The following is a 56,068-nucleotide window of genomic DNA, read 5'->3' as shown; positions in this document are numbered from 1 at the left end:
GGGACCGAGGCCCGCGAGCAGATCCAAGAGCGCCACGGCGACCTCCCCGACGCGTGCGTCGCCTGCGTGGGCGGCGGGTCGAACTCGATCGGCCTCTGGCACGCGTTCAAGGATGACGACGTGATGTTCTACGGCGCCGAGCCGGGCGGCACCGACGACGCGAACCACTCGGCCCCGCTCTCGAAGACGAAACAGGAGGAGCCGCGGATCTTCCAGGGGATGAAGACGAAGACGATCGGCGACGACACCGAGAACCACTCCGTCTCCGCCGGGCTCGACTACCCCGCCATCGGGCCGGAGCACGCCGCGCTCCAGGAGATGGGCCGCGCGGAGTACCACGCGGTCTCCGACGACGAGGCGCTGGCCGCGTTCCGCGAACTGAGCGAGGCCGAGGGGATCATCCCGGCGCTGGAGCCGGCCCACGCCCTCGCGCTGACCGCCAAGCTCGCCGAGGAGGACCGACACGACACGCTGTTGGTCAACCTCTGCGGGCGCGGCGACAAGGACATGCAGACGGCGGCGGAGCACTTCGATCTCTCCGGGTGAGGTCACCCCTCCGGGTGAGACTCTCCCGCCCGATTGACCCCTTCCGGCGCGGCGCTCAGAGCTCCTCCTCGAAGTGGACGAGTTCGTACGCGCCGGCGGTCGAGGTGTCCGTCCGCTCGTATCCCCGACTCGCGTAGAAGTCGAGCGCCGCGGGCTGGCGCGTCGAGGTCGTCGCGAGGAGCGTCTCGAACCCACCGGAGGCCGCCCGCCGCTCCAGCTCGTCGAGCAGCGCCCGTCCGTAGCCGCGCCGCTGGTACGGCGGCGCGACGCGCATCCGGTGGAGCTCCGCGGCGCCGGGGCGGTCGCGCTCGTCGCCGTGCCCGGCCTCGTTGGGCACGTAGCCGCCCATCGCGGCGAGCGTCCCGTCGTGGGTCGCCAGTTGGTCCGGGGCCCGTGACGCCGCCGAATCCACCGACTGCCGCTCCGGCGACGGATCGTCCGGCGACTGGTCGGCGTCGACGGCGTCAACGACGCCGACGACGAACGCGCCCCCCGCGTCGAGGTACGACGCCGCCACGGACCGCAGGTCGTCGGTGCCGGGGATGTCGGACGGGTCGACCCCGGTCTCCCGCATCGCCCACTCGTGAAGCGCCCACACGGCCGCGTCGTCCCGCGGGTCGTACGACCGGAGCGAGAGTTCGTTCGCGTCCACGACGAACCGTGACGGCGCGTCCGGCTTGAAGACACGGATCGCGGGGGGCGCGCTCGCTCTCTGAGCGTCGACGTTACCGCATATCCGCGCTCGACGCGTCCGCGCTCAGCGCGTCGGCCCTACTCACCGCCAGCGATCTCTTCGAGGCGCTCCGTCCCGGCCTCGACGTGGCCCCCGTGGAAGCAGACCGTCTCCGCCACGTCCCGGTCGGCGAGGACTGCGACGCTCTCCAGCGCGGTGTCGAGGTCCGGGGTCATCTCCGGGCTGAGCCCGGCGAGTTCGCCGTCGGCGCTGACGAGCAGCTCGGGGCCGGGAAAGTACGCCGACACGTGCCCCGGGCTGTGGCCGGGGGTCGGGACGACCTCCGTCGGACCGGCCGCCGTCGCGAACGTCTCGCCCCCGGTCAGGCGGACGTCGACGGTCGCCGGTTCGATCACCGTCGGCCGCTCCTCGCTCGACTTGACGAGCTCCTCGTCGCCCTCCAGCTACGGGGCCTCTGCCTCGTGGGCGAACACGGCGGCGCCGGTCCGGTCGACCACGGCCGCCAGACAGCCGGCGAGGTCGAGCTCCTAATGCGTGACGAGGACGCCCCGCGCGTCGTCGAGGGACAACCCCTTGTCCGCGAGCGCGTCTCCGAGGACGCCGACCTCGTCGGGCAGGCCAACGTCGATCAGGAGGAGTCCCTGCGGGGTCTCGACCGCGGTGGGAGTGAGTGTCGCTTCCCGGCCGTCCAGCGATACGTGTAGGGAGAGTGCGCGTACGCCCGGCGCGAGTTCCATGGCGAACGCTGGTCGCCGATCGAGTTCGAGCGGGCGAGCCTCGACGGACTCACTCGGGCGCCGGGAGCTCCTCGGCGACGTTCACGTCGTGTCCGGCGACGTACCCGTTCAGCTTGGCGGCGAGCGGCGACTCTCGCAGCTCGGCGCCGTCGTATCCGGCCGCGTCGAACGGCTCAATTAGTGACGAGGCGGACCTGAGCCTGTACTTCTGGTGGTAGTCCTCCGCGGGAGAGAACCGCGACAGCCGCTCGACGCGCGTGTCGATCCCGTCGGCGGTGAGTCCCCGCGCCGAGAGGAACTCGTCGAGGGCCTCCCGCTGGGCCGCGCGCTCGACGAGGACGACGTTCTGGTACTGCGTCTTCCGGGACTGCCGCCGCGGGTCGTGCGCCGCGAACACCCGTTCCAGCACATCCCGGTACGATATCGTTTCGGGGTCGAAATCGACCTGAACCACCTCCGTGTGGTCGCCCAGCGAGTGGTACGTCGGGTCACGTTTGGTCCCACCCGCGTACCCCGCGCGGGTGCGGACGACGCCCTCCACCGCGCCGAACTGCGCGTCCGGGCCCCAGAAGCAGCCGACGCCGAACGTCGCCGTCTCGGTCTCGCCGGCGTCGGCCGCGCGGCGGTCGTACTCGCGTACCTGTGTCCGTGTGAGTTCCATGGGTGCCACCTGTCTGTAGAGCCGCCGGAGCGCGGTTCGCGGGTCGGACCGCATCGCCCGTGTCTCGGGCTCGCAGACGGATACATTGCGCGCCGCCCCACGTCGAGCGTCTCGTTCGGCCGGGACCCAAACCACTTGAGGTGGGGCCGCGTCGCGGCGGACATGAGCGCTCACTCGACCGAACCGGCCCGCCTCGAATTCGGCGTCCTCGGGACCGCGGGAATCGCCGACAAGGCCGTCGTCCCGGCGATCGCCGCGAGCGACCACGCCGTCGGCGCGGTCGCGTCCCGGGACGCCGACCGCGCGGCGTCGTTCGCCGCCCGCCACTCGATCCCCCGCAGTTACGGCACCTACGAGGCACTGCTCGACGACGACGCCATCGACGCGGTGTACGTCCCGCTCCCCAACGGGCTCCACGGTGAGTGGACGAAACGCGCCGCGGACGCCGGGCTCGCCGTCCTCTGCGAGAAGCCGCTGGCCGCCGACGCCGCCGAGGCGCGAGCGGTCGCCGACCACTGCGACCGCCGCGGCGTCACCCTGATGGAGGCGTTCATGTACCGGTACCACCCCCGGACCGAGCGCGCCGTCGAGCTCGCCGCGACGGAACTCGACGACGTGCGCACGGTGACCGCGACGTTCCGGTTCCCGCTGTCCGACCGCCCGAACGACGTTCGACTCGACCCGGAGCTCGCCGGCGGGTCGCTGATGGACGTCGGCTGCTACCCCGTCTCGCTGGCTCGCACCGTCCTCGGCGCTCCCGACCGGGCGTACGCCCACACGGGGGACACCCGCGACGCGGGCGTCGACACCGAACTCGCGGGCGTGCTTGCGTACGGCGACGGCCGGTCGGCCCGGGTCGCCTCCGGGTTCGACACCCGCCACGTCGAGCGGTACCGCGTGGACGCGACGAACGGGTGGGTCGCGGTCGAGAACGCCTTCGACGCCCCGGCCGACGAGCGGCTGGACCTGGAGTACGAGATCGACGGCCGTCGCGGGGTCGAGACGTTCCCGGCGGTCGATCAGTACCGGCTTCAGGTCGAGCACTTCGCCGACCGCGTCGCCGGCGACGCGACCCCCGTGACCGACGGCGCGTCGGCCGTTGCGAACATGCGGATCCTCGACGCGCTGTCGGAGAGCGCCGCGAACGGTTCTCCGATCGACCTCTGACTCGGATCGCTTGGGGTGCAGATCGCCGTCGCTCCGGCGGCCGTGGCGCTCGGTTCGACGTTCGCCCCGCCTACGCGACGATCTCGTCGGTGATCGCCGGCGTGTCCATCGCGTTCGCGATCGGGCTGATCACCCGGTACGTCCCCCGTTGGCCACCGTCGGAGGAGTCGTCCCAGTGAGGCGTGAACGGCTTGTCTTCGGCGTGCGGGCTGTCTTCTAGCATCGCTCGGGGCGCACCCCCGGCCAGGTAGACGTCGAAGGAGTTCGACTCGAACTCCGTCCAGAAGTTACTCTTGTGGAACGGGAACAACACGCGGACGTAGTAGTCCTTCCGTATCTCGCGTTTCTTCACCTCGTTGTTGTACCAGCCAATCACGTCGAAGTGGGTACACACCGCCTTCTCCGCGCCCGTGTAGGGGAACGACGACCGGACCTCCACGGCGGCGCTCTCGCCGCGGCCGCGGTCGACGGTGATGTCGACCTGTTCCTGTGGGGTGTCCCACTCGTCGTCTTGGAACACGTCCGCGCCCGTGTCGCGCCGCTCGGCCGTTCGGGTGAGCCAGTCTTTCCACACCCACTCCGCCAGCACTCCCGAGATACCGTCGACGCTCTGCGTGTCGGCCGACCTGCCGCGGGAGCTATCCCGGGCCATCCGTCCGTCGGAGCCCTCAGCGAGACGCTCCCCGTCGTCTCGTAGCTCGTCGAGCAGCGCGCGGTCCTCGCCGCCGTAGTCGAACCGATACCGAACGCAGTCGAAGCCGCCGTGCCCGTCGCAGTCTATCGTTTCCGTCGTGATGTCCATCGACGTTCCGTCTAAACAGTCAGCTATCTTATAGAGATATCGCCGGTCGTGAGGCGGTGCCCTTATCCCCGGCAGCTACCTCCCCCCCGGTAACCGATCGATATGCCTGCGGACGATATCACGGAGCCCCCCGAACACGCCGTCTCCTCGCCGAACACACCGATGTACAACATGGTTCGGTTCTGGGGGCGGAAGCCACAGAACCTCGTCACGAGCTACATCGAGCAGTTCACCGACGAGGGGGAGACGGTGCTGGACCCGTTCTCCGGGAGCGGCGTCACCGCCTTGGAGGCGCTCCGGGCGGACCGTCGCGGTATCTACAACGACCTGAACCCGCTGTTCCGCCACATCGCCCGCACGACCGCCGCTCACGTGGACTTGGACGAACTCGAAGACGGGTTCGACACCGTGATGGAGAACCTCCGGTACCGGCGCCACGAGGTCGGCGGCGCCGACGGCGACGCGCAGCGGTCATTCCGGTGGCTCTACGAGACGACGTGCCGGAACTGCGGCCACGAACGGGCGCGGACGCTCGAAACGACCGCGACTCGGGTGTACTCGCCCAGTCCGGGGCAAGCGAGCGAGCCGATATCCGGCGACGGGACGCTCGATGCCCTCGCGACGGAAATCTACGATCAGCTCAGCGAGGCCGAGCGCCTCTCGCACGACGCGTTGGTGGAGCGCATCGACTTAGACGAGTTCGGCGACGCGCGCAAGTCGGAGATAACGCGGGCGATCAACCAGCGGCTGTTCGAAAACGGGTACATCCGGATCGAGGAGGACGTTCCGAACGAGCTCAAGTACGTCTGTCCGGAGTGCGACGCGAGTGAAACGGTCCCGCTGGACGAGGCGGACGAGGCCAAACTCGACCGGATCGGCGAGCTCTCGCCCCCCTATTACTACCCCGACAACGAGCTGGTGTACCCCAACGGACAGGACTTCTACACGAGTCGTCCGGGGACCGAGCGCGTCGACAAGCTGTTCACCGACCGGAATCTGATCGCGCTGTCTATCCTCCGGCACGAGATACACCGGCTGGAAACACAGGAATTTGACCGGACCGTCGTCGACGCCCTCCTGCTCACTTTCGTCGCCATTCTCGAACACGTGAGCCGGATGCAGCGGCCGAACAAGAAGGGCTGGGCGGCGAAGAACTACGTCATCCACCCGGAGAACCTCGAACTCAACGTCGCGCACGCGTTCCGGAACCGGTTCTCGACCGTGCTCGACGGCATGCGCGAGGCGAACGACGAACTGAACGGGGGCGACCCCGTGGGAGACCGAGGGAGGTTCATCCAGGGAGACGCGCGCGACCTCCCGGTCGACGACCAGTCGGTACAGTACGTGTTCACCGATCCCGAGTACGGCGACGCCGTCCAGTACTTCGAGCTCAGCTACATGGCGAACAGCTGGCTGGACAGCAGCGTCAACTGGGAGGACGAAATCGTCGTCAATCCGCGCCAAGAGAAGCCGCGGGAGCGCTACGAGGAGATGCTCGCGGCGGCGTTCGAGGAGGTGTTCCGAGTGCTCGAGAGCGGCGGACATCTGACGGTCACGTTCCACAGCAGCGAACTCAAATACTGGAACTCCCTGATGCACGCGATCCAGCAGGCCGGGTTCGACTACGTCGACGCGGTCTATCAGGTTCCCGCACAGGAGTACACGAACTGGATCAACCGCCGGAAGCCGGGGACGATGAACGGCGACATCTACATCACGTTCCGGCGACCGGAGACCCGGGAACAGCCCGAACTGGACTTCGGTGACATTCAGGCGGTCCGGGAGTCCATCTTGGAGGAGGCGAAGCGCGTCATCCGGCTCCACGACGGCCGCGCGACGTACGATCAGCTGGTCCGCGGGGTGACGCTGCGGCTCATCGAGGACAACAGGATGCACTCCGAACAGGTGCGCGACTTCGACTATCGCCGCCTCTTCGACGATTACCTCGAACGCACCGCCGACGGCGACGCGTGGACGACCGCCGACTGGGCGGCGACCGACGAGGTCGAGTACATCCCGCTCCAGCGCCGCATCAGGTGGCTGATCGAATCCGTCTACGCGGGGAAGGAGGGGTCCGCCGCCACGCTCGACGAGATCCTCTCGCGGATCTTCACGAGCCTCAAGGACGCGCAGACGCCGGAGAACCAAGAGATATTGGACGTGTTACAGTCGACCGCTGAGCCGGTCGAGAAAGACGGCGTCGTCTACTGGCGGCGACGCGACTCGTACCAGCAGACGCTCGCCGGAAACACCTTGGCCGAGGAGGAGGGCCTGGTCGACACGGAAACGCAGCGCGAGCAGCTGGAACTGGACCACGACCGGATCATCAACCGACTCGCCGAGTTCGGCAAGTCCGTCGGCTACGACGCGTGGATCGGGGACCCGGAGACCGATCGCAGCGAGGTCCTCCGCGATACGCAGACGCGGCTGCGGATACCCGGCGACTTCTCCGACACCGTTCGCGAGCGGCTCAGGAACGTCGACCTGATCTGGTTCGACGGCGAGACGCCGGTCGCGATGTTCGAGGTGGAGCACTCGACGGACCCGCAGGACGGAATCGTTCGCATGGGGAACGCGTACGCGGAAACCGGCGCGACGCCCCGGGCCGTGTCCGTCGTCCCCGACAACCGATACGATCGATGGGAGAAGGCCGTCACGCAGCCCGCCCTCGACGAGTTGACCGACGACAACCCGTTCCGCTGTCTCACGTATTCGAAGCTGATCGAGCTCCTCGGCGGGCGCCGGTCGCCCGCGGAGCGGGGCGAAGAACGGCTGTTCGAACTCGCGACGACGCCGCCCTGACTCGGTGAGCCCCGCCCGCGACGCGAACCGGCGTCGTCGACCGGGCTCTCAACGAGGCTCGGGCCCGATCTCGGTCCCCAGTACGATGGTTTAACCCCGTGTCGGTTCTCTCCGGGTGTATATGAGTGATGAGCGTGACCGACTGGAGAAACCGTCCAACGCGGCCGCCATACGGGCGAAACTCCGTGAGATCGTGCCGAGCGCGTTCTCCGAGGGAGAGCTCGACGCGGCGAAGCTCGAATCGCTGCTCGACGCCGACGGGGAGTCGTCGGGGACGGAGCGGTACGAGCTCTCGTGGGCCGGAAAGCGCGAGGCCACCGCACGCGCCCAGGCGGCGACGGAGCAGACGCTGGTCCCGCGTCCCGACGAGAGCGTCGACTACGGGGGGTCGGGCAACCACTTCATCGAGGGCGAGAACCTCGCGATCCTGAAGACGCTCCAGCGGTCCTACCAGCAGCGAATAAAGATGATCTACCTCGACCCGCCGTACAACACCGGGTCGGATTTCATCTACAAGGACGACTACTCGACCGCGGCCGCCGACTACGAGCGGGAGACCGGCCAGCGGACGGCGGACGGCGACAAGCTGGTGAGCAACCCGGAGACGAACGGGCGGTATCACAGCGACTGGCTGTCGATGATGTATCCCCGGCTGTTCCTCGGGCGGAATCTCCTCCGGAACGACGGGGCGATCTTCGTGAGCATCGATCACAACGAGTACCACAACCTCCGCCACCTCATGGACGAGATCTACGGCGAGGACAACTACGTCGGCACCTTCGTCTGGAAGCGCCGGACCCCCGACGCACGGAACTCGGGCGGGATGTCCATCGACCACGAGTACGTCGTGGTGTACCAGCGGTCCGACGCGTTCGAGATGCGGGGCGTCGAGAAGTCGTTCGACAACTACACGAACCCGGACGACGATCCGCGCGGCCCGTGGGTCGCCGGCGATCTGAAGAACTCGCGGACGAAAGACGAGCGGCCGACGATGTTCTACGAGATCACGGACCCCGAGACCGGCCACACCTATCAGCCGGACCCGAACAGCGTCTGGCGCCTCGGCGAGGAGACGATGCGGCAGTACATCGAGGAGGGTCGGATCCTCTTCCCCGACGACGGCGAGGGCGTGCCCAAGTTCAAACGCTTCCAAAACGAGATCGAGAGCCGGTACAAGCCGCTCTCGTCGTGGATCGAAACGACGACGACCGACGAGGACATCGAGCTGTTCGAGGACGCCTTCGACCGCACCGTCCTCCAGACGGGGATGACCGGCACGGCGACGCGCGAGCTGAAATCGCTGTTCGGCTACAAGGCGTACGACTTCCCCAAGTCGACGGACCTGATCCGGAAGCTGATCCGCCACAGCGTGGACGGCGGCGACATCGTCTTGGACTTCTTCGCGGGATCGGGGACGACGGGCCACGCGGTCATGCAGCTCAACGCGACCGAGGAGTTCGACGACCCCGTCCGGTTCATGCTCGTCCAACTGGACGACGAACTCGACGAGCCGCGGGGGGAAGAGACGACCCACGCGGAGGTCTGCGAGCGGCGCCTGCGGCTGGCGAGCGAGCAGGTCGCCGACGACCACGACCTGCCGGGCGCCGCTCCGGGGCTCGGCTTCGACAAGTACACGCTCGGGGAGTCGCGCTTCGAGCGGTGGGGACGGCCCGACACGGAGTCGGAAGCCCGCGCCGCGCTCGAACGATACGCGGCCGACGCCGGCTCGGCCGTCGATCTGACCGATCCGGACGCCGCGCTGGTCGAGGTACAGCTCCTGCTCGGGTTCTCGCTGGACGCCGCCGTCGAGGCCCTCGCGGACCACACCTATCACCTGTCCGAAGACGACCGCGACGCGGTGGTCACCTTCGCGGAATCGGTGACGTACGAGACGCTCACCGAGTTCGATCTCCCGGCGGACACGCAGTACGTCTGCTTGGACGGGAGCCTCTCCGATACGGACAAGGAACGCCTCAACCGCGACCTCTCGCTCCGAACGATCTGACCATGGAATTCGAATTCGATCCCGACCTCGAGTATCAGCAGGAGGCCGTCGACGCGGTCACCGACGTCTTCGACGGCCAGCCGAACGTCGGCGAGCAGCCCGCGTTCGGGACGCACGGGACGACCGTTCCGAACGAGTTAGCACTCTCCGAGGAGCAGCTCACGGCCAACACGCGAAAGGTCCAGCGGCGTCACGACCTCGCACAGAGCGACGACCTCTATCGGGCGGCCGACGGCGAGACGACCGACCTGTTGAGCTTCAGCGTCGACATGGAGACCGGGACGGGCAAGACGTACGTCTACCTCCGGACGATCCACGAGCTCTACCGGCGGTACGGCTGGCGAAAGTTCCTCATCGTCGTTCCGAGCGTGGCGATCCGCGAGGGCGTCGTGAAAACGATACAGCAGACGCGAGCCCACTTCGACTCGCTGTATTCGCGGCCGCCGTTCAACTGGACCGAGTACGACTCGTCGACGCTGAGCGACGTGATCCGGTTCGGCAGCAGCAGCCAGATCGAGGTCATGGTCATGACGCTCCAGAGCATCAACCGGAGCGACGAGAACGTCATGTTCCGGCCTCACGACAAGCTCAACGGCGACCGCCCGGTCGACCGCATCGCGGCGACCAATCCGATCGCCGTCTTGGACGAGCCGCAGAACATGGAGGGCGAGAAGAGCAAAGCGGCCATCTCGGCGTTGGACCCCCTCTGTACGCTTCGGTACTCGGCGACGCACCGACGGATCAGAAACAAGGTGTACGAGCTCTCGCCCGTCGACGCGCACGAGAAGGGGTTGGTGAAAACCATCGAAGTGCTCTCCGTCGTCCAAGACGAGGACTTCGACAAGCGATACGTTCGACCGCTGTCGTTCGACGCCGGTCCGAAGGCACGGATAGAGCTGTACAAGGACCGGTCGACCGGGGCCCAACTCGGAAAGAAGACGGTCCGCGCCGGGGACAGCCTCTACGCGGCGAGCAACGGCTTACCGCCGTACGAGGGTGTCGAGGTGGCGTCGATCGACGCCCGCCACGAAGTCATCGAGCTCAGCGACGGGACGCGGCTCCACAGCGGGGAGTCCACGGACACCGACATCGAGACGATCCAGCACCGGCAGATCCGGGAGACGGTCCGCGAGCACTTCGAGAAGGCGCTCGACTACCGCCGAGACGGGATCAAAGTCTTGAGCCTCTTTTTCATCGATCGGATCGACAACTTCCGCGGCAGGAGCGGCGACGAGACCGGCCACCTCTGGGAAGCCTTCTGCGAGGCGTTCACCGAGCTGAAGGCCGAAGACCGGTACAGCGATCTGTTCCCCGATCAGTCGCCGGAGGACGTCGCCGGCGCGTACTTCGCCACGACGACGAGCGGCGACATCAAGGTGCGAGAGAGCTCGATCCGGGACGACGTGGAGTCGTACGAGCTCATCATGCGAGATAAGGAAACGCTGCTCTCCGCCGACGAGCCGACGCAGTTCATCTTCTCGCACAGCGCGCTCCAGGAGGGGTGGGACAACCCCAACGTCTTCCAGATCTGTACGCTCAACAATACGGTCAGTTCGGTGAAGAAGCGCCAGGAGATCGGACGCGGCGTTCGACTCCCCGTCTATCAGGACGGGACGCGCCTGCCGCCGGGCGACCGGCGCAATCGCCTCACGGTCATCGCCAACGAGAGCTACGCCGACTACGCCGACGACCTCCAGGCGGAGTACAGTTCGGCGACGGACTACGGCGACGACATGCGCGCGCAGACGAACGATCACCGGGACCGGACCGTCGTCACGCCGCGGACAGAGGTCGTCGACGAGTCCCCCGCGTTCGCGAGGCTGTGGGAGCGGATCGCGCCGAAAACGACGTACACGACGACGATCGATTCGCCGGCGCTCGTCGAGAGCGCGGCGGCCGAACTCGCCGGCGTCACGGTCGACGAGCCGCGGCTCCGCGTCTCCCGCGGAGAGCTATCGATGGACGACGGCGCCGACATCGAGACGGTGGGCATCGCCTCGCAGGTGGAGTCCGTCGACCGCGACGGCCCGCTCCCGGATGTCGTCAGTCATATCGCCGCCGAGACGGGGCTGACGAAGCAAACAGTCGCAGAGATCATCCTCGAATCCGAGACGGTCGACCAGCTACTGAAGAACCCCCACGCGTATCGGGTCGCGGCCCGCGAGACGATCGACGCGGTCAAAACCGAGTACGTGGTCGAACACATCGACTACGAGCGGATCGGCGATGCGCACCCGACGGACATCCTCAGCGAGGTCGAGACCTACGCCGAAAACACCGTCAGCGTGGACAAGAGCGTCTACGATAAGGTTATCTGCGACAGCGAGGGTGAGCGGCGGTTCGCGCGCCGCCTCGACCGGGACGACTCCGTCGCGCTGTTCATCAAGCTCCCGCGCGAGTATCAGCTCCCCACGCCGATAGGGCCGTACAACCCGGACTGGGCCGTCCTCTTCGACAAGGAGACGGCGGTCCGCGCGGACGCGGAAGACCGCCGACTGTACCTCATCAGGGAGACGAAGTTCGGCACCGAAGACGACCTCCGGCCGTCCGAGGCGACGAAGATCGAGTGCGCCCGCGCTCACTACGACGCGCTGAACGTCGACTTCGACCTCGCGACCGACTTTCGGGACGACGATATCATCGAAGACGTCCTCAACATCGACGTCGACGCCGAGTGAGACGCTCACCGAGCGTTGATCGGTCTCGGAGTGGGCCGATATCGCTGCCCTCGCTCACGGCCGGTCTCCTCTCGTCGTCGGACCGTTCGCGTATCGGCCCGAACGCACAGTCAGAGCCGTGTGGGTCGTTGTCAATGGCCTCTGCCAGAGGGCTCTCAGCGAAGGGACGACAACATATTTCAGCAAACTTTTCCGCCTCTAGTCCCTCTAACAGATCGGTGTAACCGGAACACCACGTCAGAGGCAGACCCGCGCATATCTCTCCTCGCTTGCTTCGGGACGGCTTCCAGTTTCACCGTCGTCGATCGCAACTCGATCGATACCGTCACCGGTCCGCGCTCGTCGACGCGGTCGGAGGTCCACGAACGTGGCGCCGTGCGCTACGGCTAGGCTACGACGGGGCTGACCACGTCGCGGTATCCGTGGACACGACGGTCGAATTCTACTGGTACAGAAGGCTCTAACTATCGAGAGTTAGGACGGAATTAGGTGGCTGGGGAGTTCCCGGCCCCTAACACGCCACGGCCGAAGACCGTGGACGTTGTAGGTGGGCCAACACGGATTTGAACCGTGGACCTCCCGGTTATCAGCCGAGCGCTCAACCTGACTGAGCTATTGGCCCAGGTGAGCGCATTCAGTCGTTGCGCGGGTAGGATCTTAAGGGTTTCCTTTCGAAGGCCGCCCCGCCGTGTGGCGGTTTCACGGGGGATCGCGACCCCGGCGCCGTCAGTCGCTTCCCTTCCGCTCCTCCTCTTCGACGGTGAAGTCCACGTCGACGACGTCGTCGTCCGTCGACGCGCCACCGGAGCCCGCGTTCCCTGCGACGCTCTCGTCGGCGTCCGTGCCGCTGCCGCCGTCGAACCCGTCGGGGTCGCCCCCGGGACCACCGGGGAAGCCGCCGCCCATCGAGAACCCGCCCTCACCGTCGCCCGGGAAGCCGCCGACGTAGACGTTCCCCGAGAAGAAGCCGTCCGTCTCGCGTTCGAGGTACGGGACGACGACGTACTTCTTCAGGGCCATTCGGATCGGAACCCGCGAGAGCGGGAGGGCAAGGAGGAACCCGACGGCGTCGGTGACGAGCCCCGGCGTGAGCAGGAACGCGCCCGCGGCGATGAGCAGCCCGCCGTCGAGCAGTTCGTCGGTCGGCGGCGAGCCCCGGGCCAGTTTGCGTTGGATGCGCGCGAGCGTCGCGCGTCCCTCGGCGCGCAGCAGGAGCATGCCGAGGACGGCCGTCAACACGACGAGCGCGACCGTGACGGCCCACCCGAGCCGCGTCGCGACCACGATCAGGAACAGCGCGTCCACGAGGGGGACGACGAGCAGCAGCGCGAGCAGCGTTCGCGGGCGCATACCCCCGCCTTCCCGCCGGGCACGCATAGCCCTTTTCGTCGCGGTCGCCCGCATCGCCGGTCGCGTCCACCGCGACCGCCACCGCTTTGCCCGCCCGGTCCGAGCCCGCGGTATGGACATCGTCGGCGCGCTCGGACGCGACCCGCCGGACCGCGAGTCGCTGCCGCGGTGGGTCGCGCCGCTCCCGAAACGGCTGGAAGACGTCGCCTTCCGGTTCGCGTGGGTCATCGTTGTCATCAACCTCGTCGGCACCGCGTTCGGCTTCTGGTACTACCGGTTCCAGTTCCGCGCCCTCCCGACGGAGATGTGGCTCTTCATCCCCGACAGCCCCGGCGCGACGCTGCTCATCGCGCTCGCGCTCGGCGCGTGGGCGCTCGGGCGGTCGAGCGACACCCTCGCCGCGCTCGCCTTCTTCGGCAACGTCAAGCTCGGGCTGTGGACCCCGTACGTCCTCGTCGTCTTCTGGCCGGAGTTCCTCGCGGTCAACGGCCCCGGGCTGTACGCGTTCCTGCTCGTGAGCCACCTCGCGATGGTCGTCCAGGCGTTCGTCCTCCACCGCATCACCGACTTCCCGCTCCGCGCGGTGGCGATCGCGACCGCGTGGTACACCGTCGACCTGCTGATGGACTACTTTGTCCCCGTGATCGGCGACGTGACACACACCGCGCTGCCGTACGCCGACGGCGAGCCGTGGTTCACGACGACCGTGCTTCAGGTCGCGGCCGCCGGCGCGGTCGTACTTACCGTGATCCCGCTGTTCTGGACGCTCGGAACCCGTATCGCGACGCTCCGACGCCGCGCGGGCGACCTCGGGACGTAGCCAGTCCGACGCCACCTCCCGCTCACCGATTTAAGTGATCGGCCCGCTTCGACTGTGCTATGAGCCACTACGAGCGGATCGCCGACATGTCGGTGACGATCGAGTCCGTCGCCCGCCGGCGGTACGTCGCCGACACGACGAGCGGCTTCGAGCGGACGACGACGGAGTACCGGCTCTCCGGCGACGGCGTCGTGGGGCGCGGCGAGGACGTGACCTACGAGACCGCCGACCACGACGCGCTCGCCGGGACCGACCCGATCGACATCGAGGGCGAGTGGACGATCGACGCGCTCTCCGACCGACTCGACGAGATCGACCTCTTCCACGGAACGCCGCCCGAGAACGAGACCGCACGCAACTACCGGCGCTGGGCGGTCGAGAGCGCGGCGCTCGACCTGGCGCTCCGGCAACGCGAGGAGACGCTGGGCGACCGGCTCGGCGTCGACCCCGATTCAGTTCGGTTTGTCGTCTCCACTCGCCTCGGTGATCCCCCGTCGACCGACCGGGTCGAGGAACTGCTCGCGCGCAACGCCGACTTGGAGTTCAAGCTCGACCCCACCGCGGAGTGGCCGCAGTCGGCGTTCGAAACTCTCCGGAAAACCGACGCCGTGCGCGTCCTCGACCTCAAGGGGTGGTACGAGGGGACCGAGGTCGACGTCGAGCCCGACCCGGAGCTGTACCGCGACGTGTTCGCGGCGTTCCCGGCGGCGGTCGTGGAGGACCCCGCGTTCACGCCCGCGACCAGCGCGCTCGTCGAGCCGCAGGCTGACCGCCTCTCGTTCGACTACCCGATCGACGGCGTCGAGAGTCTCGAATCGCTCCCCGTCGAGCCGGGGTGGTGTAATATCAAACCCTCGCGGTTCGGCACCCTCGAATCGCTGTTCGAGACGATCGCATACTGCGAGCGCGAGGGGATCCGGATGTACGGGGGCGGCCAGTTCGAACTCGCCAGCGGCCGCACCGCGATCCAGACGCTCGCCGCGCTCTGTTACTCGGACGGGCCGAACGACGTGGCGCCGCGCGCGTACAACGACCCCGACGCCGAGCCGCCGTACCCGAAGAGCCCGCTCCGCCCGAGCGATGACGCGGTCGGCTTCGAGTTCTGAAGCGAGGGATTCGAGCCGGGCACTGACGCGGTAGTTTATAAACAAATTCGCGGCGGCGCGTGCCTGCGAGGCCGCTCCGCGGCCGAGCAGCACGCGCGAGGGAGTCGGTCGACCGGAGCGAAGCGGAGGGAGGCCGACGAGGCTGGGGAGGCGTGAGGTGCGGTTGCGGGGTGGGACTCAAATAGACAGTTGCGAGGGCGAAGGCGCGCGACGCGAGCACCGCAGGAGCGAGTGGAGCGAGCGACGAGGAGCGTGGTTCGAGAGAGCAAAGCTCTCTCGTTATCACGAGACGCCTCCGGCGTCTCGAACGACAGCGAGCGCACCGAACCCTCGCGACTGAGTCTTTGGAGCTGTTCACCGTCGATCGTTCGTCAGTCAGGTACAGCCGAGCGACTGGGGTCTGGAGGTGTTTTCCGCCGATCCACAGCTGGCCGATTGTACCAATTCGGCTGAAATCTCTGCGCAACCGACCCCACCGTCTCACACCGATACTTAAGAGACGAATTTCAGTAGGTCGTCGCGGTTGTGGTCGTGGAAGCGCGTTCGGAGACACTCCTCCAGCGCCTCGATGTCGCCGCGCTTCGCGCAGATCGGAGCCACGCGGTCGGACCACTGCTGCCACGGCGGGTAGAGGCCGAGCCGGTCGCAGATCGCGTCGAGCCGCTCGTCGAGGTCGTCGATCTTGTCGGTCTTGTTGACGGCGATGATCGGCTCGACTCCCACGTCTTCGAGGAACCCGAACATCTCCACGTCGTGCGGAATATTCCCCCGCTCGGCGTGACGGTCGATGATGTCGACCGCGGCCTTCCCGTCCATCACGACGACGCCAGCGAGAATGGAGTCCGCGTTGTCCTCTAGGTAGCGGACGATGTCGGTCTTGATCTGCTCGCGGTGCTCCTCCTCGACGCCGGACATGAAGCCGAAGCCGGGTAGGTCCGTGAACATGAAGCTCTCGCTGGCCCAGTCGAAGTGGTTCGGCTGGCGGGTGACGCCCGGTTTGCCGCCGGTCGAGAAGTCGTGGCCCGTCAGCTCGCGCATCAGCGTGGACTTGCCGACGTTCGAGCGCCCCACGAGGACGACCTCGGCGTCGCGGTCCGGCCGGTCTTCGAACATACGCGTACGTGGTCGGTAGAGCGGTTTAAAAGGCGCGTCGCGGCGGCGCGGTCTCAGGCGGTCGCGGCGTCGCCGACGCTCTCCCTCCCGGCGTCGATCCCGTCGGTCCGGTCCGCGAACGCCGCGCCGAACATCCGGAACACGGCGACCTGTCCGTAGAACTGGACGAACGGGACGAGCACCGACCCGACGACGGTCACGAGGAGCACGACGGAGACGACGAACACCCCGATCGCGACGAGAATCGGTGCCAGTACTGCGAGGAGGTAGTCGGCGCTGAAAAGCGTGGGTTTGAGCAGGTCGACGTCGAACGCCGCGCCCGCCCTGCCGCGGACCGCGTACGCCGTGAGGGCCGCCGGGACCGCGTAGTAGACGAACAGCAGCACCGGGAGAAACGCCAGCGCGAGCAGCGCGCCGGTCACCCCGATGAGCGCACCCATATCGCCGCCGACGCCCGACCCGATCCCGGCGACGACGGTGACGAGGACCACGTAGAGGACGACCGGGACGACCGAGTACGCGAGCGCGATCAGCGCCCCGACGACGCCCTTCGCCAGCAGGTCGCCCCAGTCGTCGAACTCCGGCGGCTCGTCGTCCCCCGCGACGGTGCGCTCCAGCACCCGCACGAGATATCCGAACACGAGGAACGTCGGGATCACCAGCACCGAGAGCAGCCCCAATACGCCGCCGACGACCATCCGCCCGACCCAGTCGCCGCGCACGGGATAGGAGAGTCCGTCTTCGATCATACGCCGTGATGACGGCGATCGGGTATATAACTCCCCGCCGTTCGCCGCGTCGCCGACTACTTGTCCGCGAGGGCCGACCGACTCCCATGGACAAAGAGGCTGTCCGCGAGGCGGTGTGGGACGCGTTCGACGAGGGCGATCAGGCGCGGTTCCCGTTCCCGCCGCACGACCGGATCCCGAACTTCGCCGGCGCGGACGCCGCGGCGACGCGGCTCGCGGAGACCGAGGCGTGGGAGTCGGCCGCGACGCTGAAGGCCAACCCCGACGCGCCGCAGCTGCCGGTCCGTCGGGCCGCGCTCCGCGCCGGGAAGACCGTCTACGTCGCGCAGCCGCGGCTCCGCGACCCGAACCCGTTCCTCCGCCTCGATCCGGCCGAGATCCCGCCCGACGAGATCGACGACGCGACGACCGTCTCCGGCATCTCCGAGTACGGGACGCCGACAGCGCCCGATGGCGTCGCGCGCGTCGACCTGATCGTCGTCGGCTCCGTCGGCGTCACGACGGGCGGCGCCCGGGTCGGCAAGGGCGAGGGGTACAGCGACCTGGAGTGGGCGGTGCTCCGCGAACTCGACGTCGTGGATGACGACACGACGGTCGCGACGACGGTTCACGAGCTCTCCGTCCTCGACGGACCCGAGTCGGCGGTCGGAGCCGATGTCGACCTCCAGGAGCCCGACGCTCACGACGTGCCGCTCGACCTCGTCGTCACACCGGAGCGAACGCTCCGGACGGAGACGCCGTACGCGCGACCCGACGGCGTCGACTGGGACGCGCTCGACGCGGAGAAGCTGTCCGAGATACCGGTTCTCGCGGAACGGGCGCCGGAAGAAGGATAACGACGGCTGCGACCCTCGCCGCGGGAATCAGTCGGCGTGCTGCGGCGTCGGTGCTGATCGCGCCGACCGGTGGTCGGCGACGTGGCCGCACTTCGGACAGACGAGCGTCCGCTCGTCGCCGTCGCTGACGACGAGCCACCCGTCCGACAGGGGGCTTTCGAAGCGACACTCCGGACAGAAGAGGACCGACTTCCCGCGGGAGGGCGGGGAACCGCTGGCGTCTGCGTTCATGTTCTACTGTACGGGTCCGAGGTATAAGGGCCTTGTTCGACCTGATCGTTCAGTATGATCGACTTTGCCACGCCGATTTGTGACTCGTTTCCGAATGTTCTGGGCCGTACGTTTACTAAATGAGGGAAATATTGATCGGCATCGTTCACAATCGTTCCGCGGAGACCGGCGGGGGATCGGCGGGTCGCGTCCGGGAGTTTGGCGGGGGCTGTGCTCGCGCGAGGGCGCTCCCCTGCCCGCTCTGGGTCGACGCGCCGACCGCGCTTACCGCGCCAGCGGCATGTTGTAGCTCGTCTCCTCGTCCATCACGTACTCCCAGGTGGCCTCGCACTCGCAGGACACCTGCTCGAACACGCTCGGGTCCTGCCGCCTGTCGAAGTCCTTGATCGCGGTCTGGACGCGGTCGTCGCACTCGCCGCAGTTGTGCGCGCCGCGGTCGGAGCCGTGCCCCACGGGATCGGAGACGACGATGGCGTCGACGTCGGCGGTCTCTTCCAGTACGTGCGCGACCGACCAGAGCCACGGCGGCCGGTAGCCCCCCTCGAAGAACAGCTCGTCGACCATCGTGTACCGCTGGACGTTCGTCGGGTTCATCGAGACCGTGTGACAGCCGTCGACGGCCGCGCAGCGCCGGATCGAATCGATCATGTCGGCGGCGGCCTCGGGCTCCGCGAGGAAGGGCGGCTTCATCAGGAGGTACGCTTTGATCCCCACGTCGGCGGCGAACTCGCCGTCGGCCGCGGCCGCCTCGGCGCAGGCGTCCTCGAAGTCGGCGAAGTCGAAGTACTTGTTCACGCAGTCGTGACGGACGCGGTCGGTCGCCGTCTCCAGCCCGACCGCCACGTCGGTGGCGATCTCGTGGTCCGCGAAGTCGGCGATCTTCTCGCGGTCGACGAAGTCCGGCAGCGATTCGACGACGATCCGGTCGCGGTCCGCGAACGTCTCGGCGATCGCCCGCCGCGTCTCCGCGGGGACCTCGCGCTCGTCGAGGAAGGAGCCGGAGGTGTAGATCTTGATCAGCTCGGCCGGCTCGTCGGCCTCCTCGGCCTCGTGATCGAGGCACGCGTCGATCTGGGTCATGAGGTCCTCGTGCGCGACGCTGCCGCCCTCGACCGACTCCGCGACGTACCCGCACATCGTACAGCCCCCGGCGCGCGCCCACCGACAGCCGCCGGTGTTCAGGATGATCGTGAGGGAGTTCACGACGCCGTCGGGCGTGTTGTCCTCGTCGATCCAGACGCGGGTGGGCTCCGTCGGGTCGTACGTCTCCGAGCGCTCGGCGCGGATGTCGCGCATCACGGCGTTGTGCGCGTCCATCCCGCGCCCCTGCTCGTACGCGTCGGGGCTCGGCTGGCTCATTGTCGGTGGAAGCGGGCGAGCGCGTAAAGCGGTGTCGTCATCGCGGGAACGGCCGGCGCGTCGCTGCGGGTGTGATCGCGTCTGGCCCGCGGGGACACTCTTCCGCGCGCCCACCGCGGTCGAGTCCCTCGCCGACCCGTCTCAGAAGGGTTGTTTGTGAAAGATTCTCAAACATCGCGAATTGATAAACATATACTATTTCATAGAAAGATTTTATACACATCACTAAGTGAAATAATTCGATGTCACGGGACCGTGACTACGGACGGCGTGACGTGTTGCGAGCGGGTGGAATCGTACTCGGCGGGTCGCTCGTCTCGGGATCGGCGACGGCCGCCGACGGCGACGGCGCGACGACGCTCACAGTCCTGTCGTACAACGACATTCAGACGGCTGCGGCGGAGGACAAGAAGTTCCCGCGGCTGGTGACGCTCATCGAACAGCGCCGGGCGGCGGCCGACGGGCCCGTCGTCGTGGTCGGCGGCGGCGACGAGGTGGGGCCGCACGCGCTGAGCCCCGTCTCGCAGTGGCGCGCGCCGGTGGACGTGCTCAACGAGGTCGAGCCGGACGCCGACGTGATCGGGAACCACGAGTTCGACTACGGGCTCGACCCTATCTCGGACGTGACGGCCGACTCCGAGTTCCCGTGGCTCGCGACGAACCTCGTCGACAGCGAGACCGGCGAAGCGTTCGACGGAACGGAGTCCGTCCGAATCGTCGAGCGAGGCGGTGTCAAGGTCGGTCTGATCGGACTCGTCGACGAGGGCGCGACGTTCGGAAAGACGAACATCAAATTCAACGAAGAAGGATTGACCCTCGAAGAGTACACCGAAACCGGCCCCGCCGAAGCGAAGCGGCTCAAGGAGGACGAGGGCGTCGACGCCGTCGTCGCCCTCGCGCACACGGGCATCGGCGACGCGGAGGCGCTCGCCGAGGCCGACGCGGACGACGACATCGACGCGATCGTCGTCGGCGACGACGAGCAGTTCTATCCGCCCGAGGAGGTCGACGGATCGATCGTCTCCGAGGCTCGGGCCCGCGCCCGTTACCTCAGCGAAATCGAACTGACGATCGACGGCGGCGAGGTCACCGCGTTCGACGGGGAGCTGATCGAGGTCACCGACGACATCGAGAAGGACCCGACCGCGTCCGACATCATCAACGAGTACCGCGGAGAGGTGAGCCTGGACTCGGTGATCGTGGAGACGGAGACGCCGCTCGACGCCACGTTCGGCTCGAACTACCACCGCGAGACGAACTACGGAAACGTGGTCACCGACGCGATGCGCGAGCGCGTCGACGCCGACGTCGCGATCACGAACGCCGGCGGCATCCGCTCCGACTCGGTGTACGGGCCCGGCGAGATCACCGGCGGAGACATCTTCAACACGCTTCCGTTCCCGAACACCGTCGTCTCGCTTGAGATCACTGGCGAGGAGCTCGTCGAGACTTTGGAGAGCCAGGTCGTCACGCTGGAGAGCGACACCGGGCAGAACTTCGGCGAGGAGATCTCTCAGCAGACCAGCGGCCTGCGCTTCGAGTGGGTCCCCCACGACGACGCCGACGAACCGATCCGCGACGTGTACGTCGACGGCGAGCCGCTCGACCCCGAGGAGACGTACGAAGTGGCCGTCAACAGCTTCATCGCAAACGGCGGGAGCGGCTACCCGCTCGACGACAAGCCCGTCGAGGACACCGGCGAACTCCAGGCGACGACGGTCGTGAACTACTTAGAGGAGAAAGATACCATCGCTCCGACCGTCGAGGGGCGGATGCAGCGCGTCGACCGCGACCTGCCCGCCGCCGCCGTCACCGTCGACGGGAACGGCAAGGTGGTCTCTCAGTTCGACGCGCCCGACGACGTCCAGTCGGTCGCCGAGGACACCGTCGCCGTGTGGACGCCGGAAGGTGACCACGTCGACGCGGAGAAGGTCGTCTTCGATGAGGAGGACGAGACTCTCGTCGTCCGGGTCGACGACAGCAACTTGGCGGACACGATAGAGGACGCGGACGACGGCGACGAGGTCGCGCTCGACATCTACGCCGAGTACGAGTCTAGCGAGTACGACCATATCTACTTCGAACGCTCTCGGCTGAACGCGGACGTGTCGGCGACCGTGCGCCGCCGCGGTCGGGGCCTCGGCAGCGCCGGTCCGCCGGGACGCTGAACGTAGGCGGGTTTAGCGCTCGTCGTCGCGGTCGCCCGCCGTCTCCGGTCCGCGCCCCCAGGCGACCGCGATCGCCGCTCCGATGACCGCGCCGACCGCGTTGACCGCGGCGTCCCCCCACGCGAAGGAGCGCCACGGGATCGGCGCCTGGACGAGTTCGATGCCGAACCCGAACGCGACCGCGGCGGCGGCCGCGAGGAAGGGGTCGACCCGCCGTCCCCCCGTCGTCGGAACGAGGAGGCCGGCGAGGACCGCGTACCCGACTACGTGGAACGGATCGGTGAGTCCGATTTCGGCGGGGAGAGCGTCGAGGACGCCGCCGAGCGCGCTCTCGCCCCCGCCGGACGATCCGGGCACCGGGACCACCGACGCGACGAACACGGCGAGCGCGAACCCGAACGCCCTCGCTCGCTCACGCCTGATCGACCCTAAGCGGCGCCTGATCTCCCCCGGACGCCGAGCGGTCGCCTCTCCCCGTCCGCCTCGGTCGGTCACGGTCGTGCTTCGAGTCGCCGGCAATTATGGACTGCGTCTTCGCGATATTCGGCGCCCGACCCGTAAGACCGACCGAAACCGGTCGTTTACACTACGCCGCTACCGGACGCTGTGAATCCCTCACACCGCGCCGGAGTCTCCGGATATTCGCGCGGTGAACGCTCGGGCTACTGATAAACGTCGCACCTCGGAGGCGTTCACTTTTGTAACGCTTTACGGTTTCGTACGGAGGTCAACAACTAACACGCTGTGGTCCTTCTATAATGATAGAGCATTACATGACTGAAATGGGCGGCTACCGCGACCGTGTGGCACAGGTCGACCTCAGCGGCGGGGAGGTCAACTACCACGGGATCGACGACGAGGACGCGGAGAAGTACATCGGCGCGCGCGGACTCGGCGTCAAATACGTCTTCGATAAGGGGCCCGACGTGGACCCCCTGGGACCGGAGAACCGACTGGCGTTCATGACCGGACCGCTCACGGGTACCCAGACCGTGATGAGCGGCCGGATCGCCTTGGTGACGAAGTCCCCGCTGACGGGGACCGTCACCGACTCGCACCACGGCGGCTGGTCCGGCGCCCGGCTCAAGTGGGCCGGACTCGACGGCGTCCTCCTCGACGGAGAGAGCGACGAGCCGGTCTACCTGTTCGTCGAGGACGGCGACGTGGAGGTGCGCGACGCCTCCCACCTCTGGGGACAGGGCGTCCACGACACGATCGACCAGATCGGCGAGGAGGTCGACGGGAAGGTCGGCCGCGACGTCTCCGTGATGGCGATCGGGCAGGGCGGCGAGAACCAGGTCCGCTACGGCTGCGTCATCAACGAGGACGACCGCGCCTCGGGCCGCGGCGGCACCGGCGCCGTGATGGGCGCGAAGAACGTGAAGGCGGTCGTCGTGAAGTCGGGCACCAACATGCCGAAGCCCGCCGACCCCGAGACGTTCCAAGAGGGGTACCAGCAGGCGATGGAGGTCATCCGCGAGTCCGACGTGACCGCGCCCAACGAGGGCGGCCTCTCGATGTACGGGACGAACGTCCTGATGAACGCGACCGAGGAGATGGACGGCCTCCCGACGAAGAACGCGAAGTACACCTCGACCGAGGCGTACCACGACGCGGAGGGCGCGGACATCGAGGCGGAGCAGGTCTCCGGCGAGAACGTCCGCGAGAACATCCTCGTCGACGAACCGACGTGCCACTCCTGTCCCGTGGCGTGTAAGAAGGAAGTCGACGTCAACGTCACCCACAAGGGCCAGGAGATGAATGTCCGCACGGAGTCGTACGAGTACGAGTCCGCGTGGGCGCTCGGCCCGAACTCGGGCCACTCCGACCGCGACGAGATCGCCCGCATGTTGGAGCAGTGTAACGACCTCGGTCTCGACACCATCGAGGCCGGCAACATGATGGCGATGGCGATGGAGATGAGCGAGGAGGGCAAACTCGACGGCGTCGGCCACCTCGACTGGGGCGACTCGGAGACGATGATCGACCTCATCGAGGAGATCGGTCACCGCTCGTCCGACCTCGGCGACCTCCTCGCGGAGGGTCCCGAGCGCGTCGCCGACGCGAAGGACGCGCACGGCAACAAGCTCTCCGTGAAGGGCCAGACGATGGCCGCCTACGACCCGCGCTGTATGAAGGGGATGGCGATCGCGTACGCCACCTCGAACCGCGGCGCGTGCCACCTGCGCGGCTACACGCCGGCCGCCGAGATCCTCGGGATCCCGGAGAAGGTCGATCCGTACGAGTGGGAGGGGAAAGGCGAGCTCACCGCCACCTTCCAGGACCTCCACGCGGTGTCGGACTCGTTCGATATCTGTAAGTTCAGCGCGTTCGCTGAGGGGATCGAGGAGTACGTGCTCCAGTACAACGGTGTGACCGGCCAAGACCTCTCGGAGGACGAGCTGTTTGAGGCCGGCGAGCGCATCTACAACCTCGAGCGCTACTACAACAACCTCGCCGGCTTCGAAGGCGCAGACGACACGCTGCCGAACCGGTTCATCGAGGGCCACCCGGACGCCATCCCCGGCACGGGCGCCAGCGAGGGCGAACTCGTCGAACTCGACCAGTTGAAGGCCGAGTACTACGAGAGCCGCGGCTGGGTCGACGGCGTCGTCCCGGACGAGAAGCTCGCCGACCTCGGCATCGACGTCGGCCCCGGCACCGGCGTCTCCGCCGGCGACTCCGCGGCCCCCGCCGACGACTGAGCGGGAACGCGTCCCGAGCGAGGGCGAGAGCGCTCGCGCGTCGACGCCTCTCGCCGCTTCGTGTTTATTTTTAAGTGAGCTCCGCCGGAAGCTCCGCGTATGGCACACGACCCGCTCTCGCCCTCCGAGGCCCTCCGCACGCGCGTCGGCATCACGCTCGCCGCCGTGAGCCTGTTCGTGTTCGTCTACTCGCTGCTGATCCTCGGACAGATACTGCTCGGCGTCTGGACCGTCCTCGTCCTCACCGTGGGACCGTACCTCTCGTACCGGCTGTTCGCCGCGCTCGACTCGCTCGCCGACGCCGCCCAGCGGATCGCCGCCGCCCGCGAGCGCGAGGTCGACCGCGACGCCCGGTCCGGCCGCCCCGTCGACCGTGAGAGCCCGGACGGGAGCGAGCGCCGGTCGGAGCGCGCGACCGAGCGCGATCGCTGACGGCGGCCTCGCTCGTCTCTATTACTGCCCGCTCACGCGAACACGACGAACCGGAAGACCCACAGCGTTCCCATCCCGGTCGCGATGGTCGCGAACACGTTTTCGGTCCGCCACGCGACCGCGCCGGCGACGGCGCCCGCGATCAGCCGCTCGTCGAGGAAGGTCGCGGTGACGGACGGCCCGAGCGTCACCAAATCGGGGAGGACGAGCGCCGCGAGGACGGCCGGCGGGACGTACCGGAGCGGCCGCTGGAGGCGCGTCGGGACGCCGTCGATCCGCCCGAACAGGTGGATGAAGGAGAGCCGGATCCCATAGGTGATGACGCCGATGACCGCGATTGCGACCCAAGCGCGCGGGGAGGCGGCGAGGGCGCCGAGACCACTGCTCACGACACCCTCACCTCCGTCACGAGGCCGGCCGCGACCCCGCACAGCGCGCCGACGAGCAGGCCGAGGTTGAGCGGGAGCCCGGCCGCGACGACCGCGACCGCGCCGCCCGCGACGCCCGCGACGGTGGTCGGTCGGTCCTTCATCGCGGGGACGAGGAGCGCGAGGAAGACGAGCGGCACCGCGAAGGTGAGCCCCCACGCGTCGGGGACGCCCGCGCCGAGGACGACGCCGACGACCGTCCCGATCTGCCAGACGATCCACAGCGACGCGGCCGCGCCGAGGTAGTAGCGCCACCGGCTCCGGTCCGGGTTCTCATCGAACTCAGCGACCGAGAGGGCGTACGCCTGGTCGGTGAGGAGGTAGGCGAGCCCCGCGCGGAGCCGGCGACCGTAGTCGGCGAAGTGCGGCGCGATGGAGGCGGAGTACATCAGCATCCGGAGGTTGATCACGGCCGCCGTCCCGACGACGACGGCGAGGGGCGCGTTTTCGCCGAGCAGTTCGAGCGCCGCGAGCTGGGAGGCGCCGGCGAACACGATCACGGACATCCCGACCGCCTCGGCGAGACCGAGCCCGGCGTCGACCGCCGCGATCCCTGCGACGAGGGCGAACGGCGCGACGCCGAGCATGAGCGGCGAGACGTCGCGCACGCCGGCTAATAGGTCCTCGTCGAAGACGCCCCCGCCCACGGCTACTCCTCCCGCGGGTACGGCGGCTCGTCGTACTTCGCCGCGAGGTGGTCGGCGTGGTCCAGCTTCGCGTTCGCCTTCCGGAAGGCGCCGAGCAGCGAGTGGATCTCACGCTCGGTCGGGTGCGCGCGCCCGAGCAGCCGGCGCATCAACAGCGCGTTCTTCTCGCGGACGTGGTCGCGCTGCCCCGTCGCCGCGAGGAACTCGTCGAAGAACTCGTGGAAGCGCTCGAGGTCGGCCTCCGGAGCACGGGTCACCTCCGTGTCGGGCAGCTGCGTCTCCTCGACCGTGAGATCGCGAAGCTCGTACAAGAGGACCGTCGCGGCCTGCCCGAGGTTCAACACGGGGTAGTCGTCGTCGGCCGGGATCGAGCACACCTCGTCGAGCCGCGAGAGCTCCTCGTTGTTGAGCCCCCGTCCCTCGCGGCCGAAGACGATCGCGGTGGGCGCGTCGACCGTCTTCAGCGACTCGCGCAGCTCGACCGGGGTCTTGAACGGGAACCGCTCGTGGCTACGGTCGTCCTCGCCGGTGATCGCGGTCGTGCCGACCGTGTGGTAGTTCGCGACGACCTCGTCGAATGTGACCTCGTCGGCGTTCGGAAGCACGTCCTCGCGGGCGTGTCCGGCGAAGCCGTACGCCTCGCCGTCCTCCGCGATCTCCGGCGGGTTCACGAGCTTGAGGTCCGTGAGCCCGAAGTTCTTCATCGCTCTCGCGATGGTGCCGATGTTGCCCGGCGTCTCGGGCTCGACGACGACGACCACGGGCTTCCGTCGACCGCTCGCGGGCGTTTCGACCGCGTCGACGTCAGACTCCTCGTCGCTCATCGGTCCGACGGGTAGTCGGTCGAGAGGTCGAGGTCGGACTCGGCGAGCTCCTCTTCCGTCAGCTCCTCGTCCGAGCGCTCCTTGCCGGCGAGTTCGACGATGTCGATCCGCTCGCCCTGGAAGTCCTCTTCGAGCCGCTCCTGGACCTCCTGCTGATCGGGCAGGTCCGGGAGGCCGTCGGGGTCCTCGTCGACGTGCTCGACCGAGCCGTACCCCTCCGGCGCCTCGTTGCCGGCGGCGACCCACTCGTGGAACCGGTCGGCGAACTCGACGGACCCCTTGTACTCGCTGCCGCCCGCCTCGCGGAACCAGTAGAGCAGGTCGGGTTCGTGCTCGGCGCAGAGCAGCACCTCGCCCTCCGGTTCGCCGTACACGATCTCCGCCTGCCTACAGCGGTTGATCTCCTCGTCGCCGTGCTCGAGGTAACAGACATCGCAGGGCTCTTCGACGAGGGTGACGAGCCGCACGAGTCGCTCTCGCGGATCTTCGGGGATCTCGTTGAGGGGCTTCAGCTCCTCGTCGTCGGTGAATATCTCGTCCTCCTCGAAGCGCCACCCGCGGAGGCCGATGCTCACTTTCGCCATGTCTCACGCTACGCTCCGGCGGCGATAAAAGCGCGTCCTTCCCGGCACGAGGGGTCGCTACGCCGCGGCGAGGTCGAAGCGGCGGCCGCGAGCGAGAGTTAGACCGCGACGGGGAGTGGACGGAGAGTTCATACGGGTCGTGGGCGCACCGAGTGACATGCCCCTCCCCGGACCCGTGACGGCGCGACGCCGACGCCGCCGTTTATCACTCCGGCCCCCCTCGGCGCAGACATGAGACGGCGGCGACTCCTCGGGCTGGCCGCGGCCGCGACGACGGGCGCCGCGGCGGGCTGTCTCGGGGGCGACGACGCGACGAGCGACGGCGGCGATTCGACCGACGGCGACGCGGGTGGCGGGCCGGACGGCGCGAACGGCGGAGCCGACGACGCAGACTGGCCGACCGGAACGTACGCCGACTACGAGACGACGACCGTGACCGTCGAAGGTCCGGACGGGGGAGCTCGGGGGTCGGTGACGGCGGCAATCGCGGACACCCGTGACAAACGAATCCTCGGCCTCAGCGGCGCCGAGTCGCTGCCCAACGGGGGCGGGATGTTATTCGTACACGACTCGCCCGGCCCCCTGACGTACGTGATGCGCGAAATGGACTTCGGCATCGACATCGTCTACGTCGACGGCGACCGAGAGATCACCTCGATCCACAACGCGCCCGAACCGGGACCGAACGAGGACGGTGAAGATCAACGGTATTCCGGCTCCGGGCAGTACGTGCTGGAGGTCCCCTACGAGTGGACCGACCGCCACGAGGTCGCGGTCGGCGACTCGGTGCGGTTTAATCTATAAATGGGGTTCGGAGGCGTGTGCGATCAGTTATAACCAGCCGATCGTGGCCCTGCGACGAACACCTCCAAACCCCCAGTCGCGAGGGGGCGCACGCTCGCTGTGTTCCTCGGTCGCTCACTCCGTTCGCTCCCTGCGGTGCTTGCGTCGCCTGCGCCCCCTCGCGACTGCCCCTTCGAGTCCCACCCGACCGCGACCGCACCTCACGCCTCCCCAGCCTCGTCGCTCACGCCTTTCGGGCGTTCGCGACTCCCTCGCGCGTGCCCCTCGCGGCCTCCGCTTCGCTCCGGCCGCTCGGTCGCACGCACCACCGCCCGCCGACCATTTATAAGCGATTGCGAGGGCAGTTCTCCGGCGAGCGCCTCGGGTACTCGCCCCGTTTATGTCGCTCGCGCCCGTGGTGATCGTATGCGAAACGTGGACGCCGCGGGGCTCGGGATCGGCGACGACCATCCGCCCCGGATCATGGGCGTGCTCAACGTCTCAGAGGAGTCGCCGTACGACCCCAGCGTGTACGACGACCCCGGCGAGGCCGCCGCGTACGTCGACGAGGAACTGATCGGCGAGGGCGCCGACATCGTGGACGTGGGGCTTGAGTCGGCGAACAAGGACCTCGACGTGCTCTCGGCCGAACAGGAACTCGACCGCCTCGACACCGCGGTCGAGACCCTCGAATCGACCTCCGGCGACGCCGTCTGGTCGATCGAGACGCGCTATCACGAGGTCGCGGACGAGGCGCTCTCGCGCGGGTTCGACATGGTCAACGACATCTGCGGGTTCGCCGACCCCGAGATGCCCCACGTCTGTCGCGAACACGACGTGGCGGTGTCGAAGATGGCCTCGCCGCCGGACCTCAAACGCCCGGGCGCGGTCGAGGACGTCGACGACATCTACGAGGCGCTCTCGATGAACGGCCTCACCGACAAGACGATCCTCGACCCCGCGTTCGGCGGCTGGTCCGAGGCCAAGACCCACGAGGACGACCGGGAGACGTTCCACCGGCTCCGGGAGTTCCGGGGGTACGGCCGCCCGCTGCTCGTCTCGATCAACCGCAAGAGCTTCCTCAAGACCATCGCGGGCCGCAGCACCGAGGAGGCGCTGCCGGTCTCGCTCGCCGCCACGTCGATGGCGGTCGAGCGCGGCGCGCACGTGATCCGCACCCACGACGTGGCCGAGACGCGCGACGCGGCGCTCGTCGGCGCCGAGTTCGCCCGCGACCGACACGACTCTCGCGGCGACTCCGACGCGGTCGGAGTCGAGGAGCTCGACGTGACGACGGTCCCCGAGGCCGAGCGTCACCTCGACCGGATCGGCGCGCCGGAGGCCGCTCGGGGCGACCGCGGCGCCGCCGACACCGCCGTCGTTCGTACCTACAAACTCACCGGGCTCGACGACCCCGCCGTCGGTGCCCTCCGCGCCGCGACCGTCGGCGACGACGCGACCGGCGCGACGTTCGCGCTGGGCGATCCGAACCGGGCGGCCGCGGCGACCCCGTCCGCGACCGACGGCGGCACCGGCGGGGCGTCGTCAGGCGGCGACGACCCCGCTGACGGCCGCCGCGGGCTCCTGATCGCGACGCCCGCGGCGCTCGACTCGGTTAGAGAGGCGGTATCCGGCGCTTCACGGGCGCTTGACGCCGCGATCGACGGTATCGACCGACACGTGAGTTAAGAGAAAGTTTATGCCCTCGTGTAGACAACCGATCGACCGGACGCCGGAGGGGCACGCGGGTAGGGGTACTCTGTGCCACTCCGGCCCATACCATATCTCGCCCGCTGAGCGGCGGCGCCGATCGACGGGCGCCCAGTCGCGCGTCCCGAGGGGGGCCCGCACGTGAACTTCGCGACCTTCGAGCCCGTCTACGAGGCGATCCTCGCCGACTTCGGGTTCGACCGGGCCGACGACGAGCGCGTCCGCGATACTGCCGCCGACCTCGCGACTCCGTTTCCGCTCGGCCGCCTCGGTGACTGGGCGGACGAGACGGTCGCCGTCGCGGGCGCGGCCCCCTGTCTCGCCGACGAGGTCGAACTCGCCCGCGACGCCGATGTCGTCGTCGCGGCCTCGACCGCGGCGGACGCGCTCGCTGACCGCGGCGTCGCGGTCGACTGTATGGTGACAGACCTCGACAAGAACCCGGAGACGGCCGCGGAACTGACGCGCGATGGCGTCCCAGTCGCCGCGCACGCCCACGGCGACAACCTCCCGGCGGTCCGCGAGTGGCTCCCGCGCTTCGCCGACGAGTGGACGCTGGCGACGACGCAGGCGGCGCCCGTCGGGCCGCTCCGCAACCCCGGCGGGTTCACCGACGGCGACCGCGCGGCGTTCCTCGCCGACCACCTCGGGGCCGGCAAACTGGTCTTTCCGGGGTGGGAGTTCGACGACCCCACGGTCGACCCGATGAAGGCGCGGAAGCTCGACTGGGCGGCCAGACTGCTGCGCTGGCTCGAACGCCGCCGCGACGAGCGGTTCGCGGTGCTCGACGGGCGGCGTGCGGACGCCGACGCGGCGCTCCGAGAGATACTCGGCGAGGCGTTCGCCCGAGACGCGGCCGACCAGTAGCCCGCGTCAGTCCGACCGCTCCACGCGCGGCTCGGGGAACAGCTCGCTCTCGTCGCGCTCGCCGATCCACTCGGCCAGCTGGACGAGCTGGTCGGCGGCCGCCTCGAACAGGCGCTCGGCCTTCTCCGGCGTCACGTCGGTCGGGTCGCCGAACGCGCCGTTCGCGGAGTTGTCGACCGCGTCGTAGAAGGTTCGCGCGCCGTGGACGGTCGTCTCGGCGCTTTCGAGGTCGACGAGCCCGCCGTCGCGCGCGTCCTCGAGCCGGTCCTCGCGGACGAGGTCGGGCGCGAGGTGGGTGACCATCGCCGTCTCCTTGGGGCCCGCGTGGGGGCCGTTGCGCTCGAAGAGGTCGTCGACCAGCTCCGGGATCGACTCGTCCCACATCCACTCGACAGCGTAGCCGACCTCGTCCTCGTGGAGCCGGCGGCCGACCTCTCGGAGGTGCTGGACGTTGCCGCCGTGGGCGTTCACGAACACCACGCGGTCGATCCCGTGGTACGCGAGGTTCCGGGCGAACGACTCGACGTAGTCGCGGAACTCCGGCGGGTCGACCCACATCGTCCCCGGGAACTGGCGGTGGTGGGGACTAACGCCGACGTTGATCGTCGGCGTCCGGAACGCGTCGGATCGGTCCGCGGCCGCCGTCGCCAGCCCCTCGGCGATCAGGTGGTCGGTCCCGAGCGGAAGGTGCGGGCCGTGCTGTTCGGTCGAGCCGAGCGGGACGAGCGCGACGGAGCCGGGAGCCAGCGCGTCGCCGAGCTCCGGCCAGGAGTGGTCCGCGAGGTACATATCACCGCCTCGCGCGCGACACGTATCAACCCCGCTCTCTCGGTCCGGTTCGCCGCGATCGGGACCGGCGAGCGTCCGCGACGCGCCGTTGCTTCGACCCGTGTCGACACCCTTTTTGTGTCGTCCGGCCGAACCGGTGACCATGTTCGGAGGCGGCGGCATGAACCCGCGGAAGATGAAACAGATGATGAAACAGATGGGGATCGACGTCGAGGAGCTCGACGCCGAGCGGGTCGTCATCGAGACGGCCGACGGCGACGACCTCGTCTTCGACGGCGCGCAGGTCACCAAGATGGACGCCCAAGGGCAGGAGACGTACCAGATCGTCGGGTCGCCCGACGCGGTGGCCGACGCGGGCGGCGCGGCCGCAGTCGAGGGCGGTGCGGACGCGAGCGCGATCGAAGCCGAGGACGCGGCCGACGAAGACGATGGCATTCCGGAGGAGGACGTCCGGCTGGTCGCCGAGCAGGCTGGCGTCTCGAAGGACGACGCCCGCGAGGCGCTGGAGGCGGCCAACGGTGAGCCCGCGCGGGCGATCTCGGACCTCCAGTGACGGACGCCGCGTACCTGCTCGTCCACGCGGACCGCGAGTACCTACTGGAGCCGGGCGAGGAGTTCGGCACCGACCTCGGCGTGATCGAGGTCCCCGAGGACGTCTCGGCCGGCGACGAGGTCGAGACGCACCTCGGCACCGTCTTCGAGGTCCGCGCGCTCCGCGGCCCGGACCTGTTCAACCACCTCGAACGCACCGGCGCGCCGATGATGCCCCGCGACGTGGGCCTCGTGATGGGGCATACAGGCGCGTCCGGCGGCGACCGCATCCTCGACGCCGGCACCGGGACCGGGATCCTCGCCGCGTACCTGGGGCGCGCTGGCGCCGACGTGACCACCTACGAGATCGACCCCGAGTTCGCCGACGTCGCTCGCGAGAACATGGCGACGGCGGGCGTCTCCGACCGCGTCGACGTCCGGACCGGCGACCTCACCGACGAGCTGGACGCGCTCGCCGACGGCGAGCCGTTCGACGCCCTGACGCTCGACACCGGCGACGCTCCCGCGGTCGTCGAGCGCGCGGACGACCTGCTCGCGCCCGGCGGCCGCCTCGCCGTCTACTCGCCGTTCGTCGAGGGGACCCGCGAGGCGGCGCTCGCGGCCCGTGAGGCCGGCTTCACCGAGGTCGAGACGTTAGAGACGATCCAGCGCGAGATGGACTTCTCCGACCGCGGCTCGCGCCCCTCCACCGCGGGCGTGGGCCACACGGGCTACCTCGTGTTCGCCCGGGCCCCCTGACCCCGCCGCCGACACCTCTCTCCTCCCGACCCCGGTCGGCGCAACGCTCTTTCGGATCGCGACGGTCGAAACGCTATGGGCGCGGACGACGCTGAACCCGAGGCCGACGCAGCCGCCGGAAGCGACGGGTCCGGGCCGTCACGCACCCCCGAGGACGCCGGAAGCGACGGGTCCGCCTCGGCAGGTGCTCCTGCCGCTGCCGACCCCGACTGCGTCGGCGACGCGACGGAGGTCGCCGACGCCCTTCCGCGTCCCGACGACCCCCTGACCGAGTCGATCGAGGCCGCGTTGGCGGGGCGTTCCGGGGTCGTCGCGGTCGGCGTCCCGCTCCGACTCCTCCCGGCGGTGCTCGCGGCCCGCGAGCGATCGCCGGGACCGCTGTGGCGGGTCGCGTGTCGCCCCGGCGTCGTCGACGCGCTCGCTCGCGCGCCGGTCCTCGGCACCGCGGTCGCCGAGGCGGTCGAACGCGACGAAATACGAGTCCGGACCGGCGACCCGCTCGGGCACGGGACGGGTGGGACGCTCTTCGCGACCCCGGAGCGCGCCGACGCCGTGGTCGGTCCCCGCGGGGACCGCTCGCTCGCGACGACGGCGGCCGGTGCCCGTCCGGAGGCGGTCGGCGCCGCCCGCGCGACCGCTGCGGCGCGGTTCGACGCCGCGACGGTCGAGCCGGTCGAGATGCCTTCTCGGCGGCGACTGCTCGCGGTGGCGCGGGAGATCCTCGACGACCGCTTCGCCGACGACCTCGCGACCGTGCTGGAGTCGCTTCCGCCGGGCGAGTTCGGCCGCGCGACGGAGCCGTCGGACCGGTCGCTCCTCGTCGCGCTCGCGGCCCGACACGACCATCTCTTCCGCGACCTCCGGGCGTGGGCCGGCGCCGACGGCATCGGGATCGCCCCGGCACAGGAGTTCACCGGCGACCGGCAGGCCCTCGTCGAGCGGGAGCTGATCGAGTCGATCAAGGTGCCGGCGGGACCGGGGCGGCCGATGCTCCGCCTCCGCGCGGTCGACGACGCCCTGTTGCGCGCCCGCGCCGAGGAAGTGCCGAGCGTCCTCGAAGGGCGGTTCGATCTGCCGACCGACGCGGACGGGCGGACCCGACACGACGCCGGCCGCGGCGAACGCCGGCCGGTCTGGGAGCGGAAGCGTCGGTGAGTGCGGGCCCGCGACTCGCCGTCGGAGGCGGCCCGTCGATCCGACGTGACAAGAACTAACTCGCGGCGGCGCCCTCAGAACGGTATGACGACGTTCTCCGACAGGGTCGAACGGATCTCGATAAGCGGGATCCGCGAGGTGTTCGAGGCGGCCGGCGACGACGCGATCAACCTCGGGCTCGGACAGCCCGACTTCCCGACGCCGCCCCACGCCCGCCAAGCCGCCGTCGACGCGATCGAGTCCGGAAAGGCGGACGCGTACACCGAGAACAAGGGGACCCCCGCGCTGCGGGAGGCGATCGCCGAGAAGCACCGCGCCGATCAGGGGATCGACCTCGACCCCGACAACGTCATCGCGACCGCGGGCGGCAGCGAGGCGCTCCACGTCGCCTTGGAGGCGCACGTCGACGCCGGCGACGAGGTGCTGATCCCGGACCCCGGGTTCGTCTCCTACGACGCGCTGACGAAGTTGGCCGGCGGCGAACCCGTCCCTGTGCCGCTCCGCGACGACCTCACGATCGACCCGGCCGCGGTCAGGGCGGCGATCACCGAGGACACCGCGGCGTTCGTCGTCAACTCTCCAGGGAATCCGACCGGGGCGGTCTCCTCCGAGGAAGACGTCCGGGAGTTCGCGCGCATCGCCGACGAGCACGACGTGCTCTGTCTCTCCGACGAGGTGTACGAGTACACCGTCTTCGACGGCGAACATCACTCGCCGATCGAGTTCGCCGAGACGGACAACGTCGTCGTCGTCAACTCGGCCTCGAAGCTGTTCTCGATGACCGGCTGGCGGCTCGGCTGGGTGTACGGCGCCGAGGGGCGCGTCGAGCGCATGCTGCGCGTCCACCAGTACGCGCAGGCGTGCGCCTCGGCGCCGGCGCAGTACGCCGCCGAGGCCGCGCTGCGGGGCGACCGCGGCGTGGTCGACGAGATGACGGCGTCCTTCGAGCGCCGCCGCGACATCGTCTTGGAGGGGTTCGCGGAGATCGGCCTCGACTGTCCCACCCCGAAGGGGGCCTTCTACGCGATGCCGCGGGTGCCCGAGGGATTCGTCGACGAGTGTCTCGACCGCGGCGTGGTCGTCGTCCCCGGCGAGGCGTTCGGGGAGAACGGCGCCGGTCACGCGCGGGTCTCGTACGCGACCGACGAGAGCGACCTGCGCGAGGCGCTCGACGTGATGGCGGAAGCGTACGAGGCGGCCCGCTGAGGCGACGGCGAAGCGCCTCGGCCGATCAGTTCCCCCCGTCGTTCACGATCCGGAGGTACCGCTCGTAGTACTCGTCGCCGTGCCGGATCATCGCTTCTTCGGTCTCGCGGACGCCGGCGTCCTTGCGAACGTTCCCGTCGAGGTAGTGGCGCGCGTCGATCGCGCGGAGCAGTTCGGCGTACGCGTCGGAGTACGGGTGCGTCTCGCCGTACTCCTCTGCCTCGGCCCGATCGACGATCCGTCCGGCCTCCGCGGAGAGTTCGTCCTGCTCGACCCTCGGACCGACGAGCGCCGCCCGGAGGATCGACTCCACTCGCTCGGGGCTCTCGGCGACCGCCTCGGCGGTCGGCCGGTGGACGGCCTCGTGAAACCGCTCCCGTTCGATTTCGACCCGGTAGGTGGTGTCTCGGTAGGTCACGTAGTCGGGACCGTCGTCGTCGAGCAGCGCGCTCTCCGCGCGCGAAGCTTCGGCCCGATACGCGTAGCCGCCGCGCTCGACCAGTCCGACGGGATAGCCGCCCACGCCACCGCGGGCCCGCGCGGCAAAGTGCGCGATGTGGACGGCCCGCTGGTCGGCCTCCGGGAGATCCCCGTCTTCGCCGCCGTCGACCGGCGACTCGCCGTCGCCGGCTGACGCTCCGTCGCTCTCGGCCTCGAAGAGCCGGAGAACCGGGTAGGTCTCGGCGACCTCGTCGACGATCACCGACCCGAGCCGGTAGTAGGTCCCCTCGAAGCGGGCGTACGCGGGGTCGTCCGGCTCCGCGAAGAACGGCTTCCGGTGTCGGATCGTGTACGGCTCCCCCGCCAGCGCGGCGTCGAGCGCCGCCCCGTCCCACCGCTCGGGCGGGGCGTCGGGGTCGCGAACGTACCGGTCGCGCAGCGAGCCCTCGACCCGCGAGAGCGAGAGCCGCAGTTCCGGCCCGTCGTCTGACTCGTCGTCGCTATCGGTCCCGAGACAGCCGGCGGCGGCGCCGATGCCGCCCGCGAGCGCACCGGCGAGCAGTCGACGGCGGGAGGGCGCGAGTTCGTCCATACGGGGCAGTCGCACTCGCCGCGGCAAAGTCCTTGCCGAAACTCAAGCGCCCGCTTGTGTCACCCGGCGCGACGCGGGCCGGGCCGGGGCCGCCGAAGCCGCCTATGAATAACTACAGGTTATTCACTACCGGTGGAGAGTTTCCGCAAGTTATAGTGCCGACGGCGCAGTATCGGTGCGTAATGGACCGGAACATACAGGTCAGCCGCCTCGACCGGCAGGCGGTCGAGGACCAGGAGGTCGAAATCGTCGAGCGAAAGGGGATCGGTCACCCAGACTCGATCTGCGACGGCGTCGCGGAGTCGGTCTCGCGGGCGCTCTCGCAGCTCTACTTGGACCGCGTCGGCAAGGTGCTCCACTACAACACCGACGAGACGCAGCTGGTCGCCGGCCGCGCGGCCCCCGCGTTCGGCGGCGGCGAGGTCGTCGAGCCCGTCTACATCCTCATCGTCGGCCGCGCCACGAAGGAGTACGACGGCGAGCAGCTCCCGGTCGACTCGACCGCGCTCGCGGCCGCCCGCGACTACCTCGCCGAGGCGATCCCTGAGCTCGAGTACGGCACCGACGTGGTCGTCGACGTGAAGCTCGGCGAGGGCTCCGGTGACCTCCAGGACGTGTTCGGCGAGGAGACGCAGGAGGTTCCGATGGCCAACGACACCTCCTTCGGCGTCGGCCACGCGCCGCTCACCGAGACGGAGACGATCGTCCGCGAGGCCGAGCGCGCGCTCAACACGACCTACCACGACGACCACCCCGAGCTCGGCCCCGACGTGAAGATCATGGGTAAACGCGAGGGCGACCGGATCGACATCACCGTCGCCGCCGCGATGGTCGACGCCTACGTCGACGGGCTCGACGAGTACGACGACGCGGTCGCGTCCGTCCGCGAGTACGTCGACGACCTCGCCCACGAGTACACCGACCGCGAGGTCAACGTCGACGTGAACACGGCCGACGACTACGACGAGGGCTCCGTCTACCTGACTGTCACCGGCACTTCCGCCGAGCAGGGCGACGACGGCTCCGTCGGGCGCGGCAACCGCGCCAACGGCCTCATCACCCCGAACCGCCCGATGTCGATGGAGGCGACCTCCGGGAAGAACCCCGTCAACCACATCGGGAAGATCTACAACCTGCTCTCCACCCGCGTCGCCGAGTCCGTCACCGAGGAGGTCGACGGGATCCGCGACCTCCAGGTCAGGCTCCTCTCGCAGATCGGCCGGCCGATCGACGAGCCGCACGTCGCGGACGCGCAGATCGTCACCGAGGACGGCGTCACGCTGAGCGACATCGAGGCCGACGTCGTCGACATCGTCGACCGCGAGCTGGCCGACGTGACGGACGTGACCCGCAGCGTCATCGAGGGCGACGTCTCGACGTTCTGAGCCGGGCGCCGCCGGTCGCGATCTCTCTCCTCCACCGCCCGCCGGTCGCGATCTCTCTCCTCCACCGCCCGCCGGTCGCGATCTCTCTCCTCCACCGCCCGCCGGTCGCGATCTCTCTCCTCCACCGCCCGCCGGTCGCGACCCCCTGCCGCGCCCTCCACGGCTCGCCGACCGCAACGGATTTGCGCCGGCCGGTCCGACGTGGGACCATGACGCGGGTGTGTCTCCTCGGCGACCCCGACGTGGAGCTCTCCTACGAGCTGCTCTCCCGCGAGACGGCTCGCGACGCGCTCGCGACCTACCGAATCGAGGAGCCGTTCGAGAACAGCGTCGCCGTCGACACCGTGAGCCTCGGCGCCGCCGTCTCGCTCCTCAACGACCTCGACTGGTACCTCGTCCGATTCGTCGAGGAGGCGCTCGTGTTGGAGCCCTCCGTCGCGTCCGACGAGTGGCTCTCCCGCGACCTCGCCCGCGAGGTCCGCGACGGCGACGTGCCGCCCGAGGAGACCGACCAGCGATTGAAGGTGTTCGGTCTCGTCGACGGTCTCCCGGTCGAACCCCTCTACGTCCGGCGGCGACAGGGCGAGACGCCCGAGTACGACCTCCGCGATGTCGACGAGACGCTCGTCGTCCGCGTGAGCGAGTCAGAGTTCTCGGGGTAAGCTCCCGAGTCCGACGCCGTCACTCGTCCACTTCGGCGAGGATCCGCGTCCGGACCGGGCCCACGTCGACCGGCGCCCACGCCTCCACGTCGTAGGTCACGTCCGCGAGCGTTTCCAGTCGCTCGGCGTCCCCCTCGTCTATCGCCGTCACCGCCTCGCGGCGGAGCCGGTCGAGGACCGCGTCCGCGAGCGCCTCGCGGTCGACGCCCCGGTCGGGCACGTCGAGGATGTGCGGGAGGTCCTCGGCGCCCTCCGGGAGCGTCGGGAACGCGGCGGGACCGACCGCGAGCGCGGTCGATTCGGCGGTGTGGCCCGTCACGTCGTCCCCGGAGAGCGCCCCGTCCGGCGCCGGCACGAGCGCGTACTCGTCGACCGCGAGGTCGATCGCGGCGTCGATGGCGGCCTCGTCGGCCTCGGTCCGCTGTTTGAACGCCAGCTCTGAGAGCGCCCGCGAGAGCTCGGCGCGGGTGAGCCACTCGAACAGGTCGACGACGCCGGCGAGGTCGTCGCGCGCGGCCACGCTCGGCCCGCTCCCGTGCGCCATCGTCAGTCCTCTCCCGGCGCGGGCCCCGTCTGTCCGGCGTCGGTCGCGGGGCTGCCGCCGGCGCCGGTTCCGCCGTCCGTGCCCCCGCCCCGAGCCCCGTCGAGGTCGGCGGTCGCGGCCTCGAAGACCTCGTCGGGGTCGACGGGAGCGTTCCGCCAGGCCGGGAGTCGAGTGTCCGGCCCGGGCTCCCCCAGCGCCTCGGCGTACGTCGCCACCTGTGACCGCTCGTCGGCGGCGTCGTACGAGAGCCCGTTGAACGCCGCGTCGGTCGCGTAGCCGTCGACCAGCGTCTCGGCGGCCTCGCGGTAGCGCTCGGCGAGGCCGTCGTAGTCGACGTCGACGCCGGCGTCTTCGACCGCGCGCAGGGTCGCCTCGCCGACCGCCCGGCTCATGTCCGCGAGGCCGGTCGGCCCCTCGACGGAGCGGTGGTCGTGCTCGTAGCTCCCCAGGTCAACCTGCGCGCTGTCGGCGAACCCGGCGCGGTCGAACGCCTCACCGAGCGTGCCGACCTCCAGCCCCCAGCCGCGCTGGACGCGGAGCTCGGAGACGAGCTCGCTCGTCGCCGCGAACTCGCCGGCGAGCGCGTAGCGGAACGCCGAGAGGTACGCCAGCACGTCCGGCTCCCGCCCCGGCGCGGCGTCGCCGAGCGCGCGGACGAGCGGCCGGAAGAACAGCCTGAACAGCCGCCCGTACAGCGAGCCGTCCTCGACGCGGGCGTAGTACCCCTTCGAGAACGCGTACCCTTCCCCGAGCGGGAACAGCAGCCGGTTCACGAACGCCGGCGAGTAGGTCTTCGTGTCGGCGTCGTGGACGACGACGAACTCCTCGTCAAGCGCGCGACCGAGGGCGAGCCACACGTCCCGACCCTTGCCGCGGTCGCCGTCGAGCCCGCGCGCTTCGAGCAGCGAGGCGAGCTCGGGGCCGTCGCACCACAGCGTCTCGACGTCGAGGTCGAACCCGTCGAGCCAGTCCGCGAACGGGCCGGCGCGGTCGGGCGACGCCCGGAGCGGAACGATCACGCGGGCGGGGTCGACCGTCTCTAGCGTCGAGAGCACGCGCTCGGCCGCGAGCGTCCCGTACTCGCGCTCGGTCATCGGCACGACGACCGCCGCGCGGTCCGTGGGGGCGTCGGGCCGGTGGTCGGTCAACGCGTGGAGGGTCGTCACGCGCTCCTGAACGTACTCCATTTACCGATCACACGGGAGCGACGACCAAAACAGGTGCGGTGCCCCAACCCGGCGTCGGTCCCCGAGCGGGGGGTCGGCCGGGCTGCGAGGTCGGCGCTCGGGGCGTCGCCTCAGACCCTCCGCGTCGCGCCCGCTGCCCCCCCGGGAACGCGTCCGAGGCGGTACAGCACCGCGTACGCCGCGACGAGGAGCGCCAGCCCCCCGGCGAGTGAGAGGAAGACGGCGTCGTACGTCGCGCCCGCCTCGATCGCCTCGCCGACGGCCCAGGAGCCGGCCGCCTGCGTTGACATCATCCCGGCCGAGAACATCGCGTACGCCGACGCGCGGGACTCGTCCGGCAGCGACGCGAGCAGGTACGTGTCGCCAGCGGGGAACAGCATGTGGATGGCGAACCCCACGACGACGCTCGCGGCGATCACCGCCGCCAGCCCCTCGGCGACGACCACGAGGACGACCCCGCCGACGAACGCCGTGACGATGCCGAGCAGGTACGGGACGTGGGGAAGCCGGTCGGCGAGGTCGCCCGAGACGAGGAAGGCGGGCACGCCGGCGGCGAAGATCACCGTCAAGAGGTTCCGCGCGGTCGACCGCGTCAGGTCCTTGTCGATCATGTACAGCTCATAGAAGTTGAACAGGCCCTGCCAGACGAAGCTCGTGAGGCCCATCAGCACGATGCCCGCGAGGATCAGCTTCCACTCGCCGCGGGCGGCCCCGAGGAAGTCGGTGTCGCTCGCGCCGGCGTCCGGGAGGTCAGTCCGCCGCGCGAGCGCGACGAACACGACCGTGCTGGCGGCCGCGGCGAGCGCGAGCGCGTAGAAGGCGTACCGCCAGTCGTACCACAGCGCGACGGTGACGGCGGGCGCGGCGATGACGGCGGCGAGCTGGCTGGCCATGCCGTGAACGCCCATCACGCGTCCGACGCGCTGCGGGAACAGCTCCGCGATGAACGGGTTCGCGGCGACGAAGTAGACGCCGGAGGCTAAGCCGATCGCGAAGGCGGCGACCATCAGCGCGAGCACGCTCGGCGCGAGGGCGACGCCGAGCGCCCCCGCGGTCAGCATCGCGCCGGAGACGAGGATGACGCGCCGCCGCGCGAAGCGCGTGAGCGCCCAGCCGGCCGGGATGCGCGGCGCGGCCGAGCCGAGCCACGCGAGCGTGACGATGAGCCCGGCGGTCCCCTCGCGGATCCCGAACGCGTCGATGAACTCTCCCACCAGAGGGGCGAACACGACGCGCGCGAAGTTGACGAGGAACACCAGCGCGCAAAGCGATCCGAACAGCCGGGTCCGTGACACGGCGGCGCTTCTCCGCGCCCGGACACAAGCGTTGCGGAAGCGCACGCACCCGGATCTCGGGAGCCGCTCGCGGGCTGCGGCCGCGTCCCTCCGCCGGGTGCCGATCTCGCTCGACGCGTCAGACCGATGTCGTACGGGGTTTTTATCCGCCCCGACGACGAACGGCGGAGTATGAAATCCACGCGCAAGGGACTCCGCGACGGCGACCTGATGAAGGACACCTACGAGCGGCTGAACTGTGCCGACTGCGAAAAGGTGTTGAAAAAGGAGAACGACCCCGACGAAGTGTTCTCCGTCCGCATCTGTCCGGAGTGCGGAAGCCGGTTCAAGGAGCTCCGCTGACCGTCGTCTCGCCCGTCGCCGCACCGCACCGGCCTCCGCGCCGCACCACTCCGCTCCGAATCGCTCTCCCCCGCACCGCACCGGCCTCCGCCGCGCTGCCGGACTTCGACTACCGCTCGCGCCTCTCCTCGCTGACCGTCGCCGTTCACGAATCGATCGCCGTCGCGACCGACTCCGCCACCGCCCCCGCCTCGTCCGCGACGATCTCGATCCACCGGTACTCGGCGTACGCCGTGGCGGCCGAGAGCGCGCTCCGCTCGTCGGCCGCGAGCGCGTCGTCCTGCTCCGCGAACAGCGGCAGGAACTGCGTCGCCAGCCACCGCGCCAGCGGGTTCTCGCTCTCCGCGAGCGCCGCGGCGGACTCGACCGCCGCGCCGCGCGCCGCGCCGATCGCCGCGGCCTCGTCCGGGAACATCGTGTCGCCCGCCTCGACGCGCGCGGCGACGGCGTCGACCGCTCGGAGCCGGGTCTGGACGAGCGCGGTCCGGGTCAGCCCGGTCGCCGGGTGGTCGGGCTCGTAGTCGCCGACCGCGACCGGGTCGAACCACAGCCCGTCGAAGCTCCGGTAGACCGCGCTCGACAGGAGGTCGGCGCTCGGCGCGTCCCGCGCGACGGCGCGCTCGTCGACGAAGGCCTCCGGGCCGGGGTTCTCCCTGAGGTCCTCGACCCCCTCGCCGTGGAGCTCGCGGAGCCGGTCGCCGACCGCGCTGCCGAGGCGGTCCATTTCGCGGCGGATCGGTTCGGCGACCGGCTGCGGGTCGGCGAGCGAGGCCGCGTACCGGTCGCCGAGGTACCGTCCCGCCTCGACGTACGACTGGACCCGCTCGACGTCTCCGACCGCCTCTCCCGCGCGGATCGGGTTCGCCTCGTCGGCCGGACTCCCGCTGCCGACCAGCGTCCGGCGGAGCGCCTCGTCGTACCACCGCTCGATCGGGCCGTAGACCGCGGCGCCCGCCAGGGGGTCCGCGGCGGGACCGGGGAGCGCGTCCAGCGTCTCAGACGCGCGCTGACGCACCGCCCCGACGTCGGGCGCCACCGCTCCCGGATCGCCCTCGACGGTCACGCCCGCCCACGTGCCGACGGCGCTCGCGGCGTGATCGCGCGCCGTTGAGTACCGCTCAACCGCTTCCAGCGGAACGAGCGGCTCGTCGGGTCCCGGCAGCGCCTCGCGGGCCGCCGCCCGCTCCGCCTCGATGCGCCCGCGGAACCCGCCGTGCGGGAGCCGCTCCGCGGTCAGGGGGTCCGGGATCGGGCTGAGCAGGCGGTCGACGCGGTCCGCGAACGCGGCGGCGACCTCCGGCTCGAAGCCGACGGGGACGATCCGCGGCCGAGCCGGGACGGAATCGTCGAACTCGCGTGGAACGGCGTCGACGTCGAGCGACGGCGGGTCGTCCCAGAACCGCCGCTCGCTCCCCCGGCCCGAGCAGCCGGCGAGCGAGCCGAGCGCGGCGGCGCCGGCGGCGGCGAGCGCGCCGCGCCGGGTGAGCCCCCGCGGCATCAGAGCTCACCCCACTCGTCGGTCGCCGTGGCGTTCCCGGGGACGGTCGCGTTCCCGTCGATCACCGCGTACTCCGTGTCCGTAGTCCGACACGGCGACCTACCGCTGGAGCCGGACCCGGTGAGCCGGTCGTCGAGGACGACCGGAAGCCGGAAGAGGAGGGCGAGCGCGACCCGCGCGTCGGCCTCGCAGGCCTCGTCCGGCGGCCTGAGCTCGCGGCAGTACTCGAACTCCACGTGCCCGGGATCCCACGAGACGGACTCGATGTGGAGTCGTTCGCACGACTCGATGCCGGCGGGCGACACGTACACCGTCTCCGCGTCGTAGTCGGTCTCGTCGAGGAACGACCGGATCCGATCGCGGTCCGCCTCGGCGACATCCTCGGCCACGAGCAGATCGGCCGCCCGCTCGGCGCTCGTGACGAGCTCGCGGTCGATCGCGACGGGCTCTCCGGCGCCGTTGGTCGCGCTCCCGTCGAGGAGGACCGGGTCGCCGCTCGGGTTCCGCGGCTTCAGGACGGTCGGGTCCGTGTCCGTCCCGGAGACCTGCCGTCGGACCGACTCCGATCCTGTGCCGTCCGCGCCGGAGCAGCCGGCGAGCGCGGCGATAGCGCCGATGGCGCCGCCGCGGAGGAGGGCTCGTCGGGTGGGGGACATAGGAGGCGATACCGTCGGTCCGGGTAAACCTCTTTTGGGGCCGGTCGTCGTCCGCGGTCACTCGAAGACGGCGTCGAACGCCGACGCGCCCAGCGGGTCGAAGGTGCCGGCGGCGACGTTCTCGCGGACGTGGTCGGGGTCGGTCGTGCCGACGAGCGACGAGGTGACGCCCGGTGCGCTCCGCGCGAAGTTGAGCGCGCGCTGGGCCGGCGTCTCCCCGGCGAGCGTCGCGTCGACGTCGGGCGGGACCGCGCCCTCGACCGCGAGGTCTCCCTGTCCGATGCTCGCGCTCGTCACCACAGAGAGCCCGGCCTCGTGGGCGAACGAGAGCGCCGAGACGGGCCCGTCCGCGTCACCCTCGGACGGCGCGCGGTGGTTCCGCCGGGTGAACGCGTCCGCCATCGCGACGTTGAAGGGGAGCTGGACCGCCGCGAGCCCGTGGTCGTCGTCGGGGCTGACCGCCTCGCCGGCGGCCTCGGCCCGCGAGAGCACCTCCGCGAGCGAGAGGTACCGGTCGCCGTCCTCCGCAACGCGGAACGCGTCCCACGTCGCGACGCCGTAAGCCCCGACGTCGCCCGCGGCGCGCCGGCGTTCGAGCGCCTCGAACGCGGCTTCGAGCGCGTCGTACACGTCGCCACGCGACCTGACAGCGAGCTGCGTCTCGGGGTTGTGGACGTAGAAGCAGTCGACCGCGTCGAGGCCGAGCCGGTCGAGCGAGCGGTCGAGCGACCACTCCAGGAAGTCGGGGGTCATCGCGTGCGCCCCGTTCGCGAGGTCGTCGGGGTCGACGATCCCCGGCTCGACGAAGCGCTCGCGGACGTACGCGCTCGGGTCGCTCGGTCGCTCGCCGTCGAACGGGAGGAAGCCGCCCTTCGTGGCGACGACCACCGACTCCCGGTCGAGGGGGGCGTCCCGGAGCGCCTCGCCGACGACGCGCTCGGCGCGGCCGCAGCGGTAGTTGGCCGCGGTGTCCACGTGGTTCACGCCGGACCGGAGCGCCAGCTCGATCGACTCGCGCGAGGCCTCGTCGACCGCGGGCGTCGGGTCGCCGAGGTACGTCCCGATCCCGACGCTGGAGACGACGCCGGGACCGAACCGCCGGAAGTAGGTGCGCCCGAAGGCGTCGCCGAACCGGTTCCGGTACCCCCAGAGGGCCTCGCGAGTCGCCATGTGTCCGGAGTTGTCGGCTCGCGGGTAAAAGTCGCGCGGGAGACCGCCGGTCGCGCTCACACCGCGTCAGGAACGGGCGTCTGTCAACGGGACGCGCGGAAGGTCCGCGTGGTGTCTCGCTTCCCGCGGGTGACGTCGACCTCGACGAGCCCGAGCGAGGTGAACACCTCGCCCCAGTCCCGGTAGAACAGCGGCGTCCCCTCGTCGACGTAGTTCACGTCCGGCGGAGCTGACGCCGACCCCTGCGTCGGGGCCTCGATCTCGGCCGTGATCAGAAGCTCGTCGGTGATCCGCGCTATCTCCTCGAAGGCCGGCTCGGCGTCCGGATGGAGGTGTTGTAGCGTCTCGACCGAGAACACCGCGTCGAACGCGCCGTCGTCAAACCCGCCGACCACGTCCTCTATCGCGCCGCAGTGAAAGGTCCCGTCGGCGGCGAGCTCGGGGTAGGCGTCCCGCATCTCGTCGAACGCCCCGGGGTTGATGTCGACGCCAGAGAGGTCCTCGAAGCCGTGGGTTGCGAGGTGGTCGAGGTGCCGGCCCGACCCGCACCCCAGCTCGAGGACGGCCGCGTCGCGGTCGAGGCGCGCGTCGAGGCCCTCACGGATCAGCTCGCTCGTCTTGTTCGGCCCGCGGTGGGCGTAGTACGCCGGCGAGTATTCGCCCGTCCGGTTCGTCCAGGAGTCTCGGACGGTGTTGATGTTCACGGATAACGATTCTGGCAGCGAGGCATAACGCCGTCGAACGGCGCGCGGTGTGCGCCGACGCCGCCGCGGCCCGCTCGGACGCGTTAGGCGCCGACGGCCCTCCGACGTTCGTACTCCGTACGCGGCCGTTATCGCGCGTTTAAACCCGTTGGTACGGTCGTAGCGGACTTCAAACGCCCGGCGGATTCCCGGTACAACGAAACGAGGGAAGTACATATCAGTATCAACATTCCGAAAGAAATACAAAATATACACACAAACGAGTAAATATGCTCGACGGAAAGACCGCTATCGTCACCGGCGGCTCGGCCGGCATCGGGAAGGCCATCGCTGCGGAGTTCGTCGATCAAGGGGCGTCGGTCGTGATCGCGAACCGGACCGAGGAGGCGGGACGAGAGACCGCCGAGGAGCTCGGCTGTTCGTTCGTCCAGTGCGACGTCTCGTCGTACGAATCCGTCGAATCGCTGGTCGAACAGACGGTCGAGGAACACGGCGGGTTGGACATCCTCGTGAACAATGCCGGGATCGGGCTCACTGGAACGGTCGAGGAGACGTCGCTCGAGGACTGGCACAAGTTGTTAGAGGTCAATCTCAACGGCGTCATCTACGGGACGCGAGCAGCCATGCCGTACCTGCGCGAGTCCTCGGGGGCGGTCCTCAACGTCGCGTCGGTGTTCGGACTGGTCGGGGGACCGCAGACGGCCGCGTACGCGACCGCGAAGGGCGCTGTCGTCAACTTCACCCGAACAACGGCCGTCGATTACGCCGACGCCGGCGTCCGGGTGAACAGCATCTGTCCCGGCTTCGTCGAGACCGAGATGACTGCGTCAGAGCTTAATGACGACTCTTTCTACGAGTTCGTCCTCAGTCAGACGCCGATCGGCCGCATCGCCGAACCGGAAGAGATCGCAGAACCGGCGGCGTTCCTCGTCTCGGACAAGGCCTCGTACATCACCGGAGTCAACCTCTCGATCGACGGCGGGTGGACGACGCACTGACGCGCGGCCCCGTCGGCTTCGACCCCGGTCTGTCCAGTCATATTCGGCGTGACCCGAGCGACCTCGTAGTCGCTGATCCGTTTAAATACTAGTCTCTCACATGCTAGTCTATGACAGACACGGAATACGACTTCGTCGTCGTCGGGGCGGGCTCTGCGGGCTGCGTCCTCGCGAACCGACTCACCGCGGACCCGGACAGGAGCGTGCTGCTCCTCGAAGCGGGCACACCCGACGACGACCGGAACATGCGGATCCCGGCGGGCTTTCCGGAGCTGTTCGAGAGCGACGCGGACTGGGAGTACTACACCGAGCCGCAGGACGGCTGCGGCGGTCGACGGCTCTACTGGCCGCGCGGTAAGACGCTCGGCGGGTGCTCCTCCACGAACGCGATGATCTACATCCGCGGCCACCCGTCGGACTACGACGACTGGGCGGCCCTCGGCAACAACGGCTGGGGGTACGAGACCATGCTGGAGTACTTCAAGCGGGCGGAGACGTTCACGCCGTCGGGATCGCCCTACCACGGGTCCGCGGGGCCGCTCAACGTGACGGACCAGTCCTCGCCGCGACCGGTCTCCCAGGCGTTTGTCGACGCCGCCGCGCAGGCGGGCTACGACCGCACGGACGACTTCAACGGGGCGGCACAGGAGGGCGTGGGGATGTACCACGTCACGCAGAAGAACGGGGAACGCCACAGCGCCGCCGACGCGTACCTCAAGCCCGCCCTCGACCGACCGAACCTCACTGCCGAGACCGGCGCGCAGGTGACCGAGGTGACCATCGAGGACGGTCGCGCGACGGGAGTTCAGTACAGCCAGGACGATCAGAGCCGGTCCGCGGGGGCCGCCGAGGAGGTCCTCCTCAGCGCCGGCGCGGTCAACTCCCCGCAGCTCCTCATGCTCTCGGGCGTGGGCGACCCAGACCACCTCGCGGACCACGGCATCGATGTCGAGACGGCGTCGCCCGGCGTCGGTCGGAACCTCCAAGATCACCTGTTCGCGTTCACCGTCTACGAGACCGACGGCGACATCAGCACGCTCGACGACGCCGGCGGCCTGCTGGACGTCTTCAACTGGTTCCTCCGCAAGCGCGGGAAGCTGACCTCCAACGTCGCCGAGGCCGGCGGGTTCGTCCGCACCGACGGCGCCGATTCCCGGCCCGACCTCCAGTTCCACTTCGCTCCCTCGTACTTCATGGACCACGGCTTCGCGAACCCCGAGACCGGGCGGGGGCTGTCGATCGGCGCGACGCAACTCCGGCCGGAGAGCCGCGGGCGCGTCACGCTTCGCTCCGCCGACCCGTTCGACGACCCTATCATCGACCCGAACTACCTCGACGCGGACGCGGACCTCGAAACGCTCGTGGACGGGGTCAAGCGCGCCCGCGAGATCGCCCGGCAGGACGCGCTCGCCGGGCACGTCGGGCGCGAGGTGTGGCCCGGCGAGGACGCCGAGACCGACGAGGCGATCGCCCGGCACGTCCGCGACACGTGTCACACCGTGTACCACCCCGTCGGCACGTGCGCGATGGGGGACGACGAGGCGGCGGTCGTGGACGAGGAGCTTCGGGTTCACGGCGTCGAGGGGCTCCGCGTCGTCGACGCGAGCGTGATGCCCACGCTCGTCGGCGGCAACACGAACGCCCCGACGATCGCCGTCGCCGAGCGGGCGGCGGACCTGATCCGCGACCGACCGACGCCGAGCGCGACGGAGCCGGCCGCGGCCGCCGACGACTGACCTGGTTCGGGCCCGCACCAGCGGCCGCTTCGTTCCGGACCGCGCCCCGCTGGCCGCTTCGCTCCGGATCGCGCCGCCACTCTCGCTCGGCGTCAGACGCACGCACGACGCCGACGCAACGACTATACGGATTCCTCGTGTCAGTTGCGTCAATGGACTCGCTCACCGACCACCTAGCGGACCTCGTCGCTGACGTCGACGCCGCGCTGCTGTTCTCTCCGACGAGCTCCTTCTACGAGCGGTTCGCGAACGGCGGGAGCGAGGTCGTCGTCGTCGCGCCCGACAACGACGTCGACGCTGAGACGTTCGTCGATCTCCCGCTCCCCTTCGACAACGTGAAAGACCGGATCCGGTTCGGCATCGAGGGCGCGATGGACGCGGACCTCGTCTCCGAGGGCGACGAGGTCGCGTGCGTCGCCTCCGTCTTCGAGGGCGGCTCGGACGCGGTCGTCCGGGTCACCGTCGACGAGAGTATCCACACCGGCATCTTCGACCTGTTCGCCAACTCCCGCGCCGAGCCGAGCGTGATCCGCGACGTGTTCGAGGTCGCGATCGAACTCGGTCAGAAGGGACAAAAGGGGAAGCCGGTGGGCGCGCTGTTCGTCGTCGGCGACGCGGGGAAGGTGATGAACAAGTCGCGGCCGCTGTCGTACAACCCATTCGAGAAGAGCCACGTCCACGTCGGCGACCCAATCGTGAACGTCATGCTCAAGGAGTTCTCGCGGCTGGACGGCGCGTTCGTCGTCTCCGACTCCGGGAAGATCGTCTCGGCGTACCGTTACCTCGAACCCGCTGCCGAGGGGGTCGACATCCCGAAGGGCCTCGGCGCGCGCCACATGTCCGGAGCCGCGATCACCCGCGACACCAACTCGACCGCGATCGTCCTCTCCGAGTCGGACGGGCTCGTCCGGGCGTTCAAGGCGGGCGAACTCGTCTTGGAGATCGATCCGGAGGAGTACTGACTCATGTCCGCGGTCCAGATCACCGTCCCAGAGTTCCTCCTGAACGTGCGGTACCGGATCTGGCTGGCGCTGGCGGTGCTCCTCTTCGGTCTCGCGCTGGCGTACCTCACCGGCGTGATCAACCGCCGGCTGCTCCGCCGGGCGGGCGTCCCCGAGGTGATCGAGGGGACCACCTTCGAGCGGACGGCCCGCGAGTTCGACACCTCGACGGTGCGGATCTTGGCGCAGCTGTCGAGCTACTTCATCGTCGCCGTCGCGGTCATCGTCGCCCTCACGGTCGCAGACGTGAACTACCTCGAACAGTTCTGGTCCGGCGTCGCCGCCTTCCTCCCGCGGCTGTTCGTCGCCGCCGTCGTCGTCATCGTCGGCGTCGTCGTCGGCGACAAGGCGGAGCTGCTCGTCGCCGAGCGCCTCCGGGGGATCAAGCTCCCCGAACTCGGCGTCCTCCCGACGGTCGTGAACTACAGCGTCGTCTACGTCGCCGCGCTCATCGCCCTCGGACAGGTGGGCGTTCAGACGCTCGCGCTCATCGTGCTGCTCGCGGCGTACGCGTTTGCGGTGGTGCTGTTCGCCGCGCTCGCGACGAAAGACCTCGTCGCGTCGGCCGCCGCCGGCGTCTTTCTCCTGCTCCGACAGCCGTACAGCATCGGCGACGAGGTCCGCGTCGCCGGCGAGCGCGGCGTCGTTCAGGAGGTCGACCTCTTCGTCACCCACATCGAGACCGACGGCGAGGAGCACGTCCTCCCGAACCACGTCGTGTTCCGCGAGGGGATCGTGCTGATCCGGGAGTAACCCCCGATCCGACCACGTTGCGGCCGACGCCGACTCCGTTACCGATTCTCACGCTGTGAAAGTCGTTGTCACCATATAACACGACCCGACGCCAACGTTGATACATGACCTCCGGTACCGCGAGCGCCGCTTGCGACGGCTGGGACGGGAGCGAGTGCGAGGGGACGCCGCACTGCCCGCCGCGGTGTCCGCGCTTCGTCGACAAGGAGGGCGCGCGCTGGACGATCCGGCCCGCGACCGACGCGGACGAGCCGTTCCTCGCAGAGATGTACGAGCGGTTCGGCCGCCCCCACCGCGCGCAGGGGCTCCCGCCGGTGAGCCGGCGCCGGCGCGTCGACTGGATCCGATCCATGCTGTCGGAGGGGAACAACGTCGTCGCCGAGCGGGACGGCGAACTGTTCGGCCACGCGATGTACACCCCGACCGACGCCGACACCCCCGAACTCGCCGTCTTCGTCCACCCGGACGCGCAGGACCGCGGCGTCGGGACGGAGCTGTGCCGTCACGTGATCGCCAACGCCGCGGCCGCCGGCCGCGACGGGATCGAACTCCACGTCGAGACCGGGAACCGCCCCGCGCGGAGCGTCTACCGGACGGTCGGCTTCGAAGTCGTCGAGCGGCGCGGCGACCTCCGGATGCGGGTCGACCTCGACCAGCCGATCGCGACCGAGGTCCGCTGGCCGCCGCTCGCCCGCGAGGGCCCCGCGGAGCCGGCGGTCGACCTCTCACCGACCGACGGCGGGCCCGAGCGATCGCCCGCGGACGACTGAGCGGCACGGCGCTCCTGCGGGCGACTGGCCGCCACAGCGTTCCCGCAACCGCCCGGTCGACACCGCACTCTCCTCGGTGCCACCGCAACCGTTAGGCCCCGCCGACCCGAGGGTATCGTAACCGTGGACGACGCCATCGAGTGGCTGCGAGACCGCCCCTTCTACGAGGGACAGATCGCCGACCAACGGCGGCTCCCGGCGCGCGAGCCGGAGTTCGCCGATGTCGACCTCGAACCGCGGCTCGCCGACGCGCTCGCGGACCGCGGCATCGAGCGGCTCTACCGGCATCAGGCCGACGCCATCGGCGCGGTCCGCGACGGCGACGATGTCGTGCTCGCGACCGAGACGGCCAGCGGCAAGTCGCTCGCGTACACCGTCCCGGCGTTCGAGGCCGCGATGGACCACGGCGGGCGCACGCTGTACATCGGCCCGCAGAACGCGCTGATAGCCGACCAGGAGGAGTCGCTGTCCGAGCTCGCGGCCGACCTCGGCTTCGGCAGCCGCGTGTCGGTCGACTCGTACACCGGGCGGCTCTCGCGGGCGGAGAAGCGCGACGTGCGCGACCGCCGCCCAACCGTCCTCCTCTCGAACCCGGACATGCTCCACTACGCGCTGCTCCCGTACGCGGGGCGCCTGTGGGACTGGTTCTTCTCCTCGCTGGAGCACGTCGTAATCGACGAGGTCCACAGCTACCGCGGCGTGTTCGGCTCGCAGGTCGCGCTGACCCTCCGCCGGCTCGCGCGAACCTGCGAGCGATTCGGCTCCGCGCCGCAGTTCGTCTGCTGCTCGGCGACGATCAACAACCCCGTCGACCACGTCGCGACCGTTACCGGCCGCGACCCCGACGGGATCGCCCTCGTCGACGAGGACACCTCGGGGCGCGGGCCGCGCGACTGGGTGCTGTGGAACCCGCCCGAGTACGACGACGACTGGCAGGAGCGCGGCAGCGGCCGCCGGAAGTCGAGCCACACGGAGAGCAAGCGCCTCTTCGTCGACCTCGTCACGGCGGGCCAGCAGACGCTCGCGTTCACCCGCGCCCGCCAGACCGCCGAGCAGTACGCGACCGACAGCGCGAGCGACCTCCGCGAGCGGGGGGAGCGCGACCTCGCAGGGAAGGTCGGCGCGTACCAGGCGGCGCTCACCGACGACCGACGCCGCGAGATCGAGGCCGACCTCCACGCGGGCGACCTCCGCGGCGTCTGGTCGACGAGCGCCCTCGAACTCGGCGTCGACGTGGGCGGGCTCGACGCCGTGGTGCTGGACGGCTACCCCGGCACGCGGATGTCCGCGCACCAGCGCGCGGGGCGGGCCGGTCGCGGCGACGACCCGGCCACGGTCGTCATGGTCGGGGGCGAGGACCAGCTCGACCAGTACCTGATGCGCAACCCGAGCGACTTCTTCGACGCGCCGCCGGAGGACGCGATCTGCGACCCGGAGAACGGGCAGCTCATGCCCGGCCACGTCGCCTGCGCGGCCGACGAGAACTGGCTCTCTCCAGACGACGAGCGCTTCTTCGGCGACACGTTCCCGGGCGTCGTCGCCGGCCTGACCGAGGCGGGCGCCCTCGAACGGCGCGAGGCCGCGAAGGGCACGCGCTGGGTCCACGCCGGCGACGGAAGCCCCCAGCAGTCCGTGAACCTCCGCACGGCCGAGGAGCGCGAGATATCGCTGATCGAGCGGTCGAGCGGCGAGACGGTCGCGACGCTCGGCTTCGCGGACGCGCTCCGCGACGCCCACCCGGGCGCGATCTACCACCAGCAGGGCCGCACCTACGAGGTGGTCGAGCTGGACCTCGACCGCGACGTGGCCGAGCTCCAGCAGTCGTGGGCGGACTACTACACGCAGGTGCGCTCCGACAAGGACATCGTCGTGAACGAGGACCTCGACGAGCGGGCGCTCTCGGCGCGCCCCGACGTGCCCGTCCGGTTCGCGGACGTCACGGTGACCGAGCAGATCACGGGGTTCGTGCGGAAGGACGCGGCGACCGGGGAGTCGCTCGGCGAGTCGACGCTCGACCTCCCGGAGACGACGCTACGGACGAAGTCGTTGTACTTCCCTGTGCCCGCGGACGTCGAGCGCGAGATGCGGCGACTCGGCGACGCGCTCGACGATGGGGACGCCGGAGATCCCGAGGTCAGCGCCGACGGAGGTGCGCCCGATTCGGGCGTCGATGTCGACGGCGAGCCGATCCCGGGCGGCGAGTACGCGTTCAACGGCGGGATCCACGCCGCCGAACACGGGATCATCTCGCTGTTCCCTTTCCACCTGCTGTGCGACCGGGCCGACGTGGGGGGGATCTCGACGCCCCACCACCCGCACACTGAGGGGCCGGCGGTGTTCGTCTACGACGGCTACCCCGGCGGCGTCGGACTCACGCGCCGCGGCCACCGGCGGATCGAGGAGCTGATGACCCGAACCGCGCGTCTGATCGACACCTGCGGCTGCGAGGGTGGCTGCCCCGCCTGCGTCCAGTCGCCCCACTGCGGGAACGGGAACGACCCGCTGGCGAAAGCGCCGGCCGTGCGACTGCTCGAATCGCTCACGGGGGCCGACGCGGACGCCCGATAGGACCTGCTCGGAGCCAGTCAAGCCTCCGCCGGTCCCGGTGGTTTCACGGTGGACGCGTCCGTGCGGATCCCATGGAGCTGTTCTGGCACCGACGGGACCTCAGAGTCGCGGACAACGTCGGCTTAGCGGCCGCCGCGGGGGCCGGCGACGGAGACGCGAGCGAAGACGCCGACCAGGGGCCCGCCGCGCCCGTCTTCGTCTTCGACCCCGACGTGCTCGACCACGCGAGCGACGTGCGGGTCCGCCGCCTGCTCGACGGGCTCGCGGCGCTCCGCGAGGCGTACCGCGAGCGCGGGAGCGACCTGATCGTCGCGCACGGGGACCCTGAAGCGCTGCTCCCGCGCCTCGCCGAGGCGCTCGGCGCCGAGCGCGTCGTCTGGAACCGCGACTACTCGGGGCTCGCCCGCGAGCGCGACGCCGGGGTTCGACGCGCGCTCGACGCGGCCGGCGTCGCGCGAGAGGCCCACCACGACGCGGTCCTCCACGACCCCGACGCGATCCGGACGAACGCCGGGGACCCGTACTCCGTGTACAGCTACTACTGGAAGAAGTGGACCGACCGCGCGAAGGACGACCCCCTTTCCGCGCCGACCGGCGCTGCGCTCGCCGCCGCCGACCGACTGACGGACGCGGTCGACGCTATCGACGGGACCGACGCGGGCGACGCGACGGTGGCCGACGCCGGCGTCGACGCGCTCCCCGTCGCCACGGTGGGCGACCTCCCGACGCCCGCCGACCTCGGCTTCGCCGAGCCGGACGCCGATGTCGGGCCGGCGGGGACCGCTGCCGCGCGCGAGCGCCTCTCCGACTTCCTCGACGAGGCGGTGTTCGCCTACGAGGCCGAGCGCGACTACCCCGCCGAGGACGCGACCTCGCGGCTGTCGACCTTCCTCAAGTACGGGGAGATCGGCGTCCGCGAGGCGTACGCGGCGACCGAGGAGGCGATGGCCGAGGCGGCGTCGGACGCGCGGCCCGACGACGCCCCCGAGCAGGTCGAGGAGTTCCAACAGCAGCTGGCGTGGCGGGAGTTCTACACGCAGGTCCTCTTCCACAACCCCGAGGTGGTGACGGCGAACTACAAGGAGTACGAGGAGGGGATCGACTGGCGCGACGACCCCGACGAGATCGCGGCGTGGAAGCGCGGCGAGACGGGATATCCCATCGTCGACGCCGGGATGCGCCAGCTGCGCGAGGAGGCGTTCATGCACAACCGCGTGCGGATGATCGTCGCCTCCTTCCTCACGAAGGACCTGCTCGCGGACTGGCGGCACGGCTACCACCACTTCCGCGAGCGGCTGGCCGACCACGACACCGCGAACGACAACGGCGGCTGGCAGTGGGCAGCCTCGACGGGGACCGACGCGCAGCCGTACTTCCGCATCTTCAATCCCATGACGCAGGGCGAGCGATACGACCCCGACGCGGAGTACATCACGGCGTACGTCCCCGAACTGCGCGGCGTCGAGCCCGACCTCATCCACGAGTGGCACGAGCTGTCGCCGACACAGCGCGCGAACGCGGCCCCGGCGTATCCCGCGCCGATCGTCGACCACTCGGAGCGCCGCGAGGAGGCGCTCGCGATGTACAAGCGGGCGCGCGGCGAGGACCCGGAGGAGGACTGACTCCCGCCGTCCGAGAGCGTGCCAACAGTTAACAAAGGCGGACAACCGTTAGGTGAAACGGGCGCGACCCGGCCGTATGGTCGACGTCGTCCTCACGAAACAGCGGATCGAGTCCGGAGCGACCGAGCGGCTCGAAGCGTGGGCGCGAGAGATTCGGGATCGAGAGTCCGAGGCGGTTGAAACCCTGCGCAACGAAGGGATGTACTCCGAGACCGCGTTCGTCGAGCACGCCGACGACGGGGACTACCTCGTTTACTATATGAAAGCCGAGGACATCGACGCGGTCTACGAGGCGTACGAGGAGTCGTCCCACGACATCGACGAGGAGCACGAGCGCGTGCTGAGCGAGGTCCTCGAAACCGGCGAGAACGTCGGCGAGTACGACCTCCTCTATCACCTCGAAAACCCCGACCGCTAACGCCCGGGAACCGGTTCCGCCGCGCGGTCACTCGGTCGTCGCCTCAGAGACCGCGCTCACCAGCTCGTTCACCGGGAAGGACTCGTCGTAGTCGAACGACGCGAACACCGCGTCGTATCGGTTCGACGGGAAGAGGAACACCACCAGGTCGTCGAAGAACAGCGTCTGCGCAGCGTACCGACTCTTCCCCACGAGGCGCTTGAAGTCGTCGCCCGTGATCTGGTTCGACATCACCAGCTGGTACGCCTCGTCGAGGTCGGCGTCCGAGTAGCGGTCCTCCACGTCCTCGCGGACGTGTTCGACCTCGAACGACACGCTCCGGAGATCGGCGACGACCCGGGGCGCGGGCCCGTCGAACGCGAGGATCGCGTCGGCGATCGGTGACATGTCACTTTCATTCATTCCGCGGGCTCATAAATCACTGCGACAGACTCCGCCAGCGCCGGTTCTGCCCCGCCCGTCCCGTGGAGGTCGAAGCGCAC

At 69.7% G+C, this 56,068-nt stretch carries 54 protein-coding genes and 1 tRNA gene (1 of these 55 cut by a window edge); 30 read left to right on the top strand and 25 right to left on the bottom strand.

Translation table 11 applies throughout. The features are described 5' to 3' along the window. On the top strand, positions 1 to 546 hold the 3' portion of the coding sequence (gene trpB, locus Z052_RS17435; RefSeq protein WP_049929365.1) for a tryptophan synthase subunit beta. It extends 618 nt beyond the left edge of the window; the window shows 546 of its 1,164 coding nt (coding positions 619-1,164); its start codon lies off the left edge, out of view; the stop codon is at positions 544 to 546. 55 nt (positions 547 to 601) lie between these two features. Here the strand turns inward: trpB and Z052_RS17430 are convergent, their stop codons facing one another. Continuing rightward, on the bottom strand, positions 602 to 1,198 hold the full coding sequence (locus Z052_RS17430; protein WP_049929366.1) for a GNAT family N-acetyltransferase: 597 nt from the start codon (positions 1,196 to 1,198) through the stop codon (positions 602 to 604). Positions 1,199 to 1,317: 119 nt separating this feature from the next. Further along, positions 1,318 to 1,635, bottom strand: a complete 318-nt coding sequence (locus Z052_RS21130; protein ID WP_241897997.1) for an MBL fold metallo-hydrolase — start codon at positions 1,633 to 1,635, stop codon at positions 1,318 to 1,320. Between the two features lie 66 nt (positions 1,636 to 1,701). Between Z052_RS21130 and Z052_RS21125 the strand changes: the two genes are divergently transcribed. Continuing rightward, positions 1,702 to 1,944, top strand: coding sequence for a hypothetical protein (locus Z052_RS21125; RefSeq protein ID WP_241897996.1), 243 nt, complete (start codon positions 1,702 to 1,704; stop codon positions 1,942 to 1,944). A gap of 82 nt (positions 1,945 to 2,026) precedes the next feature. Here the strand turns inward: Z052_RS21125 and Z052_RS17420 are convergent, their stop codons facing one another. Continuing rightward, complete coding sequence (locus tag Z052_RS17420) at positions 2,027 to 2,638, bottom strand: peptide-methionine (S)-S-oxide reductase (RefSeq protein ID WP_049930071.1); 612 nt, start codon at positions 2,636 to 2,638, stop codon at positions 2,027 to 2,029. 162 nt (positions 2,639 to 2,800) lie between these two features. Between Z052_RS17420 and Z052_RS17415 the strand changes: the two genes are divergently transcribed. Further along, complete coding sequence (locus Z052_RS17415; RefSeq protein ID WP_094521344.1) at positions 2,801 to 3,805, top strand: Gfo/Idh/MocA family protein; 1,005 nt, start codon at positions 2,801 to 2,803, stop codon at positions 3,803 to 3,805. Between the two features lie 70 nt (positions 3,806 to 3,875). Here the strand turns inward: Z052_RS17415 and Z052_RS17410 are convergent, their stop codons facing one another. Further along, the gene (locus Z052_RS17410) at positions 3,876 to 4,607 is read right to left on the bottom strand and encodes a hypothetical protein (protein WP_089307559.1); all 732 of its coding nucleotides are present in this window, start codon (positions 4,605 to 4,607) and stop codon (positions 3,876 to 3,878) included. 102 nt (positions 4,608 to 4,709) lie between these two features. Here Z052_RS17410 and Z052_RS17405 point away from each other — a divergent pair, with 102 nt between their 5' ends. The 3 genes from Z052_RS17405 to Z052_RS17395 all read left to right on the top strand — a co-directional run bounded on the left by Z052_RS17405 (position 4,710) and on the right by Z052_RS17395 (position 12,092). Further along, positions 4,710 to 7,409: a DNA methyltransferase gene (locus tag Z052_RS17405; protein WP_094521343.1), complete on the top strand. Its 2,700-nt coding sequence runs from the start codon at positions 4,710 to 4,712 to the stop codon at positions 7,407 to 7,409. Between the two features lie 121 nt (positions 7,410 to 7,530). Continuing rightward, entirely contained in the window at positions 7,531 to 9,414 is a 1,884-nt protein-coding gene (locus tag Z052_RS17400) for a site-specific DNA-methyltransferase (RefSeq protein ID WP_094521342.1), read from the top strand. Between the two features lie 2 nt (positions 9,415 to 9,416). Continuing rightward, entirely contained in the window at positions 9,417 to 12,092 is a 2,676-nt protein-coding gene (locus Z052_RS17395) for a DEAD/DEAH box helicase family protein (RefSeq protein WP_094494190.1), read from the top strand. Positions 12,093 to 12,640: 548 nt separating this feature from the next. Here Z052_RS17395 and Z052_RS17390 read toward each other — a convergent pair. Both Z052_RS17390 and Z052_RS17385 read right to left on the bottom strand, forming a co-directional pair. Beyond that, positions 12,641 to 12,714: transfer RNA gene (locus tag Z052_RS17390), tRNA-Ile, on the bottom strand. A 104-nt stretch (positions 12,715 to 12,818) separates the two neighbouring features. After that, a complete protein-coding gene (locus tag Z052_RS17385; protein WP_086215581.1) occupies positions 12,819 to 13,442 on the bottom strand; it encodes an FxsA family protein in 624 nt (207 codons plus the stop codon). A 112-nt stretch (positions 13,443 to 13,554) separates the two neighbouring features. On the opposite strand from Z052_RS17385, the gene Z052_RS17380 reads away from it, so the two are divergent. Further along, positions 13,555 to 14,262: a DUF1405 domain-containing protein gene (locus Z052_RS17380; protein WP_049929373.1), complete on the top strand. Its 708-nt coding sequence runs from the start codon at positions 13,555 to 13,557 to the stop codon at positions 14,260 to 14,262. A gap of 59 nt (positions 14,263 to 14,321) precedes the next feature. Then, positions 14,322 to 15,368 (top strand): hypothetical protein, encoded by a 1,047-nt coding sequence (locus tag Z052_RS17375; RefSeq protein ID WP_094521341.1) that lies wholly within the window; start codon positions 14,322 to 14,324, stop codon positions 15,366 to 15,368. A 492-nt stretch (positions 15,369 to 15,860) separates the two neighbouring features. Here the strand turns inward: Z052_RS17375 and engB are convergent, their stop codons facing one another. Continuing rightward, the gene (engB, locus tag Z052_RS17370) at positions 15,861 to 16,481 is read right to left on the bottom strand and encodes a GTP-binding protein EngB (RefSeq protein ID WP_049929379.1); all 621 of its coding nucleotides are present in this window, start codon (positions 16,479 to 16,481) and stop codon (positions 15,861 to 15,863) included. A 53-nt stretch (positions 16,482 to 16,534) separates the two neighbouring features. After that, on the bottom strand, positions 16,535 to 17,230 hold the full coding sequence (locus Z052_RS17365; RefSeq protein ID WP_094520302.1) for a DUF4013 domain-containing protein: 696 nt from the start codon (positions 17,228 to 17,230) through the stop codon (positions 16,535 to 16,537). Positions 17,231 to 17,316: 86 nt separating this feature from the next. Between Z052_RS17365 and Z052_RS17360 the strand changes: the two genes are divergently transcribed. After that, positions 17,317 to 18,066, top strand: a complete 750-nt coding sequence (locus tag Z052_RS17360; protein ID WP_094520303.1) for a 5-formyltetrahydrofolate cyclo-ligase — start codon at positions 17,317 to 17,319, stop codon at positions 18,064 to 18,066. Positions 18,067 to 18,093: 27 nt separating this feature from the next. Here Z052_RS17360 and Z052_RS17355 read toward each other — a convergent pair whose 3' ends face one another. Together Z052_RS17355 and Z052_RS17350 are read right to left on the bottom strand one after the other, a co-directional pair. Beyond that, the gene (locus Z052_RS17355; RefSeq protein ID WP_086215585.1) at positions 18,094 to 18,297 is read right to left on the bottom strand and encodes a hypothetical protein; all 204 of its coding nucleotides are present in this window, start codon (positions 18,295 to 18,297) and stop codon (positions 18,094 to 18,096) included. Positions 18,298 to 18,561: 264 nt separating this feature from the next. Further along, positions 18,562 to 19,656 carry an archaeosine biosynthesis radical SAM protein RaSEA gene (locus Z052_RS17350; RefSeq protein ID WP_086215586.1) on the bottom strand — a complete coding sequence of 365 codons (1,095 nt, stop codon included), beginning with the start codon at positions 19,654 to 19,656 and terminating at the stop codon, positions 18,562 to 18,564. Between the two features lie 275 nt (positions 19,657 to 19,931). Here Z052_RS17350 and Z052_RS17345 point away from each other — a divergent pair, with 275 nt between their 5' ends. Next, positions 19,932 to 21,824, top strand: coding sequence for a bifunctional UDP-sugar hydrolase/5'-nucleotidase (locus tag Z052_RS17345; RefSeq protein ID WP_094520307.1), 1,893 nt, complete (start codon positions 19,932 to 19,934; stop codon positions 21,822 to 21,824). A gap of 12 nt (positions 21,825 to 21,836) precedes the next feature. On the opposite strand, the gene Z052_RS17340 is transcribed toward Z052_RS17345, so the two are convergent. Further along, entirely contained in the window at positions 21,837 to 22,319 is a 483-nt protein-coding gene (locus tag Z052_RS17340) for a hypothetical protein (RefSeq protein WP_394338389.1), read from the bottom strand. 278 nt (positions 22,320 to 22,597) lie between these two features. Here Z052_RS17340 and Z052_RS17335 point away from each other — a divergent pair, with 278 nt between their 5' ends. Together Z052_RS17335 and Z052_RS17330 are read left to right on the top strand one after the other, a co-directional pair. Beyond that, positions 22,598 to 24,529 carry an aldehyde ferredoxin oxidoreductase family protein gene (locus Z052_RS17335; RefSeq protein ID WP_049929384.1) on the top strand — a complete coding sequence of 644 codons (1,932 nt, stop codon included), beginning with the start codon at positions 22,598 to 22,600 and terminating at the stop codon, positions 24,527 to 24,529. A 99-nt stretch (positions 24,530 to 24,628) separates the two neighbouring features. Further along, complete coding sequence (locus tag Z052_RS17330; RefSeq protein ID WP_086215587.1) at positions 24,629 to 24,961, top strand: hypothetical protein; 333 nt, start codon at positions 24,629 to 24,631, stop codon at positions 24,959 to 24,961. 32 nt (positions 24,962 to 24,993) lie between these two features. On the opposite strand, the gene Z052_RS17325 is transcribed toward Z052_RS17330, so the two are convergent. From Z052_RS17325 to Z052_RS17310, 4 genes are read right to left on the bottom strand one after another with little or no spacing between them, the layout of a single operon-like run. Continuing rightward, positions 24,994 to 25,350, bottom strand: a complete 357-nt coding sequence (locus Z052_RS17325) for an AzlD domain-containing protein (RefSeq protein ID WP_049929386.1) — start codon at positions 25,348 to 25,350, stop codon at positions 24,994 to 24,996. Next, on the bottom strand, positions 25,347 to 26,036 hold the full coding sequence (locus tag Z052_RS17320; protein ID WP_049929387.1) for an AzlC family ABC transporter permease: 690 nt from the start codon (positions 26,034 to 26,036) through the stop codon (positions 25,347 to 25,349). The genes Z052_RS17325 and Z052_RS17320 overlap by 4 nt, the downstream gene beginning before the upstream one ends. Positions 26,037 to 26,038: 2 nt before the next feature. Further along, entirely contained in the window at positions 26,039 to 26,860 is an 822-nt protein-coding gene (locus Z052_RS17315; RefSeq protein WP_094520304.1) for an RNA methyltransferase, read from the bottom strand. Next, complete coding sequence (locus Z052_RS17310; RefSeq protein ID WP_094520305.1) at positions 26,857 to 27,444, bottom strand: hypothetical protein; 588 nt, start codon at positions 27,442 to 27,444, stop codon at positions 26,857 to 26,859. Before Z052_RS17310 ends, Z052_RS17315 begins: the two co-directional genes overlap by 4 nt. Positions 27,445 to 27,675: 231 nt before the next feature. On the opposite strand from Z052_RS17310, the gene Z052_RS17305 reads away from it, so the two are divergent. From Z052_RS17305 to Z052_RS17295, 3 genes are all read left to right on the top strand, one after another. Continuing rightward, a complete protein-coding gene (locus Z052_RS17305) occupies positions 27,676 to 28,248 on the top strand; it encodes a DUF192 domain-containing protein (protein ID WP_049929391.1) in 573 nt (190 codons plus the stop codon). A 405-nt stretch (positions 28,249 to 28,653) separates the two neighbouring features. Continuing rightward, positions 28,654 to 29,916 (top strand): dihydropteroate synthase, encoded by a 1,263-nt coding sequence (folP, locus tag Z052_RS17300; protein WP_176455025.1) that lies wholly within the window; start codon positions 28,654 to 28,656, stop codon positions 29,914 to 29,916. Positions 29,917 to 30,078: 162 nt separating this feature from the next. Next, a complete protein-coding gene (locus Z052_RS17295; RefSeq protein WP_049929392.1) occupies positions 30,079 to 30,804 on the top strand; it encodes a 6-hydroxymethylpterin diphosphokinase MptE-like protein in 726 nt (241 codons plus the stop codon). 6 nt (positions 30,805 to 30,810) lie between these two features. Here Z052_RS17295 and Z052_RS17290 read toward each other — a convergent pair whose 3' ends face one another. Further along, positions 30,811 to 31,593 carry a creatininase family protein gene (locus tag Z052_RS17290; RefSeq protein ID WP_099289296.1) on the bottom strand — a complete coding sequence of 261 codons (783 nt, stop codon included), beginning with the start codon at positions 31,591 to 31,593 and terminating at the stop codon, positions 30,811 to 30,813. Between the two features lie 142 nt (positions 31,594 to 31,735). Between Z052_RS17290 and Z052_RS17285 the strand changes: the two genes are divergently transcribed. From Z052_RS17285 to Z052_RS17270, 4 genes are all read left to right on the top strand, one after another. Beyond that, the gene (locus Z052_RS17285) at positions 31,736 to 32,146 is read left to right on the top strand and encodes a nascent polypeptide-associated complex protein (protein WP_049929393.1); all 411 of its coding nucleotides are present in this window, start codon (positions 31,736 to 31,738) and stop codon (positions 32,144 to 32,146) included. Beyond that, positions 32,143 to 32,883, top strand: a complete 741-nt coding sequence (locus Z052_RS17280; RefSeq protein WP_094520306.1) for a tRNA (adenine-N1)-methyltransferase — start codon at positions 32,143 to 32,145, stop codon at positions 32,881 to 32,883. The genes Z052_RS17285 and Z052_RS17280 overlap by 4 nt, the downstream gene beginning before the upstream one ends. A gap of 75 nt (positions 32,884 to 32,958) precedes the next feature. Next, on the top strand, positions 32,959 to 34,038 hold the full coding sequence (locus Z052_RS17275; RefSeq protein WP_099289295.1) for a DUF5821 family protein: 1,080 nt from the start codon (positions 32,959 to 32,961) through the stop codon (positions 34,036 to 34,038). 84 nt (positions 34,039 to 34,122) lie between these two features. Further along, on the top strand, positions 34,123 to 35,244 hold the full coding sequence (locus Z052_RS17270) for a pyridoxal phosphate-dependent aminotransferase (protein WP_094521045.1): 1,122 nt from the start codon (positions 34,123 to 34,125) through the stop codon (positions 35,242 to 35,244). Between the two features lie 25 nt (positions 35,245 to 35,269). Here Z052_RS17270 and Z052_RS17265 read toward each other — a convergent pair whose 3' ends face one another. Continuing rightward, positions 35,270 to 36,277 carry a hypothetical protein gene (locus Z052_RS17265; protein WP_094521046.1) on the bottom strand — a complete coding sequence of 336 codons (1,008 nt, stop codon included), beginning with the start codon at positions 36,275 to 36,277 and terminating at the stop codon, positions 35,270 to 35,272. Positions 36,278 to 36,459: 182 nt separating this feature from the next. On the opposite strand from Z052_RS17265, the gene Z052_RS17260 reads away from it, so the two are divergent. Beyond that, positions 36,460 to 37,662: a methionine adenosyltransferase gene (locus Z052_RS17260; RefSeq protein ID WP_094521047.1), complete on the top strand. Its 1,203-nt coding sequence runs from the start codon at positions 36,460 to 36,462 to the stop codon at positions 37,660 to 37,662. A gap of 209 nt (positions 37,663 to 37,871) precedes the next feature. Next, entirely contained in the window at positions 37,872 to 38,324 is a 453-nt protein-coding gene (locus tag Z052_RS17255) for a DUF5804 family protein (protein ID WP_049929400.1), read from the top strand. 19 nt (positions 38,325 to 38,343) lie between these two features. Here Z052_RS17255 and Z052_RS17250 read toward each other — a convergent pair whose 3' ends face one another. From Z052_RS17250 to Z052_RS17240, 3 genes are all read right to left on the bottom strand, one after another. Then, positions 38,344 to 38,868: a hypothetical protein gene (locus Z052_RS17250; protein WP_049929401.1), complete on the bottom strand. Its 525-nt coding sequence runs from the start codon at positions 38,866 to 38,868 to the stop codon at positions 38,344 to 38,346. Between the two features lie 2 nt (positions 38,869 to 38,870). After that, positions 38,871 to 40,055, bottom strand: coding sequence for a glycosyl transferase family 2 (locus Z052_RS17245; RefSeq protein WP_049929402.1), 1,185 nt, complete (start codon positions 40,053 to 40,055; stop codon positions 38,871 to 38,873). Positions 40,056 to 40,165: 110 nt separating this feature from the next. Next, a complete protein-coding gene (locus Z052_RS17240; RefSeq protein WP_049929403.1) occupies positions 40,166 to 41,350 on the bottom strand; it encodes an MFS transporter in 1,185 nt (394 codons plus the stop codon). 171 nt (positions 41,351 to 41,521) lie between these two features. Here Z052_RS17240 and Z052_RS20625 point away from each other — a divergent pair, with 171 nt between their 5' ends. After that, a complete protein-coding gene (locus Z052_RS20625) occupies positions 41,522 to 41,692 on the top strand; it encodes an HVO_0758 family zinc finger protein (protein ID WP_167373059.1) in 171 nt (56 codons plus the stop codon). 145 nt (positions 41,693 to 41,837) lie between these two features. On the opposite strand, the gene Z052_RS17235 is transcribed toward Z052_RS20625, so the two are convergent. From Z052_RS17235 to Z052_RS17220, 4 genes are all read right to left on the bottom strand, one after another. Beyond that, entirely contained in the window at positions 41,838 to 43,190 is a 1,353-nt protein-coding gene (locus tag Z052_RS17235; RefSeq protein ID WP_099289294.1) for a hypothetical protein, read from the bottom strand. Then, positions 43,190 to 43,846 carry a hypothetical protein gene (locus Z052_RS17230; RefSeq protein WP_094521049.1) on the bottom strand — a complete coding sequence of 219 codons (657 nt, stop codon included), beginning with the start codon at positions 43,844 to 43,846 and terminating at the stop codon, positions 43,190 to 43,192. Before Z052_RS17230 ends, Z052_RS17235 begins: the two co-directional genes overlap by 1 nt. Positions 43,847 to 43,903: 57 nt before the next feature. After that, positions 43,904 to 45,016, bottom strand: a complete 1,113-nt coding sequence (locus Z052_RS17225) for an aldo/keto reductase (RefSeq protein WP_094521050.1) — start codon at positions 45,014 to 45,016, stop codon at positions 43,904 to 43,906. A gap of 83 nt (positions 45,017 to 45,099) precedes the next feature. Continuing rightward, positions 45,100 to 45,720: a class I SAM-dependent methyltransferase gene (locus Z052_RS17220; protein ID WP_049929407.1), complete on the bottom strand. Its 621-nt coding sequence runs from the start codon at positions 45,718 to 45,720 to the stop codon at positions 45,100 to 45,102. Positions 45,721 to 45,989: 269 nt separating this feature from the next. Here Z052_RS17220 and Z052_RS17215 point away from each other — a divergent pair, with 269 nt between their 5' ends. From Z052_RS17215 to Z052_RS17180, 8 genes are all read left to right on the top strand, one after another. Then, a complete protein-coding gene (locus Z052_RS17215) occupies positions 45,990 to 46,718 on the top strand; it encodes an SDR family NAD(P)-dependent oxidoreductase (RefSeq protein WP_049929408.1) in 729 nt (242 codons plus the stop codon). 110 nt (positions 46,719 to 46,828) lie between these two features. Next, the gene (locus Z052_RS17210; protein ID WP_094592667.1) at positions 46,829 to 48,454 is read left to right on the top strand and encodes a GMC family oxidoreductase; all 1,626 of its coding nucleotides are present in this window, start codon (positions 46,829 to 46,831) and stop codon (positions 48,452 to 48,454) included. Between the two features lie 152 nt (positions 48,455 to 48,606). Next, positions 48,607 to 49,416 (top strand): diadenylate cyclase DacZ, encoded by an 810-nt coding sequence (gene dacZ, locus Z052_RS17205; RefSeq protein WP_049929410.1) that lies wholly within the window; start codon positions 48,607 to 48,609, stop codon positions 49,414 to 49,416. A 3-nt stretch (positions 49,417 to 49,419) separates the two neighbouring features. Next, complete coding sequence (locus tag Z052_RS17200) at positions 49,420 to 50,208, top strand: mechanosensitive ion channel domain-containing protein (protein WP_094521051.1); 789 nt, start codon at positions 49,420 to 49,422, stop codon at positions 50,206 to 50,208. Between the two features lie 104 nt (positions 50,209 to 50,312). Then, complete coding sequence (locus Z052_RS17195) at positions 50,313 to 50,978, top strand: GNAT family N-acetyltransferase (protein ID WP_094495372.1); 666 nt, start codon at positions 50,313 to 50,315, stop codon at positions 50,976 to 50,978. A gap of 123 nt (positions 50,979 to 51,101) precedes the next feature. After that, on the top strand, positions 51,102 to 53,546 hold the full coding sequence (locus Z052_RS17190; protein WP_089307583.1) for a DEAD/DEAH box helicase: 2,445 nt from the start codon (positions 51,102 to 51,104) through the stop codon (positions 53,544 to 53,546). 71 nt (positions 53,547 to 53,617) lie between these two features. Then, complete coding sequence (locus Z052_RS17185; RefSeq protein ID WP_094521052.1) at positions 53,618 to 55,168, top strand: deoxyribodipyrimidine photo-lyase; 1,551 nt, start codon at positions 53,618 to 53,620, stop codon at positions 55,166 to 55,168. Positions 55,169 to 55,244: 76 nt separating this feature from the next. Continuing rightward, entirely contained in the window at positions 55,245 to 55,586 is a 342-nt protein-coding gene (locus Z052_RS17180) for a DUF6176 family protein (protein WP_089307585.1), read from the top strand. Between the two features lie 27 nt (positions 55,587 to 55,613). Here Z052_RS17180 and Z052_RS17175 read toward each other — a convergent pair whose 3' ends face one another. Further along, positions 55,614 to 55,973: a hypothetical protein gene (locus Z052_RS17175; protein WP_086216754.1), complete on the bottom strand. Its 360-nt coding sequence runs from the start codon at positions 55,971 to 55,973 to the stop codon at positions 55,614 to 55,616. Positions 55,974 to 56,068: the final 95 nt, after the last annotated feature.

This window comes from Halorubrum sp. C191 (assembly GCF_002727095.1).
Classification (GTDB): domain Archaea; phylum Halobacteriota; class Halobacteria; order Halobacteriales; family Haloferacaceae; genus Halorubrum; species Halorubrum ezzemoulense.
This window is presented reverse-complemented; position numbering and strand designations above follow the sequence as displayed.

Excerpts from the sequence above, each read along its gene's own strand:
- Z052_RS17365 (WP_094520302.1), bottom strand. The coding sequence starts at position 17,230 with ATGATCGAAGACGGACTCTCCTATCCCGTGCGCGGCGACTGGGTCGGG.
- Z052_RS17375 (WP_094521341.1), top strand. The coding sequence starts at position 14,322 with ATGAGCCACTACGAGCGGATCGCCGACATGTCGGTGACGATCGAGTCC.
- Z052_RS20625 (WP_167373059.1), top strand. The coding sequence starts at position 41,522 with ATGAAATCCACGCGCAAGGGACTCCGCGACGGCGACCTGATGAAGGAC.
- Z052_RS17255 (WP_049929400.1), top strand. The coding sequence starts at position 37,872 with ATGACGCGGGTGTGTCTCCTCGGCGACCCCGACGTGGAGCTCTCCTAC.
- Z052_RS17360 (WP_094520303.1), top strand. The coding sequence starts at position 17,317 with ATGGACAAAGAGGCTGTCCGCGAGGCGGTGTGGGACGCGTTCGACGAG.
- Z052_RS17420 (WP_049930071.1), bottom strand. The coding sequence starts at position 2,638 with ATGGAACTCACACGGACACAGGTACGCGAGTACGACCGCCGCGCGGCC.
- Z052_RS17245 (WP_049929402.1), bottom strand. The coding sequence starts at position 40,055 with ATGGAGTACGTTCAGGAGCGCGTGACGACCCTCCACGCGTTGACCGAC.
- Z052_RS17230 (WP_094521049.1), bottom strand. The coding sequence starts at position 43,846 with ATGTCCCCCACCCGACGAGCCCTCCTCCGCGGCGGCGCCATCGGCGCT.
- Z052_RS17185 (WP_094521052.1), top strand. The coding sequence starts at position 53,618 with ATGGAGCTGTTCTGGCACCGACGGGACCTCAGAGTCGCGGACAACGTC.
- folP (WP_176455025.1), top strand. The coding sequence starts at position 28,654 with ATGCGAAACGTGGACGCCGCGGGGCTCGGGATCGGCGACGACCATCCG.
- Z052_RS17250 (WP_049929401.1), bottom strand. The coding sequence starts at position 38,868 with ATGGCGCACGGGAGCGGGCCGAGCGTGGCCGCGCGCGACGACCTCGCC.
- Z052_RS17355 (WP_086215585.1), bottom strand. The coding sequence starts at position 18,297 with ATGAACGCAGACGCCAGCGGTTCCCCGCCCTCCCGCGGGAAGTCGGTC.
- Z052_RS17215 (WP_049929408.1), top strand. The coding sequence starts at position 45,990 with ATGCTCGACGGAAAGACCGCTATCGTCACCGGCGGCTCGGCCGGCATC.
- Z052_RS17330 (WP_086215587.1), top strand. The coding sequence starts at position 24,629 with ATGGCACACGACCCGCTCTCGCCCTCCGAGGCCCTCCGCACGCGCGTC.
- Z052_RS17410 (WP_089307559.1), bottom strand. The coding sequence starts at position 4,607 with ATGGACATCACGACGGAAACGATAGACTGCGACGGGCACGGCGGCTTC.
- Z052_RS17305 (WP_049929391.1), top strand. The coding sequence starts at position 27,676 with ATGAGACGGCGGCGACTCCTCGGGCTGGCCGCGGCCGCGACGACGGGC.
- Z052_RS17385 (WP_086215581.1), bottom strand. The coding sequence starts at position 13,442 with ATGCGCCCGCGAACGCTGCTCGCGCTGCTGCTCGTCGTCCCCCTCGTG.
- engB (WP_049929379.1), bottom strand. The coding sequence starts at position 16,481 with ATGTTCGAAGACCGGCCGGACCGCGACGCCGAGGTCGTCCTCGTGGGG.
- Z052_RS17180 (WP_089307585.1), top strand. The coding sequence starts at position 55,245 with ATGGTCGACGTCGTCCTCACGAAACAGCGGATCGAGTCCGGAGCGACC.
- Z052_RS17175 (WP_086216754.1), bottom strand. The coding sequence starts at position 55,973 with ATGTCACCGATCGCCGACGCGATCCTCGCGTTCGACGGGCCCGCGCCC.
- Z052_RS17290 (WP_099289296.1), bottom strand. The coding sequence starts at position 31,593 with ATGTACCTCGCGGACCACTCCTGGCCGGAGCTCGGCGACGCGCTGGCT.
- Z052_RS17285 (WP_049929393.1), top strand. The coding sequence starts at position 31,736 with ATGTTCGGAGGCGGCGGCATGAACCCGCGGAAGATGAAACAGATGATG.
- Z052_RS17200 (WP_094521051.1), top strand. The coding sequence starts at position 49,420 with ATGTCCGCGGTCCAGATCACCGTCCCAGAGTTCCTCCTGAACGTGCGG.
- Z052_RS17195 (WP_094495372.1), top strand. The coding sequence starts at position 50,313 with ATGACCTCCGGTACCGCGAGCGCCGCTTGCGACGGCTGGGACGGGAGC.
- Z052_RS17225 (WP_094521050.1), bottom strand. The coding sequence starts at position 45,016 with ATGGCGACTCGCGAGGCCCTCTGGGGGTACCGGAACCGGTTCGGCGAC.
- Z052_RS17405 (WP_094521343.1), top strand. The coding sequence starts at position 4,710 with ATGCCTGCGGACGATATCACGGAGCCCCCCGAACACGCCGTCTCCTCG.
- Z052_RS17275 (WP_099289295.1), top strand. The coding sequence starts at position 32,959 with ATGGGCGCGGACGACGCTGAACCCGAGGCCGACGCAGCCGCCGGAAGC.
- Z052_RS17415 (WP_094521344.1), top strand. The coding sequence starts at position 2,801 with ATGAGCGCTCACTCGACCGAACCGGCCCGCCTCGAATTCGGCGTCCTC.
- Z052_RS17260 (WP_094521047.1), top strand. The coding sequence starts at position 36,460 with ATGGACCGGAACATACAGGTCAGCCGCCTCGACCGGCAGGCGGTCGAG.
- Z052_RS17335 (WP_049929384.1), top strand. The coding sequence starts at position 22,598 with ATGACTGAAATGGGCGGCTACCGCGACCGTGTGGCACAGGTCGACCTC.
- Z052_RS17210 (WP_094592667.1), top strand. The coding sequence starts at position 46,829 with ATGACAGACACGGAATACGACTTCGTCGTCGTCGGGGCGGGCTCTGCG.
- Z052_RS17265 (WP_094521046.1), bottom strand. The coding sequence starts at position 36,277 with ATGGACGAACTCGCGCCCTCCCGCCGTCGACTGCTCGCCGGTGCGCTC.
- Z052_RS17235 (WP_099289294.1), bottom strand. The coding sequence starts at position 43,190 with ATGCCGCGGGGGCTCACCCGGCGCGGCGCGCTCGCCGCCGCCGGCGCC.
- Z052_RS17310 (WP_094520305.1), bottom strand. The coding sequence starts at position 27,444 with ATGGCGAAAGTGAGCATCGGCCTCCGCGGGTGGCGCTTCGAGGAGGAC.
- Z052_RS17400 (WP_094521342.1), top strand. The coding sequence starts at position 7,531 with ATGAGTGATGAGCGTGACCGACTGGAGAAACCGTCCAACGCGGCCGCC.
- Z052_RS17395 (WP_094494190.1), top strand. The coding sequence starts at position 9,417 with ATGGAATTCGAATTCGATCCCGACCTCGAGTATCAGCAGGAGGCCGTC.
- Z052_RS17380 (WP_049929373.1), top strand. The coding sequence starts at position 13,555 with ATGGACATCGTCGGCGCGCTCGGACGCGACCCGCCGGACCGCGAGTCG.
- Z052_RS17315 (WP_094520304.1), bottom strand. The coding sequence starts at position 26,860 with ATGAGCGACGAGGAGTCTGACGTCGACGCGGTCGAAACGCCCGCGAGC.
- Z052_RS17350 (WP_086215586.1), bottom strand. The coding sequence starts at position 19,656 with ATGAGCCAGCCGAGCCCCGACGCGTACGAGCAGGGGCGCGGGATGGAC.
- dacZ (WP_049929410.1), top strand. The coding sequence starts at position 48,607 with ATGGACTCGCTCACCGACCACCTAGCGGACCTCGTCGCTGACGTCGAC.
- Z052_RS17270 (WP_094521045.1), top strand. The coding sequence starts at position 34,123 with ATGACGACGTTCTCCGACAGGGTCGAACGGATCTCGATAAGCGGGATC.